The following is a 57,671-nucleotide window of genomic DNA, read 5'->3' on the forward strand; positions in this document are numbered from 1 at the left end:
TGAAAGAAATCTGGCAGGAAGCGTATGGCGAGGTCAAAGGTGTAACCTGGTTAAGTGCTGGTTCGTGGGATCCATGCCACTTTGCTACCGTCGACCCTGTCCGCAGCCTTGCCGATCTGAAAGGTAAACGCGTTTTCACCTTCCCAACAGCTGGCCGATTCCTTTCCCGTTTCGGCGTTATCCCTGTCACTCTGCCATGGGAGGATGTCGAAGTCGCCGTGCAAACTGGTGAGCTAGACGGTATTGCATGGTCAGGCATTACGGAAGACTACACTGTCGGGTGGGCAGATGTGACCAACTACTTCCTGACCAACAATATCTCCGGCGCCTGGTGTGGCTCCTTTTTCGCCAACACTGAGCGTTGGAATGCGCTGCCTGATCACTTGAAAGTGCTGTTCAATATGATGATGGATTCCTCGCACTACTACCGTCAACATTGGTACTGGGGCGGCGAAGCGAAGCTTAGAACTGGCGGAACCAAAATGCAGCTGACCACAATTCCGGACGAGGAGTGGCGTCAGGTTGAACTGGAAGCCTATAAGTTCTGGGACGAAGTGGCTGAAACCAGCCCACGGGCAAAACGTGTGGTGGAAATCTTTAAAGAATATGCAGGGGTGATGGAAAAAGCGGGTAAACCTTACCGTTATTCATAACTCGTCTGCCACGTTTGCAAAGCGGCTGAGAGAGGCCGCTTTTTTGCTGCGGCTAGAGTGAAAAAAACCAGCGTTGATAGGCCAATACCGACGCTGGTTTTCCTCGAGTTTTTACGTTGGCAGATTTAGAGTTCTGCCCTCTCATTAATTTCCTTCAGCTGATAGAACCAAATGAAAGAAATGAAAGTCTTTTGGTTCAGAATCAGTCTGTAAGTGGCGGCCTTGCATTACTGACTGATTTTGAACACAGGGGTAATTTAGTACCTGATGAATAAGAAAACTGTGAGGTCAACAAGAAAGTTTCCTTATGTTTTATAGAGATGCAGCAATTTTGCGAGCCAGATATTACTCTGGAAAGCGAGTCACATTTGTAATGAAACCGCGTTTCACGATGTGGTTGTAAAGTCTGTAGCACATTCTGCTCGGCCCAACTCGTACAGGCGTATTTCACGGATTTCGCGACGTGCTTCATTCCACTCCATGATTATCTGTGCACGGCTTTCTCCCCTGCCCATTTCACTGAACAGAAAACGGTCAACAGTGTGATTAAAAGCCTCTAAGTCCATCTTTTCCTGATAGACCACACCCATATATTTGAAAGCCTGAGATTTCTCTTTGTTACTGCCCACCACGGTAAACTGCTGCAAGGTGTCTAGCGCTGCCTCATATTCGCATTGCACTATCTGTTGTTCAGTTCCCAGCAATTTTCCGTGCACACCATAGGTAGACACATAACTACACCCTGATACCAAGCCCGTAGCCATCAAACCCAGCAGTAACTTTTTCATGAAAAATCCTTTCCAATTGAAGCGGCAACATTTTGTCATTGGTCAAAAAACTAGCAATAATCAGGCCGATAAAACAAAAAAGCCGAGGTTGAACCCCGGCTTTCTAAATCATTAAAACCATGGCATTTGTCTACGGGCGCTTACCCAGTTTTACCGTGCCATTCTGTTCGAACATTGCCACTTCTTTGCGTTTGCGGCCTATCAGCAGTGGCTTGTCATCATAGAACAAGAAGTTTTTCCAATACTTCTTGAACATTCCCCAGCGGGTTTCCACGATATTGCTTTTGTCATAACAGAAGTACACTACTGCGTTATCTTCCCATGGGAAATACGCCAATACGTCTTCTGGCAAATCGCCTTCTTCTTCCCAAGGGTGCTGCCAGTCTGACTCCTGCTCCCACACATCACGCATGATCGCCCAGTCACCTTTACCAAAGTGATCCGGCGTTGGACTTTGCTGGCTAATAAAATCGCGCCATAGCTGACCACCGCGATCTTCTGTCATCGGTTTGATATGCTCGCGGTCTTCTTCGGCAACAGGCATAGACTGGTGTGTGAAAATCCACTTACGTTTGTATTCTTCAAAGGGAATGTAATTCATAGTTCTCTCAGAATTCACGGGCGTTATCTCCCCGCGAACATGTAACCCTCGCCATGGACAGTAATGAACATTTGCGGTTTTTTTGGTTCAACTTCGATTTTGTTGCGTAAACGTCGAACTAATACATCAATGGTTCTGTCATTTGGCGCATCGACTCGATGGCTGATCAAATTCAAGATTCGCTCCCGACTTAATACCCGGTTGCGATTCGCCGTAAACGCCACCAGCATCTCATATTCTGCTTTGGTGAGTTTCACTGCGTTGTCGCCTTTACTCAGTGCGCGGCGCTCAATGTCGAATGTCCAGCCATTGAAGTTCACGATGTTATCACTTTCTTTTACTGAACTCTGCATATCAGGCTGAGTATTCGCTTTGGAAATACGCCAGAGCAAATTGCGCACTCGAACAAGAAGTTCACGTAATTCAAGCGGTTTGGTGCAGTAGTCATCTGCGCCCATCTCCAAGCCAACAATACGGTCAATACTGTCAGTTCTCGCGGTGATGAGAATAATACCGACATCGGATTTGCTGCGCAGTTGGCGCGTCAGCATTAACCCATCCTCACCAGGCAGGTTGATATCAAGCAGCACCAAATCGATGGGCAGCTCATTCATAATCTGGTGCATTTCCTTGCCGTCAGCGGCCTGACTGACGTGATATCCCTGTTTTTCGAAGTACGCGCTCACCATGGTGCGAGTCACTGCTTCATCATCTACGACCAAGATGTGATGCGTCACATTTACCCTGTTCACATATCGTCATGAGGAGGCGCACTGTACCACCTAAATTGCTAACAAACTTGATTTATCTCATGGTTATTGCAATTTTTTGTGCGCCAAATCAACCATGTTTTTTAACAATCACAAGGGTGTTTTTGCGAGATAGGCGACAATTAAGTCATTTTTGGCACATTTAGAAGCACATAAAGCCCACATTTCACGTTAACAATCGATTCTGTTCATATCTGTTCATATTTACCGCCCACCTGTTCATTTACTAGATGAACCATATTCATATCCAATCGCTACTATGCCCACCTCGAAATAACGCATCAAAAACATGTAGCTATAGTGCGCTGGCTTGCTTCCAAACACGCTACCGGAATGGGCCCAAACACTAACTACAAAAACTTTATGGGTGTATCCACTTTTATGAAAAAGCTATTGCAGAAGCTGAACAAACCAAGCGCGAAGTACTCCATCCTTGCGCTGGTTCTGATCGGTGCTGTCATCACGGTTGCCGGCGTGGTCGTGATGAACAAGTCTCTCGACTACTTCTCTCAAACCGAGTTCTGTGTGTCGTGCCACACGATGCAGCAAAACTACGAGGAATATAAACAGTCGATTCACTACAGCAACGCAAAAGGCATCCGTGCTGAATGTGTAGACTGTCACCAGCCTAAAGATTTCGTAGGCAAAATCTGGCGCAAAATGGGCGCTTATAAAGACGTTTACCACCACTTCGTAACGGGCAAGATTGATACCCCAGAGAAGTTTGAGGAACACAGACTCGAACTCGCCCAGAAAGTCTGGGATCGCATGGCTGACGAGAACTACAAGACCTGTACAACCTGTCACTCATACGAAGCGATGGATCACGACAAGCAGTCTGTTCAGGCGATGAAAGAAATGATCCCTGCTGCGAAAGAAAATATGGCGTGTATCGAATGTCACAAAGGTATTGCTCACGAACTGCCAAACATGGCGGGTGGCTTCCGTAAGACATTCGAAACCCTGACTGCTTCTGCAACCGCACCTGCTGGCGCGAAGAAACTGTTCTCTATCGAAGAGAAGAGCCTGTTTGCTACCGCTGATGCAAACGGCAAGGTTGAAGGTCAGCTACTGCCAGCTTCTGAAGTAGAAGTGGTTGGCGAAGAAGGCGACATGCTGAAAGTGCGTGTTCAAGGTTGGATCGAAACCAACGGTAAAGGCCGCGTGATGACCGAGTACATGGGTAAGCGTGTATTCAAGGCGACCGTTCGTGGTGACGTGAAAGCGACTGAGACTGTGATTTCTGAAGAAGTGGATCCAGCAACCAACATCGCTTGGAAACAAGTGGCTGTGAATGCCTACATCACCAAAGATCACCTGGTTGAAAGCATTGACCCTATCTGGGACTACGCATCAGAAATGTACGCATCTTCTTGTAACTCTTGTCACGCAGCACCGGCACCTGGCCACTTCACTGCAAACGGCTGGATTTCAAGCCTGAAAGCGATGAGTGCGTATTACCGCCTGAGCAAGACCGAAGAGCGCACCCTGCTGAAATATCTGCAGAACCACGGTAGCGATACCGGCGGTGCAGGCGCCCACTAATCGGCAAAAAGAATACTAAGCGGCAGATGCGCCCTCGTGCATCTGCCCTGATGAATTAAAAACTATAAGGACTTCTACATGGCGACTGAAAAACAACAAGGCATTTCCCGCCGTCGTTTTCTCTCTGGCATGTTAACCGCCAGTGCGGGTGTTGTGATTGGTTCCAGCCTGCTGGCACCACGCAAAGCAATGGCCGCGACTGAAGCGAAAAACACCTTCTCTGGTGAAGTTATCCACGGTTCACACTGGGGTGCATTCCGCGCGAAAGTTGAAAACGGTATCTGGGTTGACACAGTAGCGTTTGAAAACGACCCACACCCAACTTCAATGCTAAACGGTGTGCGTGAAGTGGTGTACAACCCATCTCGCGTTAAGTACCCAATGGTACGTATCGACTGGCTGAAACACGGCTGGAAATCAGACACTTCACAACGTGGTGACAACCGCTTTGTGCGTGTGCCATGGTCACAAGCGCTGGACTTCTTCCACCACGAGCTGGAGCGTGTTCAAAACGCCTATGGCCCAAGTGCGCTGTACGCAGGTCACTCTGGCTGGCAGTCATGCGGTAAGTTCAACACCGCAGGTACTATGATGCAGCGCGCTATCAGCCTGCACGGTACTTACCTGGCAAAAGTGGGCGACTACTCGACCGGTTCTGCGCAGGTTGTTCTGCCTTACGTTGCAGGCGCAATGGAAGTTTACGAGCAACAAACTTCTTGGCCTCTGGTTCTGGAAAACGCGAAAAACATCGCGATCTGGGGCTCTGACCCAATCAAGAACCTGCAAGTAGGCTGGTTGGTTCCAGACCACAGCGTTTACGGTTACTACCAGCAACTGGCTGAGAAAGTAAAAGCAGGCGAAATCAACGTCATTCATGTTGACCCGGTTAAGAACGAATCATACAAGTTCTTCGGCGGTTCTCAGGTTGCGGTTAACCCACAAACTGATGTACCTCTGATGCTGGCAATCGCGCACACGCTTTACACTGAGAAGCTGTACGACGAGCAGTTCCTTGCTGACTACACCACAGGTTTCGACAAGTTCGTTCCTTACCTGATCGGTGAAAAAGACGGCGTAGCGAAAACGCCTGAATGGGCAGCAGAAATCTGTGGCATCCCTGCTGATCAAATCCGCGAACTGGCGCGCACCATGGCAAATGGCCGCACCCAGATCATCGCTGGTTGGTGTCTGCAGCGTATGCAGCACGGCGAACAATACGCGTGGATGATCGTTGTACTAGCTGCCATGCTGGGTCAAATCGGTCTGCCAGGTGGTGGTTTCGGCTTCGGTTGGCACTACAACGACGCAGGTACTATTACTTCTGCGGGCCCACTGATGTCTGGTTTCAGCTCAGTGACTGGCGTTGATCCAATCCACAGCGGCAGCTACAACGGCTACTCAAGCTACATCCCTGTTGCACGTTTCGTTGATTGTATCGAGAACCCGGGTACGACTATCCAGTTCAACGGCCACAGCGTGAAATTCCCGCACATGAAGATGGCTATCTTCTGTGGTAACAACCCATTCCACCACCACCAGGATCGTAACCGCATGATCAAAGCGTGGCGTAACCTGGAAACGGTTGTCAGCGTTGAGCATCAGTGGACAGCGACTTGCCGCTTTGCAGACATCGTTCTGCCAGCGACCACCACTTACGAGCGTAACGACATCGAGCAGTTCGGTAACCACTCGAACAAGGGCATCATCGCGATGAAACAAATCGTCGAGCCAATGTTCGAGGCGAAAGACGATTTCGATATCTTCCGTGAGCTGTGTACCCGTTACGGTCGTGAAGAAGCCTTCACCGGCGGCAAGACCAAGATGGAGTGGATTGAAGAGATCTACAACGGTGCGCGTCTGCAAGGTCGTGGTATCGGCGTTCGCATGCCTAACTTCGTTAAATTCTGGGAAGAAGAGCAATTCATCGCATTCCCAGAAGGTTCAGAGTGGGTTCGTCACGCAGCGTTCCGTAAAGAACCGGATCTGGAGCCACTAGGCACCGCGTCTGGTCTGATCGAGATCTACTGTAAGACTATCGCTGACATGGGTTACGACGACTGTCAGGGTCACCCAATGTGGTTCGAAAAAGTAGAACGTAGCCACGGTGGTCCTAAGTCCAAGCAGTACCCTATCCACCTGCAAAGCTGTCACCCGAACCACCGTCTGCACTCGCAGCTGTGTTCGTCTGACGACCACCGCGGCACTTACGCGGTAGCAGGTCGCGAGCCTTGCTACATTAGCACTGCTGACGCGAAGGCACGTGGTATTAAGTCTGGCGACATCGTGCGCGTGTTCAACGACCGTGGTCAGGTACTGGCTGGTGCAGTGGTAACTGACGATTACATGTCTGGCGTATGTCGTATCCATGAAGGTGCATGGTATGCGCCGCTGGAAGGTGGCAAACCAGGTACTTTGTGTACTTACGGCGATCCAAACGTGCTGACCGTTGATATCGGCACCTCTAAGCTGGCTCAGGCAACCTCAGCGCACACCGCACTGGTTGAAATTGAGAAATATACTGGCAAAGTACCAGCAGTGACTGGCTTCAGCGGCCCTATCGCCGTTGACGACGTTAACCCACTGTTCCCAGCGATGGATATCGCATAAGAGACAGTGTGAAGAAAAAGGGCAGCTTGGCTGCCCTTTTTTACTCTAAGCTGGTTAGAATTAACGAAAAACATCCCTCACTTACGGAATGACAATGCAAGAATTTATCGCCATCAACGAGCAACGCGCTGAATTTTACTGGTGGATGTCTTCACTCTTCGCGACGGAGTTGACCCAGCAAGATCTGGACAACTATCACGGCGGCGACATGGATAACTATTACTCCGTGTTGGCGATGACTGACGAATTGAAAACCCCGATTGCCGAACTACGTGACGCTTTGGCGAAACTGAAAGTCAGAGAAGATGCGCAGCTTGAATTGGCGGCAGATTTCTGTGGCTTGTTCCTTAGCACACCTAAGTCAGGCGCCCTGCCTTATGCCTCCATGTACATTGGCGAAACCGGTTTATTGAACGACAAGCCTGCGGTTGAAATGGGCCAGTGGATGGATAAATACGGCATTGCACAGCGCAAAGATTTCAATGAACCGTTCGACCACTTGGCGGTAGAGCTCGACTTTATGGGCAATCTGGTGATCCTCGCGAACAAAGAAACTGACGAGGAAAAGCAGGAAGCGATGATGCAAGAGCAGCAACGTTTTCTGGAAACCATGATGCTGCCTTGGATTGAGCAGTTCCAGCAAACCGTGTATCAGTTCGACAAGTTCGGTTTCTATAAAGCGGCAGCAAATCTGCTGGTGTCCTTTATCAAACTGGATAGAGCCTTCCTGAAAGGCGAATAGTCGCAAGCACACTGTTATAAAGCCGGGCTTGTTCCCGGCTTTTTTGTTTCTAGCCGTTCAAAATTACCAAGCTGGCGCTCAGTTAGCTGAAACTGAAAGTACGCACTATGTGGTTAGCATGATGCGCATCAACCTTATGCACGTCTCTAAGACACAATAATTGCGGCGTAGGACCATTGACATTAAACTGTGAACGCAAGCGATTGGCATTGAGAATTTTCTGAAATCTTGCAACAAACTCATGTAAGTGCCTCGCGCGTTTCTTCTCCTCTGCGTCAATAACGCTCAGACTATTTGGGCATTGCGTCTGATTACGCGTCAGTAAGAGAAAGAAAGCACACATAATTTGAACGAACCTGATACGCCGCTTATACCGTCGGATTGAATCGAAAACATTCAGTTCGGTTAAGCGGCGTAAACTTGTGCAGTCCGATATGACAGAGGCTGCCAATGAAAACGATAAGAAGATTACCGAATGGCAACAATTAAAGACGTCGCTCGACTCGCGGGTGTCTCTACAACAACAGTTTCGCACGTGATCAACAAGACACGTTTTGTTGCAGAGAACACGACAAAGAAAGTATGGGCAGCAGTCGATGAACTGAATTACGCACCAAGCGCAGTGGCTAGAAGCTTGAAGTGCAACTCCACCCGCACCATTGGCATGCTTGTCACCAAATCAACCAACCCTTTCTTCGCGGAAGTGGTGCATGGTGTAGAAGAGTACTGCTACAAAGAAGGCTACACACTTATCCTGTGCAATACCGAAGGTAATCTCTCCAAGCAGCGCGATTATCTGCGCATGCTGGCGGAAAAGCGCGTGGATGGCCTGCTTGTCATGTGTTCTGATCTGAACGAAGAACTGCTTTCTCTGCTTGAGAAGAAGCAGGATCTGCCAATGGTAGTCATGGACTGGGGTACGCAGCACATTAACACTGACTGCATTCAGGACAACGCCGAGCTTGGCGGCTACATTGCCACTAAACACTTTATTGAAAACGGTCACACCAAAATCGGTTGTATCTCAGGTCAAATGGACAAGCTTACCTGTAGAGAGCGTTTGGACGGTTTCCGCAAAGCGTTGGAAGAAGCAGGATTAACTTACAACCCTGATTGGATTGTAGAAGCAGATTTCGAATGTGACTCTGCTGTAGAAGCCGCTAACAAACTCGTTGCGCTTGAAGACCGCCCGACTGCTGTTTTCTGCTTTAACGACATTATGGCGCTGGCTGCGATCAGCACCTTCCGTCAGGCTGGTTTGGATGTGCCGAATGACATTTCAATCATCGGTTATGACAACATCGATTTGGCAGGCTTTTTCTCGCCGCCGTTAACCACAATTCACCAGCCTAAGAACCGTTTGGGTAAAACGGCCATTAAGCTCTTGATGGAGCGTCTGGCGAACAAAGAAAATCAACAACAGATTTTTGAAATGCAACCTGAGTTGATCGTGCGACGCTCTGTAAAGAAACTTAACAGTTAACACCTCAAAACTGCCGCTATTTACACCAAAAAGCCTGAGCGTCGCGCTCAGGCTTTTCTATTACTGACAAGTTTAATAGATAAATTGATCTTATTGTTGCGACGAACCTCAAAATCAATAAAATGCCCAGATTTCTAGTGCTACCCTTATTTCATATTGTAAAAGGGGTGCGATGGTCGAAATTTCTTCAATAACAAAGGGAACGGAATAATTACAAAGGCATCAATAGAGCTCGTTCTGAACTAAGATCACACTTTGTTAGACTAGCAATAACGACAAAATGACGCGATTCGGTTAAGCTAAATCTCGTCAAGAAAAAGGCAAACCACGGCGAAAGCCTGGGACGCAAAGCTTCCGGCCTCACACCACCGAGAATTTCTCTGGTGTTGGTAGCGGAGCTACCGATGACGTTAGCATTTCACAATCCGGTTCTCCCGGTACGTTGACAATTCTCTGAATTAGCTTTGCTACGTTACTCCTTGACCATTCATCCAGGAACGTATTGATTGAGAATAAGTCACATGGATAAACCTACTCTAAAAAACACACTGAAGTTCTTCGAATGTCTGGGCAAAATGAAATCCCGCTCAATGTTTGGCGGTTTCGGTGTATTTTGCGATGAGACGATGTTTGCGCTCGTCGTCAATGACCAGCTTCATCTTCGCGCTGGCACAGCCAATGAAACTGAATTCAAAGCGCTTAGCATGGAACCTTACGTCTACAAAAAGCGTGGATTCCCTGTTGTCACTAAATATTATGCAGTACCGCAAGAATGGTGGGACCAATCAGATCTTCTGATGGACCATGCGGTTAAGGCATTGGCCATTGCAAGGGAAGACCAGCAAGAAAAGAAGACTGCTGCGCCTTCACGTATCAAAGATCTTCCAAACCTTCGCCTTGCGACGGAACGTATGCTGAAAAAAGCTGGCATCGAATCCGTCGAGGAGTTGCAGCGTGCAGGCGCGGTCGGTGCTTACCAAGCATTGCAAAAATCACACAATGATACCCTTAGCCTAGAGCTGCTCTGGGCACTTGAAGGAGCCATTGAAGGAAAGCACTGGTCGGTGATTACGCCGCAGCGAAGAAACGAGCTACTCGAAACTCTTCGCCAATAATCGCCAAATTGACGCCTCAAACAGCCAATGTGCCCTTCACCGCCATTGGCTGTTTTGTTATCTAGCAATGTCTTGAAGATACTCCGTACCGTATAAAGCCACGAAAAAGCAATTAACTCTCTCTTTGACACGCTTTCTTGACCGAAATAATGGAAAGTAACATCATGAACCATTGCTTACGGCAGAAGGGGTTGTCGCAGAAAAGTCGTAAAAAAGTCGAGATTTTGTCTTTGAGGCTATCAACCTATTCAAAGGCACTACAAAACAATATTTGTGACACATATCACACATATGAGACATATCAGCGCCTGTCGGTTATCAGTGCATCCAAATCTGAACTATGCCAAAAGAGAAGATAGACAAATGGCAATAGAGAAATGCACTACACAAAGCCGTTTCCTGATCAGATTGATAGAATTTTCCGCGACCATTTCAGAAAGTGGCCGCGCAGATTCAAGTGGACGGTTTTTTTCTGTTTCTTCTTCCCTGCTGTTTCATACGCAGCCAACACACATGGCACCGTCGACCCTTCGTTTCTTACTATCATTGTTATCCTTTTCTGCGGCATCAATGCACTGGTAGTGATTTGGGGACTGAAGCTAAACAGCTTCGCGCAGCGTTGCTACTGGCACCGTAACTACCACATTGGTGGCGCAACAACGCTGGCACTCATCCCTCTTGGCATTTTGGTACTTCAATACACCAAATACTGTCTATGAATCCAACCTGTAGTTCTTCATTAACACATCCAGACTCTATTCAATCCCGTATACTCCCATTCTTATCAGACAGTTAACCCTCTCTCGGCAGGCTTTCATATACATGTTTGAACATATAGCATCGAAAAATTTGAAGAAGTTTGTAATTTTTCCCAAATCCCCTCGGTCATATCCAGCAAGCAAAATTAGGAAAAGCGCGCAACTCCACGTATTGCTTTCGTCAAACTGAGACGTAATGACTTCCTCGGTCACAGTTTTGACAATAAACCTGTTTAACTCTTTGGTAATGAAGTGTATTCCGCTCAGACAAAAGGAAACTTTTGCCATAGTTAGTGTTGTGCAAAATCACTTGCAGTTATCCCGTTTTCGAGTGAACAGACTCGTGGAACAACGTCATCAGAAAAGGATCAGAAATGAACACAAAGAAGTTAGCTGTTCTTGCTGTCATCGCAGCCATATTCATTGCGTGGTTCGCATTAGACTTAGGCGCACTGTTTACGCTTGAAAACGCCAAAGCACAGCACGAAGCGTTGAAAGACACCATTGCGAGTAATTTTGTTACCGCAAGCATTGTATATTTTGTTGTCTATATCACCATGACCGCGCTCTCGCTGCCCGGAGCCGCCATTGCTACCCTACTTGGCGCAGCGCTATTTGGATTTTGGTGGGCACTGCTTCTGGTTTCATTTGCCAGCTCCATTGGCGCAACGCTTGCGTTCTTGGTCAGCCGCTTCCTGCTCAAAGATTCTGTGCAAAGCAAATTTGGCGATCGCCTTGCCACGATTAACCAAGGTGTAGAGAAAGATGGACCGTTTTACCTTCTGACACTGCGTCTAATCCCTGTATTTCCGTTCTTCCTGATTAACCTGCTGATGGGCTTAACGCCAATCCGCACTGCGACTTTCTATATTGTTAGCCAAATCGGCATGCTGCCGGGTACTGCGGTTTACATCAATGCTGGTACCCAGTTAGCACAAATCGATTCGCTGAGCGGCATCGTTTCTCCAGGTGTATTGTTGTCACTGGTTCTGTTGGGTGTGTTCCCAATCATCGCGAAGATGATCATGAACGTGATTCAAAAGCGCCGCGTGTACGCAAAATGGCAAAAGCCAACCACTTTTGACCGTAACCTGATTGCGATTGGTGCGGGTGCCGGTGGTTTAGTGACCACCTACATTGGTGCAGCGGTAAAAGCCAAAGTAACCCTGATTGAAAAGCACAAAATGGGTGGTGACTGTCTGAATACTGGCTGTGTGCCATCAAAAGCCTTGATTCGTGCAGGTCATGCCGTGCATGAAATCAAACGCTCGCAAGAGTTTGGTGTGAACGTTGGCGAACCTACCGTGGATTTCCAACAGGTAATGGGCCGCGTACACAAAGTCATTGCAGACATTGAGCCGCACGATTCTGTCGAGCGTTACACGAAGCTTGGCGTGGAATGTATCGAAGGCGAAGCGAAAATCCTCTCTCCTTGGGAAGTAGAAGTGAATGGTCAACGCCTGACTACTCGCAACATTGTTATCGCAACCGGTGCGCGTCCTTTGGTTCCAGGTATTCCTGGCCTACAGGAAGTGAGCTACCTAACCTCAGACAACGTCTGGGAGCTTCAGGAGCAGCCTAAGAAGCTATTAGTACTGGGTGGTGGCCCAATCGGTAGCGAATTGGCACAGAGCTTCTCTCGTCTCGGTACAGACGTTACCTTGGTGGAAATGGCAGACCAACTGCTGATCCGTGAAGATGCCGACGCTGCTGAGCTGGTCGTAAAAGGCCTGAAAGAAGATGGCGTAAACATTCTACTTGGCCACAAAGCCACACGTTTTGAAAAAGACGGCGACGTTCAACGTGCTTACCTTGAGCACAATGGCGAAGAAGTTGTTATTGAGTTTGACTATGTGATGCTGGCGCTCGGTCGCGTCGCTAACACCAAAGGCTTTGGCCTCGAGGACATCGGCGTTGAGCTCACAGAGCGCGGCACAGTCAAAGTGAACGAGTATCTGCAAACAAACTACCCTAACATCTTTGCAGTGGGTGATGTGGCAGGTCCTTTCCAGCTGACCCACGCTGCAGGCCATCAGGCTTGGTATGCCGCAGTGAATGCGCTGTTTGGTGACTTCAAGAAATTCAAAGCAGATTACTCAGTGATGCCAGCAGCGACTTATACTGCACCGGAAGTCGCTCGCGTCGGTATCAACGAGAAAGAAGCGATTGCACAAGGTATCGAGTACGAAGTCGCACACTACGGCATCGACGACTTGGATCGTGCGATTGCAGATGGTGAAGATCACGGCTTTATCAAAGTCATCACACCGAAAGGCAAAGACAAGATTCTGGGTGCAACCATTGTGGGTTCACATGCTGGCGACTTGCTCGCAGAATTCACCCTAGCAATGCGTCACGGCCTTGGATTAAACAAGATCCTCGGTACAGTGCACCCTTACCCAACCATGAGTGAAGCCACCAAATACACTGCCGGTGTTTGGAAGCAGAACAATGCTCCTCAAGGATTGTTGGCTTGGGTAGAGAAGTTCCACACCTGGATGCGTAACGAATCCAGTGCAAACAAATCTCAAACAATGATTAAGGAAGATTGATCACCATGAATTTGAAATCCATTGTCGCTGCCTGCGCCCTCGCCTTCACTTCAGCCGCTTCGGCGGCTGATCTCTCCAACTGGGAGCAAATTGAGGAAAGTGCACAAGGGCAAACGGTCTACTTCAACGCCTGGGGCGGTAGCCAGGAAATCAATGCCTACTTGCGATGGGCGGGTGACGAACTAAAAGATCGTTACGGCGTCACGCTTCAACACGTTAAAGTGTCTGACATTGCAGAGACCGTTAACCGTTTGGTTGCTGAAAAAGCCGCAGGCAAGAATGAAGGCGGCAGCGTAGACATGGTTTGGATTAATGGTGAAAACTTTAAATCAATGAAATCAAACGGCCTGTTGTTTGGGCCTTTTGTTGAAAGCCTACCTAGCTGGTCGATTGTTGATAAATCCCTACCAGTCAAAGAGGACTTTACCGAGCCAACAAATGGTTTAGAAGCTCCTTGGGGTGTCGGCCAGTTAGTTTTCATCCACGATGAAAAGACGCTGGCAAATCCACCAGCCTCTTTCAACGAGATGCTGAGTCTAGCCAAAGCGTTTCCGGGAAAAATCACCTACCCGAAACCACCGGCTTTCCACGGCACCAGCTTCCTGAAAGCAGCATTGCTGGAATTGAGCATGGATACTGCCCCACTCTACAAGCCGGCTGATCAAGCAGATTTCAATGCGGTGACAGCGCCACTTTGGAAGTACCTGGATGAATTGCACGCCGTAGCTTGGCGTCAAGGTAAACAATTCCCAGCAGCTAGCGCGGAAACCATGCAGTTGTTGGATGATGGAGAGTTGCTGCTTGCCATCACATTTAACCCCAATGCTGCTGAAACTGCAGTGAAAAACGGTACACTTGCGCCTTCCACAAAAGCCTTCGCGTTTGATAAAGGTGCATTGTCCAACATTCACTTTATGGGCATTCCTTGGAACGCCAATGCAAAAGAAGGCGCACTCGTCGCAGTTAACTTCCTGATGAGTGAAGAAGCGCAGGCTCGCAAAGCAAACAGCGATTATTGGGGTGACCCAGCGGTCGTGAAACTGACGGGCAGTAAGCCATTGTTCAAGTCACAGCCCGAGCCACATCCAAGCTGGCAAGGTGCGCTCGAGCAGGAATGGCTCAAGCGCTATGGTCAATAATTAGAGTAAAATGTTGAAGCGATAAGCGCTTCAAGTGAAATGAGGTAAACATGTTACGCCTGCTGTATTTGATGACATTAGTCGTGTGCTGTTTACCTCTCCTTCCCGGACTTGGCGGCGTATTACTTTCTGCCGTCAGTTATCTTCCCGTTCTTGGACTAAGTGAACCCAGCCTTGATGGTTGGCGCGCAATGCAAGACTGGCCTGGCACCAACAAAGCTATTCAACTAACTCTTTTCACCGGTATTGCCGCCTCTTTCTTTGCCGTACTGTTTACGTTTCTTATTCTTCAATCCTGTTGGGGGACCCGATTCTGGAAGCGCATCGAACAGTGGCTTTCACCTTTGCTGGCGATGCCTCACGTTGCCTTTGCGATCGGCTTTGCCCTTACCTTTGCCCCATCAGGCTGGTTATTCCGTTTTATCGCGCTGTTTACCGGACAAGAACAGCCCTATCACTGGTCGCTGGTTCAGGACAGTAGCGGTATTGGATTAATTTTGGCACTGGCTGTGAAGGAAACCCCTTTCCTTCTGCTGATGAGCCTTTCTGTGCTGAAACAAATGCAGGTAGACCGCTTACTCGCAGCCTCACAAAGCCTCGGATACAACCGCACAGCGGCATGGTTGAAAGTTGTGTTCCCACAATGGCTGCCGAAGATGCGCTTCCCAATTTATGCCGTGTTGGCTTACGGATTATCCGTCGTTGACGTGGCGATGATTTTGGGCCCGACTTCGCCAACCACCTTTGCCGTATTGGTGTGGCAATGGTTTAACGACCCTGACTTGTCGATGTTGCCACGTGCAGCAGCGGGGGCTATTTCGTTATTCGTCCTCTGTTTCGGCACACTGCTTTTATATCGCCTGTTCGAATATGTACTGATTAACGTTTGGCAGAACTGGCAATTCAGCGGAAGCAAAACCTATTCACTGCCGGGGCGACATCTATTTAAGTTCATCGCTCTTTTGCCTTTTATGATGATTCCCCTGCTGCTGGTTTGGTCGTTCGCTCTCCGCTGGCGCTTTCCAGAGATTTGGCCAACACGCACCAGTACCCGTTTTTGGGAGCAGGAATCCAGTCATCTGATTGAGCTGGCGACCAACAGCCTGATTCTTGGCCTGATATCCGCGACGGTTGCGTTGATATTTGCCGTCGGCTGTCTGGAGTATCGCGACAAGTACCACAAATCACTGCCGCAGTTGGTGATTGCTGTGCCAATGCTTATCCCACAGTTATCGATTCTGTTCGGTATTCAGGTCGCGATATACATGTTACCGGGGCAATGGCACGTCCCTGCTACCATCTGGGCACATATTCTGTTTGCCTTCCCTTATGTTTATCTCGCGTTGGATGGGCCTTGGAAATCTTTCGATCAACGCCTTACCCAAACCGCGCGCAGCTTGGGACACAGTCCGTTTAAAGCCTGGTGGCAGGTGAAACTGCCTATTGTCATTCCCGCTATTTTACTAGCTTGGGCTGTTGGTCTGAGTGTCAGTTTTGCTCAATATCTGCCTACCCAACTTCTGGGCGCGGGACGTATCACCACACTAACTACAGAAGCGGTCAGTCTTGCCAGCGGTCAGGATAGACGTATCAGCGCCGTGTATGGTTTGATTCAAGCCTTTCTGCCGCTTGTTTTCTTTGCCCTTTCGCTTGCTGCGAGCCGATTAGCTGACCCACGTCGTCGCCTCGCCCGACATGATGAATCCAGAGAGTCTGTGAATGAGTTTGTCCGTACAAAACCTGACTATAAAATCTAATCAAGCCACTTTGGTGACTGGCATGTCTTTCCTTGTCGAAAATGGGAATGTACTGTCCATCATGGGACCAAGTGGTTGTGGTAAATCCACCTTACTCAGCGCAGTTGCTGGACACCTCTCCCCAGAATTTGATTGCGAAGGCGATATTCTGGTTAACGGCCAAAACATCCAATCGCTCCCTGCTGAGAAGCGGGCAGTTGGGATTCTGTTTCAAGATGATTTGCTCTTCCCACACCTCAATGTGTGGCAAAACCTCGCGTTTGGGCTGCCTGACACGATGAGTGCTGCCGAGAAAAAAGAACGAGCATTGGCAACGTTGCAAGAAATAGAACTCGCGGATATCGCTTTTAAAGCGCCAGACCAAATCTCCGGAGGTCAGCGTGCACGCATAAGCTTAATGCGTACCCTGCTCTCTCACCCCAAAGTCATCTTGCTGGATGAGCCTTTTAGCAAGCTGGATAAGCCACTTCGAAAGTCATTCCGTGCATTTGTGTTCAAGCAAATCAAAAATCGCAACATTGCGGCGGTGATGGTGACGCATGATGAGGATGACGTACCCATGGAGAGTACCTTGCTGCATTGGCCAAACAAAGAAAGGGAAACGACCTCGAAAGTGGGTTTTATGAATACGGAGCAGAACAATGCTTGATCGCTATTCCATCGCCGTCATCCGTTGGCCTTTAAAACAGGCCGCCAAGATCCCTGACAAAATCGGCCTCACTGCCAACCAAGTCACGGTGAGTGGCTTTCTGATTGGCTTGCTAGCGCTACCTGCGATTGCTTACGAATATTACTGGCTCGGTTTGCTGTTTATCGCCTTGAACCGCATTTTTGACGGGTTAGATGGCGCATTAGCGCGCCGACAAGGGATTACCGATGCCGGTGGATTTCTGGATATCACGTTGGATTTCCTTTTCTATTCGATGATCCCGTTTGCTTTTGCGTTGGCAAATCCCGAACAAAACGCCGTTGCTGCGACGTTCCTTGTTTTTTCATTTATGGGGACAGGCTCCAGCTTCCTCGCATTTGCCATCATGGCGAGTAAACGAAATATCGAAAACCCCGTCTATCAAAGCAAATCGCTTTACTATATTGGCGGTTTAACCGAGGGAACAGAGACCATCGTCTGTTTTGTCCTGTTCTGTTTGTTCCCGGGTTACTTTGCAGAAATCGCCTGGACGTTTGGCGCTCTATGCTGGATTACCACAGCAACGCGCATTTGGGCGGGTTATCAAACCTTAAAAGAAGGCCCAGCTCCTTAGTTTGAAAAAGGCAATCACCGAAAACAGACATGGCCCCAACGTGGGGCCATTTTTCTTTTCAAACTCGATAAGTTAAAAGCTAACGTTGTACTTGGTGGTTAGCCAGTTACGCACCCACTCTCGGTCAGCGTCTGAGATATCCAGCGCGGCATTGAAGGCTTTCACCGCATTCTCACCCACTGCCTGAGGGTACATACCCAGAATTTGTGGAGAGCGTGATTTGAATTCTTCTGACGCTACGGTTTCAGCAACAGCAGCTGTCCACGCATCAATCACATCTTGTGACGTACCTTTTGGCAGGAAGATACCTTTCTGAGCCGCAAAGCCAGCCACAAAGAAGGATTTCCACACATTAAATTCGGTGCCTTCCGGCTTCTTACCATTCAGCATTTCATACACTTCCGCGAAATGCGGCAGGTCTGGGAAAGTAGGATCGCGTTGCAGCTCGCCGTTCGCGTCAAGTACACCCCAGGTCATGATAGGAATGGCTTTGCCTTCATCAACCAGCGGAGTCACTTTCTTGAGGAACGCAGAACTGGTTTGATAATCCACGTTAACTTCGCCACGCTCAAAAGCCAATCGGCCTGCGCCACGGCCTTTCATGCCGAAAACAGCCTGAACAGGGATATCCAGAATGTCCAAGGCGAGCAGTGGCACCAAATCCAGCGAGGTTGCGCCCTGACTTGCGTATTTCAAATCGGCATCACGAAGTTTCAGTAAATCTGCTGCTGAATTTACGCCAAGATCTTTGCTCACGTAGAACACGCCGCCGGTTGGCGAGGCTAAAACTGGTGTCCAATCTTTGTATTCGTAACGAACACGCTTGTCACCGAGAAGGTAAGGGAACTGCGTCGAACCGGAAGTTCCGAGCACATTCAAACCATTTTTCTTGGCTCTACGCTGGAATTGGTTTGCCCCTTTAGTTGAGCCACCACCCGGCACGTTTTTCACTACCACGGGAGGTTCGCCGGGTAAATGCTGCGAAAGCATCGGCGCATAGAATCTCGCCCATGTGTCAGAACCACCACCCTCTTTAAACGGAATAATCCATTCAACTCGCTCACCGGAAAAATCCGCTGCACTCACAGAAAAGGTTGTCGCTGATGCAACAGCTATCCCTAACCCGACGACTGCTTTTCGTACGATATTACTTAGTGAAAACTGTTTTGTTTGCTTACTCATGTTCCAGCCTCTTGTGCCATCGTTGATTGTTGCCGCTCCCTTGGCAATCTGTGGTGCTTTCTTAAACGCTGATTTAATGCTTGGGAACCGCCTCATTAACCAAGTTAATCAGCGAACCTGTCATCAACCTGTCAATGTTAATTTCTTGTTAAATTACAGGATTTGATCACTATTTGTCCGCTGTCCACACCGTGTCAGGAATATAGATTTCACCGCGGAATATCCTGCGCGCGGTGCGAATGACACCAGCTTTATGCACCTTGTAGGTTTCACCGTCGGCCTCAATATCCAACACGATTTCTATTTGTCCGCTGGGATGTTCAATGGTGATTTTTTCAGAGAGCTGGCTGTGGGGTTTGGCGATATCATTAGCGACGGTACCGGGAATACGGGTTGCCACACTTACACAAATAGCGCCCGTTGCTGCATGGCTGGCATGACAGGTATCCGGCACAAAGTAACGTGAAGTGATAGAACCGCCTTTACGTGGCTGAGAAAGCACCCCTACCTTGGGAATCACCATGCCACTCACATCACCTAAGCCCATAGCCGCGCCTGCCTGAAGGCGAATGCTTTCAATTCTTGAGAGAAGATCCGTATTGCTATCAAGTACTTCTTTGGGCTCTGCGCCATCAATACCCAGCTCGTCAGCAGGAATCAACACCATGGGCATTGCCGCATCGACGCAACTAACGGTAACGCCATCGAATGAATCTTTGATATTGCCTGTAGGAAAGAGACGTCCGGTTTTGGTGCCTGCCACGTCGAGAAATTTGAGGACGACTGGTGCTGCTGTGCCTTCGACGCCATCAATACGGGTTTCGCCGTCGTATTGAACAAAACCTTCTGGTGTCTGAACTGTTGCTTCGATAAAGGAATTAGTATTTAGATTTCGCACCCGGACAACGGTTTCTCCGTCCTGTGCCTTAATCAAACCGGATTCAATCGAAAAAGGCCCCACACCCGCGAGAATGTTGCCGCAAGATGGCGCGATATCGACTGACATATCCTCGATTGAGACCTGAATAAATAAGTAGTCGATATCCGCATCTGGATGGTCAGAAACAGAAATAATGGCCGCCTTACTCGTCAACGACGTTGCTCCGCCAATACCATCAATCTGTTTCCCGGTGGAGGAGCCCATAGCTGCAAGAAGGATTTTTTCTTGGGTTTCCCAATCACGGGGAAGATGGTTACTGAGAAAGTACGGACCCCGTGATGTCCCGCCTCGCATAATGGTACATGGAATTGCTGTTTGCATAACGACACCGAATTGATGTTAATACCTTGTTATGAAAACTTATTGAGCGAAGCTGTCACTGACCTGTCATCACAAGGCTAACTCACCTTTGTTCATTCCTTATCAGCGCAGCGAGACGATAAAAGCCGTGCGCCATTTTCGAATAAGGTGTTAGCAGAAACAGAGTCAACACAGTCGCGAGATGGAACGCCAGTAGGAAAGGCAAAAATACCGTGCCGCCCAGCAGCCAGAGCAACAAACCTGAGGTGCTGACTAGAAACAGTAAGGCGACAAATGCCATCTCCCCACCCCAGACTCGCTGGTCTGAAAGATTCCTGTCTGCTTTGGCTTTCAACGCCATCAATCCGAGCGTGCCAACCGACAACAGAATCCCCCCTGACACACCAAATAACTTGGGTAAGGATGCCATGCTGTAGGGCGCTGGTAGATTCAGCAAATAGTGCATTAAGGTCGCTACGCTGGTCGCAGCAAAACAAAGCAGAAACCCCCACATGGTGGCCTGATGGAAATGCCGTCTGGCGTGAGAAAAACGATCTTCATCTTCAAAGTTACAACCATCACCATGACCGCCGTCGAGGTGCTTCATTTTCCCCGCAGCCACCAAGGCTTGCTTCACCTGTCGCCATTCTATGTTCTTTCCATCCACCGCGCGCCAATATCGACGCAAACTGATCACTAAGGTCAAAAGCGGCAAGATAAATGCGGGAAGGAAAACGGCCACCAGCCAATTATGCGGAAGTAAATCGTAGAAAGTGTTACCCGGCCCGCTACCTTGAACACTGAATAAGAAAAACGTCAGCGCGAGGATAGATAACAACGCAATCGCCACACCATTCTTATCAAAACGTCCTGCAAAAGCGGCAGGAAAGGCATATTTGTTCCAAGAGTCCTGTCTTACCTCTGCCAATGCTTTTGGCAGGTTTAAGGCAAATTCATGTGGCGCTGTGTATTGGCAAGCGTAATAGCATCCGCGGCAGTTATGGCAAAGGTTAGAAAGCTGCTCAATATCTCCTTCACTAAAATTCCGAAGCTCATGTACAGCAGGAAAGACGGCGCAGTATCCTTCGCAATAACGACACGCGTTGCAGATCTCCAGTTGGCGCCTGGCTTCATCTATTGAGTTGATGATTTGAATTCCTGAATTAGCGCTTTGCATATTTCGCAGCCTCCCTGCCAGCGATTCTCCCAAACACTGTCCCAATGGACATACCAAAACCGGCCAAATAGCCCTGACCCAAAATCGACCCCGCCATGGTTTCACCGGCAGCCCAAAGGTTTTCTATCACCCCTTCTTTTCCTTGAACTTGCGCGTTTTCATCCACTTTCAAGCCGAGATAAGTAAAGGTCACACCTGTCTTTAGGCTGTAACCATAAAACGGCGGTGTATCTATCGGTCTTGCCCAGTTGGTTTTTGGCGGCGCGAGGTTTTGCGTGGAAAGACCGTCAAGCTCTGTGGGATGGAATTGACCCGCCTGGCAAGCGGCGTTAAACGTATCAACGGTTGAAGTGAGCGCGGTTGGATCCAGTCCCATTTTTTCCGCTAACTCTTCCAGAGAATCCGCTTTAATCGGTGGGAAAACAGAGGGCATGAAGAGGTTGATAGACTTGGCGTCAATGATGACATAACCCACCTGATCAGGCTGATCTGCGACCAGTCTTCCCCATATTGCATAGCGCTTCGGCCAAACATCCTCACCTTCGTCGTAGAAGCGCTCGCCGTGTTTGTTCACGACAACAGAAAAAGGAACACAGTCGAGCCGGGTCACGATGCCACCATCATATTGGGGGGAACGGCCATCTATCGCGACGGCATGACATTGTGTTGGATCGCCAACCGATTCTGCGCCTTGGTCTAGCAAGCTTTTAAGCACAACACCCCGGTTGTAAGGCGTACCGCGAATCAGGAAATTGCGGGCTGAGGGGCCCCAAGCATCAGTTAACCAATCAATATCTGCCTGAAAACCGCCCGACGCGACGACAACGCATTTCGGCGTCAGCGTATGTTGCTGCCCTTGATGATTCACTATCACCGTGGACGCTTTGTTATCTTGCAGAGTGACGCCAGTGACTGGTGCATCGTAAAAGATATCTACACCCAGATTTTCAGCAGTGCGGTAGTAGGCGTTCACCAAAGATTTACCGCCGCCCATAAAAAAGGCATTGGTGCGGGAAAGGGAAAGTGTACCGGACAATGAAGGCTGGAAACGCACGCCATGTGCTTGCATCCATGAATAGCTTTCCTGCGTGTTGCTGATCACCAGTTTTGCCAGCTTCTCGTCGGTTTTACCTTTGGTGACCTTCATCAGATCATCGAAAAACTCTTCTTCGCTGTAGCTGTCAGTCAGCACATTCATGGGCTCGCTGTGCATGCAACGAAAATTACGGGTATGTCGGGAATTTCCGCCCCGATAAGCTCGGGGTGCACTCTCCAAAATTACCACGCTCACTCCTGCTTCCGCCGCTGTCATGGCGGCACATAGCGCAGCATTACCACCACCTATCACGACGATGTCATACTCTTTTTGCATCTTGACTCCATCTGACACTTTCCTTGTTGTTTTCAGGCTACTAACCGAAACTGTCACAACCCTGTCGTGTAAAAGCGGAATTATCGCTAACCGAATTTCGGGTAACTTTAAAAAGCAAAGACAGCTGTTTGACAGCAAACGTTATTAGGTTGGAAGAAAAAGCTGGCGGAGGATAGTCCATGAAAATTGCGATACTCGATGACTACCAGAATGTGGTGAAAGATCTCGATGGCTATTCCATTATTAAGGGATACGATGTGCGCGTTCTGACAAAAACGTATTCCGAAGAAGCCCTTATCGAACAGCTTGCAGACGTTGAGGCTCTTGTGTTGATTCGGGAACGCACAGAAATCACCGAAGCTCTGCTTACCGCGCTTCCTAACCTAAAAGTCATCAGCCAGACTGGAAAAATCAGTAACCACATCGACCCAGAGCTTTGTGCAAAGTATGGTGTGGAGATCCTCGAAGGCGTGGGCTCCCCCATAGCCCCGTCTGAGCTTTGTTGGACTTTGATCATGGCGGCTTCACGCCGTGTACTTCCTTATGCCATCACTTTGAAAGCAGGTATTTGGCAGCAATCAGGTTCGCTGGGGTTTGGCCGCCGCTTAGACGGCTTAACACTTGGGATCTGGGGTTATGGGAAAATCGGGCGACGCATTGCTCAATATGCTGAGGCCTTCAACATGAACGTTGTCGTTTGGGGAAGTGAGTTTTCGAGAACTCAGGCACAAGAAGATGGATTTGACGCTACGGACACCAAAGCATCATTCTTTCAACAATCCGATATTGTTAGCCTGCATTTGCGTTTGAATGAAGCGACACGCTACTGCGTCACCCAAGAAGATCTAGACCAAATGAAACCGGACTCGCTGTTCGTGAATATCAGCCGTGCTGAGTTGGTAGAGCCCAACGCGCTTTATCATTCTTTGGTGGCGACGCCATCTAAATCCGCAGCTCTGGATGTCTTCGAGAATGAGCCTGCCAGTTTGGACCGCGAACCTTTGCTTTCCCTCCCAAATGTGCTCGCAACACCACATTTGGGGTATGTCGAGAAAAACAGCTACGAACTCTATTTTAGCGCGGCGTTTGAAAACCTCGTTAATTGGGCGGGCAAGAATTAGACTCTGATAAACGTTGGTTTAGAGATTATGGTCAACAATCCCTACGAGGTTCCGTCAGCAATTGCACTGACTATCCAGTCTTTAAATTTCTTCACGTCATGGTAATCGGATTTCGTCTTGGGGTTTAGGAGGTAGAAGCCTTTGTCTGACTGAATACTCAACGTCCGGAATACGGAGAGTTCCCCATGGCGAATATACCTTTCGATAAGTAATCGTGAAGAGATACAAAAACCCTCTCCAGCCAACGCCGTATCAATGGCCATGCCGGTCTGATTCATTGTCATTAGATTACCGGTGATAAAAGATGGTTCTGCTTGCGAGAGGCGCTTCCAGTTGTAATGGCCATCGTCAATCTGGTCATAGCCGCGAAAATCCCAGTTATTCGGAAGTTGGCCCTTTTTGTCGACATAAGAAGGCGCATAGGCGATGACAAGATCAGCCTGGGTCAATTGAACAACCTCTAATTGGGAATCAAATGGCGGACTTGCCTGACGAATCGCGATATCGACACCATCGTTGCCGAAGTTAGCGATTTCATCGGTAGCAATAATATACAGCTCTACCGAAGGATTCATTGCGCGAAATTCCGGCAGTTTCGGGACGAGCCACTTATTGCCAAATGATGGCGGTACGCTGACAGTAAGGATATTTTTATCACTCTGGATGTCACTAACAGCACGCTGCAACATACCCAGCGCCGCTGAAACGTCTTTGTATAGACGTTTGCCTTTTTCCGTCAGACTTACCCCCCGGGAATGGCGTTCGAAAAGCTGACACCCTAATTCAGACTCCAGCTTTCTGATTCTCTGCGCAGCTGCACTCGGAGAGACAAAAAGCTCGTCAGACGCTTTTCGAATGTTGCCGTGGCGAGCCACAGATTCAAATATCGCTAGAGCGTTAACGTTCAATATCGTGCCATCTATTTTGTGTGAAGATTAACTTCACACTAGCACAAGAAAAACGCGCTTGTCGGTTCCACAGCTATCGATTACTTTCTCGTCCTATAAACGTTTCACATTGAATAAAGTAGAGGCTGTGTATGCCCTCATTTGCGGTTTCTATCTTTCTGTTATTGGGTCTTATCTGGGGCAGTAACTTCATTTTCATGAAGTGGGCGGCAGAGTTCATCACACCCGATCAGGTAGCCTTTCTCCGAGTGTTGTTTGGCTTCATTCCTTTATTTGTCTATACCTTATTGACACGAAAGCTCAGCTTCTCTCATCTGCGTCATTGGCCTCACTTTGTCGTGATGTCTTTGCTGGCTACAGCGGTTTACTACTATATGTTTGCAGAAGGCACGGCGTTATTGCCTTCCAGTATTGCTGGGATGTTAAGCGGTGCCATTCCTCTTTTTACCTTTGTGACTGCCGCCATTTTCCTGCGCAGCGAACCCATTAACCGCCTTTCACTGGCAGGGACAATATTGGGTTTCTGTGGCATGCTGATGATTGCCCAACCATGGAACACAGGCACCGGCTCCGTAGATCCTATTGGCGTGATATACATGATTGCTGGCGCATTGAGTGTGGGTGTTTCATTTGTCTATGCGAAAAAGTTTGTATCGCCACTGGGCATCCCAGCTGTTGCGCTTGCCACTTACCAGATTGGATTTGCAACGCTGTTTCTTGCTTTCATTACTCACTGGCAAGGGATGACAAATGTACTCAGTGACACGCGAGCGAGTCTTGGCTTAATCGTCGGTCTAGGCATCCTCGGTACAGGCGTGGCTTACATGATGTATTACTACATTGTTGAGCAGTTGGGTGCTATCACTGCTTCCGGCTCGACGTATATTCCTCCTGTTGTCGCGCTGATCATCGGTGCGGTATTTGTCGGGGAAGAAGTCTCTGTGTTGGAAATTGCTGCAATGCTGATCATTCTCGTTGGTGTTTGGATGATACAAAAAGCAAAACGGGTTCAAGCAAAATAAACAAAAACGCCCGGGAAAATTCTCTCCCGGGCGCTTGATTTCAGAAATTGGTTTAGAAGGATTGTGTAATTAGCTTACTCTCTTCGATCATGGAGTTAATGACATCCTGACCGGATGCGTTGCTATCCAAACCGAAGGCATTAACCATGTCTTCAATCGACGTTGATCCAAACACCACTTGCTGGTCAACTGCATCGCCTTCTGTGGCTATTGACAGTACCGCTTCGCCTTCGTCGTTCTCTTCCAGCGCAACAAGGTAGCTGCCAAGGTCTTCATCACTAACCTCACCCAACACGTCTGCAAAATCCAACACATCCAGTTCAGGCTCATAATCATGGATCGTATCGACTGTTCCAACAGCCGCATCACCTTGCAGGAAGATGAAGGTGTCTGAGCCTTCACCGCCGTACATGTCATCCGAGCCTGCTCCGCCTGCGATCAGATCGTTGCCTAAACCTCCATCAATGATATCGTTGCCGGCATATCCGTAAATGTCGTTGTTTACATCATCACCGTTCAGGTTGTCGTCCAATTCTGAGCCTTCGATAACTTCCATCAGGTTTCCGAGCGGGATATCGACATCTTCACCTGCATTGATATCCAGAGACATGTCTGCTGTATCACCAAAGTCATTTTCCAACTTCAGTTCAAAGTGTTCGATCTCTTCGCCCAATGAAGCATCAGACGCCAGTTGGTAAACGTATTCACCTTCGGCGTGGCGATCGTCGTCCGAGCCATAAATGGTGAGTTCACCGCGTTCAGTCTGAACAACCAAGGTACCTTCGGGAACTTCATAGACTGCGCCATCAATCTCGACGGTCTTCATGTTCCAGTGGCCGGAGGTTTCCGCCTCAGCCAGCAGGTTACCTGACACCAGGAAGTTACCCGCTGATTGCTCAACAATGCCTTCTTGGCTGAAGGTCGGCGCGCCGTCGTTATTGAGTAATGCTGAGAAATCTTCTTCACTGACAAACTCGAAGTTATCTTCCGAGAGATTTTGCAGCAGAGTGTCTTCCAGCGTCAGGGTTTTGCTGCCCATAGTGATAACCACATCAACCCCGACCTGTGCCATCGCAAGTGCGCCGAATGACAGCACATTCGTTGAGCGCGAAATCACGACTTTGTCATCACGGGTGCTGAAGTCTACGACAGTGTCATTACCTTTGCCGTCATAAGCGACGATATTGTTGCCGCTTCCAAGTTCCAGGCTGTTATCACCGCCACCGCCGTATACGATATCGCTACCGCTGCTACCAGAGAGCGTATCGTTACCCCAACCGCCGAGCATGATGTCATCATCACCGCCGCCGTTCAGGGTGTCGTCGCCGCTGCCACCGACCAGCACATCAGCACCTGAGCCACCATAGAGGGTGTCATTGCCATTATCGCCCCAGACAATGTCGTCGCCATTGCTGCCATAAAGGGTGTCGTTACCTAAGCCGCCTTTGACGAAGTCATTCCCTTCACCGCCGTATGCCAAGTCGTCGCCATCGCCACCTTGGATGTTGTCGTTGCCATCATCACCCCAGATGGAGTCGTTGCCGTCACCACCTGAGAGTGAGTCGTTACCGATACCGCTTTTCAGAATGTCGTTGCCGTCACCGCCATTGAGTACGTCGTCACCCTCCGCACCGTACAGCTCGTCATCTCCATCACCGCCGTTAATGACATCGTCACCGGTACCGGCTTGCAGGATATCTGAGCCCTCGCCACCGTTTAAGGTGTCATCGCCTTCGTCGCCGTACATGACATCATCGCCAACACCGCCATTCAGGACATCGTCGCCGATGCCTGCGATGAGTTCATCGTTACCGTCGCCACCGTTTAGCGTATCGTTACCGTCTTCCCCCATGAGGATGTCAGCACCAAGGCCGCCGTTCAGGACATCATTACCAATGCCGCCTCGTAAGGTATCATCACCCTCGCCGCCATTGAGCACATCATCGCCGTCGTCGCCTTTGACATAGTCGTTGCCATCGCCACCGTTGACGATATCGTTGCCATCGCCGCCGTAAAGCTTGTCAGCGCCCACATCACCGTTCAGTACATCAGCGCCGGTGCCGCCATAAAGGCTGTCATCTCCTGAACCTCCGTTGACCACGTCATCGCCCGACCCGCCGTAGGCAAGATCGTTTCCGTTTCCTGCATGTAGGGTATCGTTACCGCTGTCGCCGCGGAGCGTGTCATCGCCTAAGCCGCCATAGAGCTTATCGTTATCAGAACCACCATAGAGCGTATCCGCGCCTCTTCCACCGTATAAGGTGTCTTCACCAGAGTCGCCTTTCAGGACATCACTGCCTCTACCGCCTTTAAGTGTATCGTTGTCTTTGCCGCCGTTTAGCTCATCATTTCCTCTGCCGCCGTGCAGTAAGTCTGCTCCATCGCCACCATTTAAGACGTCGCTACCTCTGCCGCCGTTTAGGGTGTCATCGCCCAAACCACCGTTGAGTACATCGGCACCTTTACCCCCAAGCAGTGAATCTTCACCAGCCCCGCCATTGAGAGTGTCAGCACCTCTGCCACCATTCAAGACGTCGTTTCCGTCTCCACCGTTAAGCGTGTCTTGTCCTCGACCGCCGAACAAGGTGTCATCACCAACGCCTCCTTCGAGGATGTCAGCGCCTCTACCGCCTTTAAGCACATCGTCTCCGGTGCCACCATCCAATATATCGGCACCTTTACCGCCGTGGAGCGTGTCATCACCAGACTCGCCGTACAATTCATCTTTTCCGTTACCGCCATAGAGGGTGTCGGCATTACCTGTAAAGGTGACGGTTTCTCCGTCAATCTCTACCGTTTCATATACTTGGGCCAGAGAAATGTTGTCGATCAGCGCACCGTATCCATCTGGTTGGCCTTCGCCAGAGAATGATACTTTGATATTTTCCGTCCCTTCAGGAAGTAAGAGAAGGCTGCTAAAAGATTCGTAGGCTTGGTTGGACTGGTCATTATCGAAGTACTGATAGTAAAGAACCTCACCATCCTGGTCGGTAACTGTTACTGAGAATGGGCTGGTTGTCGTGTTGCCGCCTTTGTACCTGTTAGCGTGATCAAAGCTCACTTCAAGCGCAGCATCTGACTGTGCAGCCAGCGCCGACACATCTAACTGCTGGAACACAGTAACGTTAGAGCGCGTATCTAACTCCATTACCGTATTAGTTACATCATTAGCAGGGCCGCCGCCAAAGCCACCTTGCTGGAATTCAACTTTTACGCCACCCTCGCTTTCCCAGCCTGGAACCTGTTCATCGTCGACGAGATTCCACATTCTTCTGGCATCATCACCGTACGATTCGAATCCACCGTTCAGAATTAGGTTTGGCCCACGTGTCGCGCCATCACCATCATCGCCGTAGAGTACATCAGCGCCTTGGTTACCGCGAAGCACGTCATTACCCATGCCGCCTTTTAATTCATCATTGCCTTTGGCACCAGAGAGCGTGTCGTCCCCGGCGTCGCCTTTCACGTAGTCATTGCCACGACCGCCATTAACGACGTCGTCACCATCACCACCAAACAGACGGTCTGCGCCGCGATTTCCGTTTAGAACATCATCTCCGCTAGCACCATAAAGTTCATCTGCGCCTTTGCCACCGAAGAGTTGATCATCACCCTTGCCACCTTGCAGCAAGTCTGCACCTTGGTTTCCTTTCAGGACATCATCGCCATCACCGCCCCAAATTGCGTCGTTACCACGACCACCAGAGAGCTCGTCATTTCCCGTACCGCCCTGAATTTCATCCGCACCACGGCCGCCATTGATAACGTCGTTGCCGCTACCGCCGCTTAAGAAGTCCTCGCCCTTGCCGCCATATATAACGTCGTCACCTTCATTACCATAAACCTCATCGTCACCCTTTCCAGCGCGAATGGTGTCGTTGTCGGTTGTCTCAACAACTTGTGTCTGGGTAACTTCAATTTTAAACGTGACATCGTCGTAGTCTCTGTCACCTAAGTTCCAGAGGTCTTCCCAACCAGAGGTTTCGCCGTCAAAGCGTTCGTGGTCTTGATCGTTATTATTGAGAGGAGCTTCTGTGAGATACACCCCGACAGTGACGTTATCTTGTGTCACCGTAGGGCTGTCATTAGATAAATCGAGTGTGACGTCACCAACGTCAAATCCGCGGCTGTCGCCATTTGGGATAAGGAACATCCCAAGTTTGGTAGCATTCTCTGGTGCGATAATCTCGAGAGTAGCTGTATCGGCATCTTTGGCGTTATCAATCAATACTGAAGACTGAATGACCATGCCATTGTCATCGACAATGTAATAGCCAATGCTGTTTTTGAAACCTGCCCCAGAGACGATGTCAGACAAGGTGACCTTGAGCGCAGTCTCGGCTTGAATGTTGTAGATAGTACTGTCTGCACCGCCGTCTATCGTTGAAGTGACTGTAGAAGACCCTGTCGCTCTTTCGGTACCGTTACCGAAAATAACATCATCGCCTTTGCCGCCAGTGATAGTGTCATCGCCGAGAGCACCATTGATTGTGTCCGCAGAATTCGTCCCGTTTAAAATATCATTTCCATCTGTCTCAAAGAAATTAGATTCGGACATAATAACCCCTCGTGAAAAACAACTACCACTTGGGAAAAACTAGAAACAAAAACCCAATGACTCAAATGTGAAAATTGCGTCTCAATTTGAGAACTCCGACCTAATGAGAGAGCGATAAGTAACAAGAGGCATATAATTTTGTTTTTTCAATGTTTTTTCTCAAACAACGAAAGCAGCCTTATTTAACAAAACGTTATGCGATAAAAACCTTTTTATTTTGGGAATGAGCGCGACGCTTACTTTCTATACAAATCTTCGCAAACACTATACATATTTGGTTAAAAAGCATGACGTAAGAGTGAGCACTTAAATACCGCGAATTTTGTTTAGCGTGTGGTCAATTCTTATCTCCATTTCATCCTTGGGAATAGATAAGGCCAACATCTTACGAGTGGCGTTAATGTCCAATAAATTCAGAGCCATCCAAGATGCAAGATACTCTGCGGCCAGACATCCTCCGGCAGTGGCAATGTTGCCCGTGGAGGAAAATGATGAAGAGGAGAAAGAAAGCCCGGTAGCACCCGCCAGAGATTCTGTCTTTAAATCTGTCGAAATGGAAACATCGCTTCCAATTATTCCCTTAGCAACAAGCAGTAAAACACCCGAGCATTGTGCACTTATATATTGGCGCTCGGGATCAAGTTGAAATGATGAAATAAAAGTTGAATTTTCAGCGTATTGATTCGAAAGCTTACCGCTCCCAAATATCACACCGTCATATTCTTCTAGCCTTTCTAACTTTGGATTAGCTTGAATGCACAAACCATTCATTGAAATGACATTTGAATGCGTTGAAACAATTTCCGCAACCAAACCAAGATTGTTAAGTCGGTTCAGCATCGTAAAAGCGATCATCGAATCCATTTCGTTAAAGCCATCCAACGTGACGATAGCAACTTTTTTCAAAATGTCTTCCTCTCCAGCTATTTGACTTATGACGACTAATGATTTTGTACTGACAAGCCTAAGATGAAAAGCTGCCCAAGCCTTTCTTTTCGAATACTGTTTAACCTTGGACAACAAAAAAGGCCGCTATTGATAGCGGCCTTGGATTTCAGTCGGTGTCGGCTTATTTGCCCATTTTCGACTGAATGTAGTTTTGCAGACCAATCATATTGATCAAGCGAAGTTGCTTCTCCAGCCAGTACATGTGGTCTGACTCAGTATCATCAAGAAGCTTCAACAGGATTTCACGGGTCTGGTAGTCCTGCTTCTCTTCACACAGCGCAATCACGGTACGTAGCTCTGCAGCCACCATGTACTCGTATTTCAGATCGTTCTGCATCATCTCTTCAACATCAGCACCGATCAGCAGCTTTTCACGAGACTGAACATCCGGCGTGCCTTCCAGGAAAAGGATGCGGTTGATCAGAATGGATGCATGCTCACGCTCGTCTTCAGACTCGTGATTGATGCGCTCGTAAAGCTCATCCATACCCCAGTCTTCATACATGCGGGCGTGAACGAAATATTGATCCATCGCAGACAGTTCATTTGTCAGCAAGCGGTTCAGACCATCAATAATTTCTTGATTACCTTTCATGATTATTTCTCCATTTTCGCTTGCAGATAATTTTGTAGACCCGTTAGGCCAATCAGTTCAAGTTGAGACTCGATCCAGTCCAGATGTTCTTCTTCATCTTCAAGGATGTCATTCAACAACTCACGCGTTACATAGTCTTGCTTCTCTTCACAGATGGCGATCGCTTCTTTCAGTTGCACCAACTGTTCTTCCAGCATCACTTTGTCGCATTCGATCATTTCCTGAACTTCCTCGCCAATGCGAAGACGTTCAAGGTGCTGTAGGTTTGGCAGGCCTTCCAAAAACAAAATACGCTCGATCAGCTTATCGGCGTGCTTCATGTCTTGAATAGATTTCTTGTATTCGGCTTTATTGAGCGCTTCTAAACCCCAATTACCCAGCATTCTTGCATGGAGGAAGTACTGGTTAATTGCTGTGAGCTCAGAGGTGAGAATCTTATTCAGCTCAACGACAACGTCTAGATGACCTTTCATCGTGATGATCCTTTTATAACGCTGGTAATCCCAAAAGATGTGCCACATCCTAAGTGAAATCGAGGTGAACAACAACCAGAAAAACTCTTAATTTTCATAACATTAGTCAATGATAACCATTCCCATTTTTATTCACTTTTAGGTTACCGATTCGTAATAATCCTTATACATCGCATGGCTTTACCGGCAAGTGTATGGAAAATCTGACCTTATTCGGTTTATGCCCGTAAAGACAGTTTGTCTTTCCTCTGTTATCCCTCCAAAATACCGGGGTTTCCCCTCCGTTTGTATTCAGAGAAATTTCATGAAATCCGACATGTATTCAAAATTTGCCCAGCAATATGACGAAGCAGTTAAAGGCAATATCTACAACGCTTTGTTTGAACGCCCGAACCTGCAAGCCATGCTTGGCGACATCGAAGGAAAGAATGTCTTGGATTTAGGTTGTGGTTCCGGTGTGTACGCGGATTACTTCTTGAACGAAGGTGCTATGTCAGTCACGTGCCTCGACTTCTCTGCTGAGATGGTCAACATAGTGAAGAACAAGTTTGATCAACGCGTTTTGGCGTATGTTCAGGACCTATCAGAAGGCTTACCTAAAGAAGTTGACGGGCAATACGATGTCATTGTGTGTCCATTGGTGATTCACTATCTGAAAGACCTCACCACCCTATTCAACGACGTCCACCGCGTTTTGAAACCAGGCGGATACATGGCGTTTTCAACCCACCATCCGTTTGCAGACTTTGAGTGTTCCACATCGGGTAACTACTTCGATACCGAGTTGGTGCAAGAAGAATGGAATACCGTCGGCACACCGGTTCAAGTGACCTTCTACCGCCGGCCACTGGTTGAAATCACGAATGCAGTCACCAATGCCGGGCTGTCTATCACTCAGATTTCAGAGGGTCAGGCTTCAGAAGCCATTAAACAAGCCTGTCAGCAAACCTACGAGCGCTTAAGCAAGAATCCTAATTTCATTTTCATCAAGTGTCAGAAATAGACTTGTACTCAACGGCTTTGGACAAGCTCCACAGTCGTTTTCCCTCCGAATACTGATTCTCAAAACACCAACAACATTCAGGTGACGATATAGGCTTAATAAGCATCTAAATATATTTCCGATAGTCGTTTTAGCATGCCCAACAGTTTTTAAGACTAAGCTTAACCACCGTCTCATGTTCAATCCAAATTCATCCACTTACCTACTTTAGAGTGTTGCGCAATAACAATCAGACATGGATTAAATGTCGACCAAACGTTGTAACTAAGAAGGAGTTTTTATGACGTCTATTTTGGCTAACTTCACCCACAAGCTGGCTTTACAGTGGAAAAAAGTCACCTGTATTCTCACCTTAGCGCTCGTTTTATCTGGTTGTGGCTCTACATCTGCCTCCAAGCCTGATAACTATGCAGAAATTGATTCCATCCTTTCAGCCATGCCTGCTTATGTCGCCATTAAGAAACAAGATCCCGCTGCGTATGAACGGATCGCAAGCACTATGTCTGGCTTAAAACCTGACAGATCAAACTACAACCAGCTTCTCGCCGAAACATCGGAAGAGCTTTACGCCTTTATCGAACCTCGCCTCGCGCACGCTTCTGATGAGGCTCTGACCGAATACATGGAACTTCAGGTAGATAAAATGGAAGTGCTGAAAGCAAAAGGTGATGGGCTTTGTTACCAGTTTTTAGTTCAAGATCCAAATGGCCCGGTCGTTAGCCATCGTAACTTCTCTAGGGATTTGGTAAAGCGCGATATGGAAACACTGAAAGAGGTTATCGAAACGTCTGAAACGAAACGCCCAATAGCAGATTTCGAAAACGTGCTGCCAAGCATCGAAATCATCTTTTTTACATTGGAGCAAAAGTATGGAGATGACGTTGAGATGTTAGATAACCTTGAGCTGGCATCCCAGAAGAAAGAAGTCTATTGCGACATGCTAATCGACATGTACGACGAGCTGTTTGCCCTTCCATCTCAAGACTCTATCGACACGCTTCGCTGGCTGATGAGCGAAGAAGAGTAAATCCTTAAGTGAGGTATTGGGATCGCGAGCTCAATACCTCTTCTTTCCCATTTAACTAAGCGCCACAACTCCCCACCACCACGCTCACCACATGCTCAATCTTCTCATCCAAATCTTCCCCTTCAGGAATTGGCTGCATATCGAATACTTGGGGCCATACGAACATGCCGTTAAACAGGCTTGAGTAGGTTTGAGTCATCAGTTCCAGTTTGATGGCTTTGATTTTCCCGGCCTTCTGCGCTTCATCAAACCAATGGTTCAGCGATTTATTGTTGTAGATTTTTGAAATGATCTGTCTTGCCATATCGGGCTGACGCAAGAACTCCATCAAGATGGTTCGGGTGAAAGGAATCCCATACGTGCCATAAAGGTTTTCAACCTCATTTCGCGTCATTGTGGTGAGCTGATCACTCAGGCTTTTGTCGGCGTCGAATTCATATCTCAGGCTTTCATCAATCGAAGACTGAATGATGGTCAGCACAGACTCGAAAAGCACTTCCTTGCTTTCAAAATGACGGTACAGCGTGCGCTTTGATACTTCTGCTGTTGTGCAGACACGGTCCATATTCGCAGCCGCAAATCCATGCTGGATAAACTCTTCTTTGGCTGCAGTGATGATCGCCAGGCGCTTTTGCTCTGAGCGTGTCATGGGCTCTCTCCTTTTCTCAACGCGACAAATCTACCAAGTTGAAATCAAAAAGTACACTTTTGAGTTTACCTCAATACAAAACACGCTTAAGATAAACTCAAGAGTTTACTTTTGGTTTTAACACCAAATTGTCTGATAAGACCGGCTTTGCAGGCCGGTCTCTTTGTGGAGTGGAACTAAATGGTCATCAACACGTTCGGCAAACCGTCATTCAAGCGCGGCGCGATTGCCACTTTGATCATCTCTTCTTTTCTTCTGGCAGGATGTGGCGAGAGAGCGGTTGAACAAGTCACCGCGCCTGTCATCCAGCCTGCCCTGACTGAGATCGTCGATACACAACAAGCCGCGGATCTCAGCTTTAACGGTGTGGTGCGCGCAGCTGAACGCGCAGACATGGCCTTCCGCATGGGTGGCCGCCTGACCAACATCTTCGTCAATGAAGGTGATGAAGTAACAAAAGGCCAATTACTGGCAACGCTGGATTCTCGCGATGCCAAAACAGCCTTGGAATCAGCAAAACTTGAATTGAGAAACACCACGCTGGAATACGAGCGTGCACTGGCGATTTATAAGAAAAGCCAGGCGATCTCCAAAGCTGATTTAGATGCGATTACCACACGCTTTGATCTGGCAAAGAACCGTGTTGCTGAAGCAAAGCGCCAGCTGGAATACACCGAACTTCACGCACCGTTTGATGGCATTGTTGGCCGCAAAATGATGGATAACCACATTCAGGTTCAAGCCAATGAACCTGTGCTGACGGTGCATGATCTCAACGACTTGGAAGTGGTGATTAACATTCCTCATCAAGTCATGTTGTCTGGTGGTAACCGCACTAAAGCCATCGCAGAGATTTCTTCGATTCCGGGGCAAGCGTTCCCGCTGACACTGCGCACTTTTGCTACACAGGCAGATTCAGTCTCCCAGACCTATGCCGTCGTACTCGGGCTTGAGCAGGTGAATGGCTTCCGCGTTTTGCCGGGCATGGCCGTGAAAGTCATACCAGACACAAATGCTGTTACTGACGAAAACACCCTCATCACCCTGCCGCTGACCGCTGTGGTTCCTGATAACCAAGGCAAGCAGTTCGTCTGGGTAGTCGGTGAAGAAAACAAAGCTGAAAAACGTTATGTGGACGTGGGCGCGCTGATCAAAGACCGAATTGTCGTGAAACAGAACTTGGCTCTTGGCGAGCGTGTCATCATCGCAGGAGTTTCCAGCGTGAGAGAAGGCATGGAAGTGCGCCCTTACACTGACGAACGTACTGGAGCATAACAATGGATATCGCACGTTATACCATTGCCAAACGCACCAGTGTTTGGGTGCTGATTGCCCTCACCCTTATTGGCGGCTACATCAGCTACCTCAAACTCGGTCGTTTTGAAGATCCGGAGTTTGTTATCCGTCAGGCGGTCATCGTCACCCCATATTCCGGTGCAACAGCACAGGAAGTCTCTGACGAAGTGACCGATGTGATCGAAGGCGCGGTGCAATCGCTCCAGGAACTCAAAGAGGTGAAATCCGTCTCCATGCAAGGCATGTCTGAGGTGACGGTTGAAATCAAACTCGAGTTCGCCAAAAGTAGTGCCGCCCTCCAACAGGTATGGGACAAACTACGCCGCAAGGTATCAGACGCCCAAAGACAACTGCCTCCAGGAGCAGGCCCGTCGATTGTTAACGACGATTTTGCAGATGTGTACGCCCTGTTCTTTGCCGTGACCGGAGAAGGATTCAGCGATAAGCAGCTGCAGGACTATGTCGATACCCTTCGCCGTGAAATCGTGCTGGTACCGGGCGTGGCAAAAACCGCGACCTTGGCGGAGCAGCAGGAAACCATCTTCGTCGAGATCTCCAGCGAACGTCTCGCGGAATTTGGCGTGTCTGCAGAGAAAGTCTTTCAGGTACTGCAAAAGCAAAATTTGGTGACGGTTGCGGGTAGCATTGAAACCCAAGCGATGCGTATTCCGGTGATCCCAAGTTCCAGCATTGATTCCGTTGCCGACCTGAAAAACCTGCAAGTTGCGGTTGGTGATAACAACACCGTGCTGCGTCTGGGCGATATCGCCAATATCGTGCGAGGTTACAAAGAACCTTCCACCATGCTGATGCGATACAACGGCGAGCGCGCAATTGGCTTTGGTATCTCGAATGTCACCGGCGGTAATGTCGTGGATATGGGTGACGCAGTCAAAGCACGTCTGGAAGAACTGGAAAGCCAGCGTCCGCTCGGCATGGAACTGAATGTTATCTCCATGCAGTCAGATTCGGTGCGTGATTCTGTCGCCAACTTTATCGACAACCTGATTGCTGCGGTTGCCATCGTATTTGTGGTACTGCTGCTGTTTATGGGCGTCCGCTCTGGTGTGATTATCGGCTTTGTCTTGCTGCTGACTGTCGCAGGCACGCTCTGCATCATGCTGATTGAAGATATCGCCATGCAGCGTATTTCGCTGGGTGCGCTGATCATCGCGCTTGGCATGTTGGTGGATAACGCCATCGTGGTAACCGACGGTATTCTGGTGCGATTGCAGCAAGAACCGGATGCAGACCGAAAGGTTGTGGTTTCAGACGTGGTCAACGCCACAAAATGGCCTCTGCTTGGCGGTACTGTCGTCGGTATCTGTGCATTCAGTGCGATTGGTTTGTCGCCATCAGACATGGGCGAATACGCAGGCTCCCTGTTCTGGGTGATCCTGTATTCCATGTTCCTGAGCTGGGTGTTTGCAGTTACCGTCACACCAATGCTGTGCCATGACTTTCTCAAAGTGAAGCCGGTAAAAGCCGATAAGAAACCGGGTCGTATGGTGACAGGTTACAAAGCCTTACTGACTTGGGTGTTGAAACGCCGCATCATCAGTTGTGCCCTGCTGTTCGGCACAATGGCAGCAGCGATTTGGGGTGTTCAGTTCGTTCCACCGGGCTTTATGCCGGAATCTCAACGCCCTCAGTTCGTGGTTGATGTGTACTTGCCGCAAGGCTCAGACATCAAGCGCACCGAGGCAGTAGTCGCAGACATTGAGAAAGACGTGAAAGCCAAAGAAGGCATTACCAATATCACCAGCTTCATTGGTGGTGGTGGCCTTCGTTTTATGCTGACGTACGCGCCGGAAGCACGTAACCCAAGCTATGGCCAATTGCTGATTGATATCGACGATTACACCAAAATCGCCCCGCTTCTCGGCGAACTGCAAAGCGAACTGGATGCGAAATATCCTGACGCGTCAATCAAAGTGTGGAAATTCATGCTGGGACGTGGCGGCGGTAAGAAAATCGAAGCTGGCTTTAAAGGCCCTGACAGCACGGTGCTTCGCCAGCTAGCAGAACAAGCGAAAGCTATCATGTTGGCCGACGATAACCTGATTGCGGTGCAAGACGATTGGCGTCAGCAAGTGCCCGTACTTCGCCCTGTTTATTCTTCCGAAGAAGCGCAGCGATTTGGCCTGACTACGCAGGAAATTAACCAGGCGATTGCCCAAACCCTGACGGGGCGTAACGTGGGTGTTTACCGCGAAGGCGATGACTTGATCCCGATTGTAGTGCGCGCGCCTGAAAGCGAACGCAACCACCAGCGTGCGATTGAAAACACCGAGGTATTCAGCCCAGCAGCAGGCTCATTTATTCCTGTCAGCCAGTTGGTGGATTCTGTCGACGTGGTGTATCAGGATGCGATTCTTCGCCGAATCGATCGCCTACCAACCATTCTGGTTCAGGCAGACCCTGTACCGGGCGTGCTGACTGTCGATGCGTTCAATGATGTCCGCAACAAGATTGAAGCCATTGAACTGCCATCGGGATACGAGCTCAAGTGGTACGGAGAATACAAAGCCTCGAAAGATGCCAACGAAGGTCTGGTGATTTCTGCGCCTTACGGTTTTGCAGCCATGATTTTGGCGGTTGTTTTCATGTTCAACGCCCTGCGCCAACCACTGGTGATTTGGCTGACTGCCCCACTGGCAGTGGTAGGTGTGACGGTCGGATTGATTGTGTTCCAGACTCCGTTTGAGTTTATGGCAATCCTCGGCTTCCTGAGCCTGATTGGTATGATGGTGAAAAACGCCATTGTGCTGGTTGATCAGGCAGACGTGGAAATCCGAGATGGTAAAGCACCCTACTTTGCGATTATCGACGCCGCTCTCAGCCGCGCCCGTCCGGTATTGCTTGGCGCATTCACCACCATACTGGGTGTTGCCCCGCTCTTGATTGACCCCTTCTTCAAGAGCATGGCAGTGACCATCATGTTTGGTCTGCTGTTCGCGACCATCCTGACATTGGTAGTGATACCGTTGTTCTATGCGATTTTCTTTAGGGTGAAGGTGGAGGAGGTTTAAGCAAGTTGAAAGGAAATACGAAGGGAGCCGAGTGGGCTCCTTTGTTGTTTTTGGGCCTTTACCACCTCAAATGGTATTTCGGGTCTTTAAACAACTACAGGCTTCACTGGTTTACTTATCGCTTACCTAAACTATGTGTCGTCATAAGTATATATTTATGAGTATGCACCATCAGTAAATGGCTACAGTCACGCTATTGTTATTCTTTCAACGACTCTAGGTGCAAATATTGCCCGCAGACAACATTGGAAACGAGTTTTTGAACGGCTGCGTCATCATCACCAATTAGCCTACCCAAACCGTTGATAGCTTTTACATATAACACTGAGTCATCTAACGTAATGAAATAAGCAGATTTCACATCTGGTTCTTCTGGGTGTTTTGCGTAAAGCTTGTTCAAACACATATCGAGATCTATCAACGCCGCCATCAGAGATTCAGCCTCAGGTCTGCGCAGCTTCACTTCGCCTCGATGAACTTGCAGCAATTTCGTCCAAGTTTCTCCCGCTGAATAGCCAACCTCCCTCAGAGATGCAAGCAACACCTGTTGCTCTAGAAACGTCTCGAAACTATCCATTTTACTTTCAGCTACGGTACAAACGCTGACCAAACTCAACAATACCGATACACAGTACTTACTTGTTTTTTTCAAATAGAATCCATAGCCTAAGAAAATATGACAAATGACATGCCCTGATCATAAGGAATTACCGCACTTAGTCGTCTCATCAATCCCAAAGAGAGCTATGCCGTTTGGCATTAATTTGACCAATCGACTTTTCTCCCTGCACGCAGTTGATGAACGAGAAAAGGTGGTTCTTAAACAATTAATATTACTTTTTAAGTATCTGACTATATTAGCAAATATTTTAATCATACTTACAGACATTGAGCCGTGTACTGAAGCGCATTATTGGTGAAAAGAGAACTTCGTATGAAGGGAGGATCACAGGCCATGGCAATCTCAACAGCTTCCATCCCTATTCCCGATAAAAGTAGACTTATCAGTCTGAACACGTATGATCTCGGGTAATGTTTAATAGAAGCAAACTAAATGTTTGTTTATAAAAGATTTAATTATGGTCAGAGAAGCAACACTTACTCCATACAGTAGATGGGCCAAGCCTTTGGTGTCAGAAGTGGCCGAAGTGATCAACCTATTAAAAGACAGCGGCTACGATTCCAATCAATTGGTTAGCGTAACAGGCATCCAGCAAAAGAATATTAATGCATGGACGGCGCGTTATAAGAACGAACCTGACAATGTTTCAACCATCCCTTACCCGTGCTGGTGCTTCTTGTGCGCGCTCGCCGGCAAGCCGAATATCCAAAGTGCCGGTGAAGTGATTGAGGTTAACGTAAGAAGAGTGCTTTCTTATTTTAAACCGACGGCTTTCAGGCCTAATGACAAGTTTGTGTGCCCCACCAGTGAGCAGTTCAGCAATTTGATTGATAACGACAATTACGAAGCGCTGACCACCGAAAAGCTGTCAGAAGTGTTTAACTGGAATGCCAATAACTTTGCGCGCGGCATTGATAATGGCTCATTACCGTTCCTGAACTGGAGCCTGATCGTCATGAGCATGGGCATCGATATTCAAAAGATGATCCTGAAAGAGCTGCAAGGTCCAGTATCACTCGACGAATGTGATTGAGCCTCGCCAACGATTTAATCACCGCAAAAACAAAAAGGCGCTATCAAACCCTCGTTTGATAGCGCCTTTTTCTTTAGAGCTTCATAAGCCCAGCAATCACATTTGGCTTAACGCCGGGGTTCGCGCTTAGTCAATGTCGCAGTCAGTACAGCTTTGCAGTGCGACTTCATGTTCAAACACGGCTTTATCACTGCCGTCAGCAAGAAGCTCTGCGATTTCATCCTGAACTTCTTGCTTATCTTCCGCTTTAACTTGATTCGCGAGTTCTTCTTCTGAATAGCCGAAGAAGTTCAACAGCAGGTAATCGCGCGCTTCTTCTTTTGTGCAAGTCACGTTCACTGAAAGATCAGGTTCAACCTTGCCTTGCGCAACAATCGCTGCGATTTGGGCGACAACATCGTCTTTCATCGCAGCGGTTAACCAACCAAGATCAGTACTTACTGTGGTGTTTTTGCAGTTAAAACAAGGCAGTTGGTGAAAGTAATATTGAAAATCAGTCATGGTCATTTTTCTTCCCGTGTTTTGTCGCGAGATTATGAGCATTTTCTGGCAAAATACTAGCTGTATACCCCAATTAACAAGGCCAACCCAATGTCTAATGTCGTTCAGTTTCCTCAGTTCGGTGGTAATAAGAAGGCTAAAAATTCCCCATCAGCCAATTCACCAAGTCCGAAGGAATTAAGGGAACAGGCGGCATTGAAACAAGAGAATCAATGCTACTTCTGCGGTACGCGTAAAGAATCCAAGGACTTGCACTGGCTTAATCAGATTGGCTTTAAGCCTAAGACCCATGTTGTCTGCGGTACGTGCAGCTCTGAGGCAAAATCACATTCGATGGATGAACTGCGGATCATCCTTGCGCTGAAGGCAATGGACTTCAGAACCATTAAAATGAAGCAGTACCTTGAGTTAAGAGAGAAAGGCGTTCGGATAGACGGTGTCAGTGATTACAAGTTCCACTTTGAAACACTTGAGTGATGATGACCATGAGCCAAAAGGGAGCCAACTGGCTCCCTTCCCTGTTCCAAATAACCAACCATTCCTACCGCTGCAACACCCTTTCAATCTCATTCAGGCTGGATGGGTCATCAATCGTTGAAGGCACCACATATTGCTCGCCATCGGCGATTTGGCGCATGGTTCTGCGCAAAATTTTACCGGAACGTGTTTTTGGCAATCTGTCGACAACCAAGGCCAACTTGAAGCAAGCCACTGCGCCGATTTCTTCCCGTACTTTGGCGACAAGCTCTCCAGCCAATTGGTCTGAAGCTATGTCGACGCCGTCTTTCAGCACCACAAAGCCGACGGGAAGCTGCCCTTTTAGCTCGTCGTGAATACCGATGACCGCACATTCAGCCACGGCGGGATGTGCACCGACAATCTCTTCCATTTCTCCGGTTGAGAGACGATGCCCGGCCACGTTTATCACGTCATCGATACGCCCCATGATAAAGAGATAGCCTTCTTCATCTAAGTAACCGCCATCACCAGACACATAGTAGCCGGGGAATTGGCTGAGGTAGCCCGTCTCGAAGCGGTCGTGATTGCGCCATACCGTCGGCAAACAGCTCGGCGGCAACGGACGTTTTAGAGCCACATAACCTTGCTGGTTAGCTTTGAGGCTATTACCCAATGCATCGAGTACTTCGACTTGATATCCCGGTGTTGGCTTGGTCGATGAACCTGCTTTCACTGGCATCACCTCAATACCCATTGGGTCACAGGCAATCGCCCAACCCGTCTCTGTTTGCCACCAATGGTCAATCACAGGTTTTCCAGTTTTTTCGACGACCCAATCATAGGTCGGAGGGTCGAGCCTTTCGCCAGCCATAAAGATGGATTTCAGCGAGCTTAAATCGTACTCATTGACGTAGTTTCCTTCCGGATCTTCTTTCTTGATGGCGCGGAAAGCCGTCGGTGCGGAGAAAAGAACATTCACCCCATAGTCTTGGCATACCCGCCAAAAGGCACCTGGGTCTGGTGTTCGAACCGGCTTACCTTCGAACAAGATAGTGGTGCAGCCATGGATAAGCGGCGCATACACAATATAGGAATGCCCCACTACCCAGCCGACATCAGAAGCAGCCCAGAACACGCCATCTTGCGGCATGTCGTACACAGCTTTCATGGAGTATTTCATGGCGACAGCGTGACCGCCGTTATCACGCACTACGCCTTTGGGTTTGCCCGTGGTACCTGAGGTATAAAGGATATAAAGCGGATCGGTGGCGAGCACAGGCACACAATCATGGGGCTGCGCCGCTTCATAGGCGGTTTGCCAATCCACATCGCGTTCTTGGTCTAATGTTGCAGCACTCTCTGGACGTTGCAGCACCACCACTTTTTCAGGCTTCCAGCGGCTATCCATGATGGCTTTATCAACCAGTGGTTTATACGGAATCACTTTGCTGACTTCGATGCCGCATGAGGCCGTCATCAGCACTTTTGGCTCGGCATCTTCAATGCGAACCGCCAGTTCGTTAGGTGCAAATCCACCAAACACCACAGAGTGAATCACGCCTAATCTTGCGCAGGCCAACATTGCCATCGCGGCTTCCGGCACCATCGGCATGTATATCACTACGCGGTCGCCTTTCTCAACCCCCATTCCGGCGAGCATACCTGCGATTTTTGCCACTTGGTCACGCAGTTCAAAGTAGCTATAGGCTTGTCTTTTCGCAGTGACTGGAGAGTCGTAGATCAGCGCGGTTTTATCGCCACGCCCGTTTTCGCAATGGTAATCCAAGGCCAGCCAGGCTGTGTTCATCACACCATCTGGAAACCAACGCTCAATGCCATTTTCGTCGTTGGCCAGGATGGTTTTCGGCTTTTCGAACCAGTCCAATTGTTCTGCTTGATCACGCCAGAAGGCTTCTGGCTCGGTTTGTGCTTTCAAGTATTCCTGTTGATAGCCAGACATATTGATTCCTCCAAAATGTCTTTCTGAGCACGTTAGCTTTCGCCGTGCTCGTTCGCTTCTAGAACGCTGGAAGGCACATGAACGCGTCCCTCCATCAAAATGCGGGCACTACGGCTCATGATTGCCTTTTCAACCCACCAGCCTTCGGGCTTGAGATGTGCCTTCGCACCGACTTTCAAAGTGCCGGAGGGGTGACCAAACACCACGTTTTCCCTTTCTCCACCGCCAGCCGCTAAGTTGACGATAGTGCCCGGCACACAGGCTGCTGCGGCGATGGCCACGGCTGCTGTTCCCATCATGGCGTGGTGCAATTTGCCCATCGACAAGGCTCGAACCAGCACATCGATTTCGGACTCTTCCACCCTTTTCCCGCTAGAGCTCAGGTAGCTTTCGGGCGGGGAAACGAACGCAATCTTCGGTGTGTGCTGACGGGTTTGGGCATCTTCCACGGTTTGGTTTAAACCCATTTGAATGGCGCCATAAGCGCGGATTTTTTCAAACCGCTCCAGTGCTTCTGCATCATTATTGATGTCGTCTTGGAGCTCTGTGCCTTCATAGCCAAGCTCAGATGCATCAAGGAAAATGGTCGGGATGCCTGCATTGATAAATGAAGCGCGGAACGAGCCGATTTCCGGCACTTCCAGCGTGTCAATTAGGTTGCCCGTCGGAAACAACGAACCCGGCGCACCCGCAGGGTAAAGAAACTCCACTGGCACTTCGGCGGCGGGAAAGGTCACGCCATCGAGTTCGAAATCGCCAGACTCTTCCACTTCACCATCGCGCATTGGCACGTCAACCACCAAGGTTTTGCCGATGTTGGATTGCCAGATACGCACCGAGATAACACCGTTATCGACCATGCGTTCTTTGGCAATCAATCCAGCGTGCACCGCGAATGGCCCGACCGCTGCAGAAAGGTTGCCGCAGTTGCCACTCCAATCGACGAAGGGTTTATCAATCGCGACCTGACCAAACAGGTAATCAACATCGTGGTCGTCGCGAGTACTTTTAGACATAATCACGGTTTTGCTGGTGCTGGACGTCGCGCCGCCCATGCCGTCAATCTGTTTGCTGTAGGGATCAGGGCTGCCAATCACCCGCATCAAAATGGCATCTCGCACCGCACCTGGCGATTGCGCTTCAACCGGCAAATCTGCCAGCCTGAAGAAGACGCCCTTGCTGGTGCCACCTCGCATGTAGGTGGCGGGAATTTTTAAATTCTTACTCATGCTCACCACCTATTGCGCCAGGAAATCTTGCGCGAAGCGTTGAAGTACGCCGCCTGCTTGATAGACCTTTACTTCATCTTCGGTATCAAGACGGCAGGTCACTGAAACTTCAAGCTTTTCACCATTAGTTCGGGTGATAACCAAAGCCAAATCCGCGCCGGGTTTGATCTCCCCCATCACGTCATAAAGCTCTGTACCATCAATCCCCAAGGTGTTGCGATTAACGCCTGCCTTGAACTGCAAAGGCAACACGCCCATGCCGACCAGATTGGTGCGGTGAATGCGCTCAAAGCCTTCTGCGGCAATGGCTTCAACACCCGCCAGACGAACACCTTTCGCCGCCCAGTCACGTGAAGAGCCCTGCCCGTAATCTGCGCCAGCGATGATGATGAGCGGCTGCTTGCGCTCCATGTAGGTTTCAATTGCTTCCCACATGCGGGTGACGTTACCTTCCGGCTCGACACGCGCCAGCGAGCCCTGCACCACTTCGCCGTTTTCCTTGACCATTTCATTGAGCAGTTTCGGGTTGGCAAACGTCGCACGTTGCGCAGTCAGGTGATCGCCTCGGTGCGTGGCGTAAGAATTAAAATCGACAGGCTCCAAGCCCATTTTCGCCAGGTATTCGCCCGCTGCGCTCGATGGCAAAATGGCGTTCGATGGTGACAGATGATCTGTGGTGATGTTGTCACCCAACACCGCCAACGGCCGCATTCCTTTCAACGTTCGTTCACCTGCCAATGCGCCCTCCCAATATGGCGGCCTGCGAATGTAGGTACTCATCGGACGCCAGTCGTATAGCGGCTCGCTCAGGTTTACGCTTTCATCTTGCTGGAACATTTCAACGTAAATACGCTGGAATTGTTCTGGCTTGACGGACTTGCCCACCACCTCATCAATTTCTGCATCGGTCGGCCACAAGTCGTTCAGGTAAATCGGCTTGCCATTTGCATCCGTACCCAGCGCATCGCGTTCGATATCAAAGCGCATGGTGCCAGCAATGGCGTAAGCGACAACGAGTGGCGGTGACGCTAAAAAAGCTTGTTTGGCGTGCGGATGGATTCTGCCATCGAAATTTCGGTTACCGGAAAGCACCGCTGTCGCGTACAAGTCGCGCTCGATAATTTCCTGTTCGATAACCGGATCCAAAGCGCCGCTCATACCGTTGCAGGTGGTACAGGCATAAGCAACAATGCCGAAGCCCAGTTGTTCCAGCTCAGACAGCAGCCCCGCCTCTTCCAGATACAGCTTCGCGACTTTGGAACCTGGCGCGAAGGAGGTTTTCACCCAAGGCTGTCGAACCAACCCAAGCTCATTCGCTTTTTTCGCTACGAGACCAGCGGCAACTACGTTGCGCGGGTTACTGGTATTGGTGCAGGAAGTGATAGCAGCGATGATGACAGCGCCATCCGGCATGCTCCCTTCTGAATCTGCTGACACCCGTGCTGACGCAATACCGCGCTCAGCAAGTTCACTGGTCGGCAAACGGCGATGCGGGTTTGAAGGGCCTGCCATGTTACGAGTCACACTGGACAGGTCGAACTCCAGCACACGCTCATATTGGGCACTTTCAAGATCGTCCGCCCACAAGCCAACGGTTTTGGCGTAGGTTTCCACCAAGGCGACTTGCTCTGCTTCGCGGCCTGTCAGCTTGAGGTAGTTGATAGTCTGCTCATCGATATAGAACATCGCGGCGGTCGCACCGTATTCCGGCGTCATGTTGGAGATGGTCGCCCTATCACCAATGGTCAGTGCATGTGCGCCTTCGCCATAGAATTCCAAGTAGCTCGACACCACGCGCTCGTTACGAAGAAACTCGGTGAGTGCCAGCACGATGTCTGTGGCAGTAATGCCTTCCTGACGTTGACCCACCAATTTCACACCAACGATGTCCGGCAGTCGCATCATGGAAGGTCGACCAAGCATCACAGTTTCGGCTTCAAGGCCGCCGACGCCAATGGCTATCACGCCCAATGCATCAACATGTGGGGTATGGCTATCAGTGCCGACACAGGTATCGGGGAAAGCGACGCCTTGTTGGCTCTGGATAACCGGCGACATCTTTTCCAAATTGATTTGGTGCATGATGCCGTTGCCCGCAGGGATTACGCTGACGTTTTTAAAAGCGGTTTTACACCATTCAATAAAGTGGAAGCGGTCTTCATTGCGACGCTCTTCGATTGCGCGGTTCTTTTCAAAGGCATCGGGTTCAAAGCCCGCATGTTCCACCGCCAGTGAATGGTCGACGATCAACTGGGTTTCCACCACGGGATTAACGCGTGAAGGGTCGCCGCCTTGGTCTGCAATGGCGTCGCGAAGACCTGCTAAGTCCACTAATGCGGTTTGACCAAGAATGTCGTGACACACAACGCGCGCGGGATACCAAGGAAAATCCAATTCCTTTTTGCCTTCCACAATTTGGGTCAGGCAGGCTTGTAAATCCGCCGGATTACAGCGGCGTACAAGTTGCTCAGCCAGCACTCGCGAGGTGTACGGCAAGGTGTCGTAAGCGTTCGGCTTGATGTCATTAACCGCTGCTCGAACGTCGAAATAGTCGAGTCCGGTTTGCGCGAGCGGCCTTCGGTATTGGGTATTGTTTTGCGTCATCGTCTGTTCCCTATTTCCGCCTGTTAGCGCTGCTCAATCGGCAACCAATCTCGGGATTCTGGCCCGGTGTAATCGGCGCTTGGACGGATAATGCGGTTGTTTTCACGCTGCTCAAATACGTGTGCCGCCCAGCCTGTTAAACGGCTCATCACAAAAATCGGCGTAAATAACTTGGTGGGAATATCCATAAAGTGATAAGCAGAGGCATGGAAGAAATCCGCATTACAGAACAAGCCTTTCTCGCGCTTCATGACGGCTTCAACACGTTCTGATACGGCATAAAGGTGGGTATCGCCGACCGCTTCAGAAAGTTCTTCCGACCAGCGTTTGATCACCGCATTGCGCGGGTCACTTTCACGGTAAATCGCATGACCGAAGCCCATGATTTTGTCTTTATTTTCCAGCATGCGCAGGATGTTCTGCTCAGCTTCATCGGGCGTTTGCCAGTTTTCAATCATCTCCATGGCCGCCTCGTTTGCCCCGCCATGCAAAGGACCACGCAAGGTGCCGATGGCCGCCGTAATACAGGAGTGTAGGTCGGACAGCGTTGACGCACACACACGCGCCGCAAAGGTGGAGGCATTGAACTCGTGCTCTGCGTAGAGGATCAGCGAACAATGCATCACTTGCTTGTGCAGGTTGCTCGGTGCTTTGTCCGTCAGCATTTTCAGGAAGTAACCGCCCGTGCAATCTTCACTGGTGTCTTCGGTATCAATACGCACACCGTCGTGGCTGAAGCGATACCAGTAACAAATGATGGCGGGGAACAGTGCCAGCATGCGCTCAGTGGCGTTCAACTGTTCAGAGAAATCCTGCTCTTGCTCTAGATTACCCAGAACCGAACAGCCAGTGCGCATCACATCCATGGGGTGCGCTGAAGCGGGAATGAGTTCCAAAGCCTGTTTCAGCTCTGGCGGCAAACCGCGCAGACTCACCAGACGCGTTTTGTAATCGTCGAGTTCTTTTTGATTGGGCAGATGACCACGCAATAACAGATGCGCGACTTCTTCAAACTGCGCGTTGTTCGCCAGATCGGTAATGTCATAGCCACGGTAAGTCAGCCCTGTGCCTGATTTTCCAACAGTACACAGCGCTGTTGACCCTGCACTTTGACCACGTAGCCCTGCTCCACTTAGCTCTTTGTTTGGCATGTTGAACTCCTTTTCAGTTCGCGGTTGCCCTCTGTCGGGGCGTTATTGACGAACGGCTTCACGTATTGGATTTAGTTTTTGTATTCAAGCGTGAGTCTCAGCAAGCGCTTGTTAACGGGTGTTCTTTTTAATCATCACGATTTGTCTTGTGCGAACAGATCGTCCAGTTTGTTTTCGTAGTCGTGATAGTTGAGGTAGTCGTAGAGCTCGGCGCGGGTTTGCATTGAATCGACCAAGGCCTCTTGGTTGCCCTCTTCGAGCAGGTGGCGATAGACGTTTTCCGCCGCTTTGTTCATGGCCCTGAACGCACTCAGCGGGTAAAGCACCATGTCGACGTCCACTGCGGCCAATTCTTCACAGGCATACAATGGGGTTTGACCGAACTCAGTGATGTTGGCGAGGATGGGCACAGGTTTGCCAATCGCACTGCGAAGCGCGCTTGAGAATTGCTGGTATTGTTCCAGCTTGTTCATCGCTTCCGGGAAAATCATGTCAGCACCCGCTTCGATACAAGCAATCGCGCGTTCGATGGCGCTGTCCATGCCTTCCACGGCCAATGCATCGGTGCGTGCCATGATGACGAACTGATCATCAGTACGGGCATCGACGGCGGCTTTCACGCGGTCGACCATTTCCTGCTGACTAACAATCGCTTTGTTTGGACGATGACCACAGCGTTTTTGTGCGACCTGATCTTCCATGTGCACCGCTGCTGCGCCTGCTTTCTCCATCGCTTTAATCGTTCGGGCGATATTGAATGCGCCGCCGAATCCGGTATCGATATCCACCAGCAGCGGTAAATCACAGGCGTTAGTGATGCGTTCGACATCGACCATCACATCATTCAGCGTGGTGATGCCAAGATCAGGCAGACCGTAACTTGCGTTGGCGATACCACCACCAGAGAGGTAAATGGCTTGATGGCCGAGACGTTGTGCCATCATGGCGCAGTAAGGATTGATGGTGCCGACAATTTGCAGTGGGTTGTTCTGCTCAACGGCTTGTCGGAATTTGGCTCCAGGGGAGAGTGTCATAGTCAGGTCCTTCTAATCTTTTAAGATTTGTTGTTCGATTGCCTTTCGGCTGCCCGCGATATGGCGACGCATTGCCAGCTCAGCTAACTCCTCGTCACGATTACGGATCGCGTGCAAAATAAACTTGTGCTCTTCTAACGCATGGTTGGGTCTGGATTGAGTCTTGGGTGATTGGTAGCGGTACATACGGAGCAAGTGATACAGCTCGCCACACAGCAAATTGATCAGCTTTTGATTGCGGCTCGCCATGATCACCCTGTAGTGAAAATCAAAGTCGCCGTATTGATGGAAGTAAGATGCGCCCTCGACTTCGTCGATATGTCTGGAGTGCTTGGTTAGCAAATCTTCAATGCCCTGAAGCTCATCCTGCTTGATGTTTCTGGCTGCCAGTCGCGCCGCCATGCCTTCCAACGCTTCACGCACAGCATACAATTCGACGAGTTTCTCTGGCGTTAAGGTAATGACACGCGCCCCCACATGGGGAATACGTTCAATCAGGCCTAAGCCTTCCAGCCGCATGATGGCTTCGCGCAGCGGCCCACGGCTGCATTCATAGCGGCGGGCGAGCTCTGGTTCAGAGATTTTACTACCCGACGCGATTTCGCCGGAGACGATGGCCTCGACCAGCAAGGCTGTCAGATTTTCCGACTTGGTGTTTTCTTTAGATGTGGGACTCACGCTTTCCAGCGTCGCGCTTAATGCGTTGTTTTCGCTCATTGTGTTCCTTGTCCAATGGCTGTGTTGACGGTTTTTGTCGTGGTTTCCTCCAACACTTTCATAAGCATTTGTGGAGGAAATTAAGACATGGTCACACACTCAACATTGTCTACAATTTAATCTTATGGACATACTTTAGACACTGAAAAGGGATTAAATCAAGAGGATTGTCGACAATTAAGACCAAGGTATAAGGTAATCAATAAGGAAGTTAAAGAAGCGTTAAGAAGTGATAGATTTGTGGGACAGGCAAATGAGATACACAGTCTTGATAGCATGGCTATTGAGTATTCACGCATAAATAGCGTAGATTTTAAGTAACCCCTTCGCAGTCGAGATGAAGAAGAAAAATGGCTAACATCATGGAGCAATTAGCGTTTTCCCTTTCTCTCGTCGCGCCGATCTTTTTCATTATTTCCCTTGGCTATATCTTCAAAAGACTAAAGTGGACGAACGCTAACTTTAATGATGTTGCCTCACGTCTGGTGTTCAATGTCGCACTACCTGCAATGTTGTTTTTAAGTATTGCCACGGCTGACCATAACTTCTCGCAAGCCACAGAATTTTTGGCTTTTTCCGTTGTCATGACGGTGATTTTTTTCGTGTTTTGTATCGCGTCCACCAAACTGGCTTTCAAGGGAAACCCAGATCACGGCGTGCTGATACAAGGGAGCTTTCGTGCCAACACGGCCATCATAGGCATCGCTTACGTTGAAAATGCCTATGGCAGTCAAGGACTGGCACTCGCGGCAATTTATGTCGCGGTGATTACCGTCGTATATAACATTCAAGCGGTGATCTGCTTGTCGCCGCGCTCGGCGGGTTCCAAGCTGCAGTCCACGAAAACCATATTTATCAATCTGGCCAAGAATCCGCTGATCATCGCGATTGCACTTGGCGTTGTTGTTTCACTGCTGAATATCACTCTCCCACCCGTGATTGTCGACACGGGCAATTACCTTTCCCGAATCGCACTTCCACTCGCGCTCTTGTGTACGGGCGGCAGCTTGGATTTCCGCATGATGAGAGAGGAGAAAAAGCCCACCTGGTTTGCAGCTTCTAACAAGCTCATGGTTGCGCCTTTCGCCTTTACCTTGATTGGTTACCTTTATGGATTCAGAGGGCTGGAACTTGGGATTCTGTTCTTCATGAACGCCGCACCAGTAGCAGCCGCAAGCTATGCAATGACACAAGCCGCCGGAGCCAATACCACATTGAGCGCCAATATCATCGGGCTTACTACCTTGTTTTCCAGCGTGACGGTTTGTGTGGGGTCATTGGTGTTGAAAGTACTGGGGTTGATCTAGTGCTAAACCATCCTGCGACTCTTTGCTTTTTCGGAAAGTTAATACAGAAAAACGAAGAAAGCCGCTTCTAACAGCGGCTTTCTATTTCCCATTGTTCAGAAAATTACAAAGCGCCCCGAAAATCAAACAACTCATAATGGGTGTTGTTCTTCGGCATGCCGAGTTGCTCTAGCCCTTCCTGCATTGTCTTTCTGACTTCAGGGTTACCGCAGAAGTAGAGCGAAACATCACCGATATCACCATTAATATCTTCGGCAATTTTTTCTGGCGTTAAACGCCCTTGTTCTGAATAGACAATGTTTAGATTGACCGTTGGCAAGCCTTCGACTAATTCACCAAGCTCTTTTGCAAATATGGCAGCTTCTTCGTTCTTCACCAAATAATAAAGAGTGACTGATGGGTGCTGTTTGTTTTGGCTGTTGAGCGATTGCAGCCAGGCGATAAATGGGGTGATGCCGATGCCTGAACCAATCCAGATTTGCTCTTTCGCTTTCATATCCAAGCGGAAGCGCCCGTATGGCATATCCAGTCGAATCATCTGGCCGTTTTCCAAATGCTCATAAAGCGTTTTGGTGTAGTCACCCAATGCTGCAATCGAGAAGCTTGGCTTACCGCCATGTTCGCTACTTGCGATGGTGTACGGATGCGGCTCGCTTTTGATGTTGTCGTTATGGAGGACTGAGACAAAGGCGAATTGCCCGGCTTCCCACTTCGGCTTGCCCTGCAAAGGCTTGGTATCAAAACTGACGATACCATTTTGCTTTTTCACGTTTTCAACTTTGGCGATGTAGTGCTTACTGGTGTCCTTTCCAAAGGCATAGTAGTACCAAGCCCAAACACCAATAACTGCCGTCAGGTTCATGGCGATTCCCGCTGGTGAGAACAGCTGGAAAGGTCTGACAGCAAAAAGATAGTGGAAGACGGAGATGAAGAAAACCAATCCCATCAAGCGATGGCTCCACTTCCATAAGTGGTAAGGCAGCATGCGCATAAAGCTGATCACTACCAAGACCAGCAGCAGCCAAGTTGCCCATTCTCCGGTGTCGGAGCCAATCTCAATCAGACTTGTTTCTTCACGAGCGACTTCAGATTGTGGCACTAACCACCAATGCATAAAGATAGAAAAAACCGACCAAATACCCGCCCATCGGTGCGCTTTGTAAACCCTGTCCAAACCACCAAAGATAGATTCCAAAATTTCCATGCGCGTCGAAAGCAGAAAAGCCAATGCCATTCCCACCAAAGCGTTGGCAGCAAAAAAGGCTGCAATCCAGCGTTGAAGCGTTAATTCTTCCGGCAACAAACTGCCTATGCCGATGAAGCTAAGTATTACTACGCCGGCAACTAAGATGTTTTTCCGGTTATCCAGTGCGAATTTCAATTTCAAAAGACTTGCCTGTCGTGTGTATAAAATTGGTTTGAATTAGAAAGGCTTCCTCTTGTGAAATATAGTGCTTCGAATGTCGAATTGTTGTGAAATCTAACTATCGAAACACTGTTTTTAATCCTCTTTCTCGGCTAGTCCGCGCGAATAGGTCGTTTCAACGAAAAGCGTCTGAGTAGTCCCCATCCAATCCAGAAGAATACCGAAAGTGCAATCGCGGTGAGAATGGCCGGTTTTGGGTTTTCCAGACTGCTGATGGAACCCGCATACGCAGCGATAAAGGTATACGGCAGGTTAACTGTGCACCAAGCCAGTAGGAAAGTTGTGAATTTCATGCGGCTGATACCTGACATACATGCTGTGACTTCTGGCAGAATCGGCATGGCGCGGGAAAGTAAAATCATTAACACACCATGCTGACGGAAGTGACCGCGTAACTCAGCACGCTGTTTCTCATCTTTCACGACGACATTGACCAACTTATCTCCAAACTTCGCACTCAAGACATACCCGGCAATTCCCGCCAGCAAAGTACCCGTGAAAGCCGCTAAGGCGCCAACATACGCCCCTGCGAAATAGCCGCCGAGAATCATGATGGAAAGCGTGGGTACCGCGATGAACAAATCCAAAAACAACAATGAAACGACAATAATGGCAACAGTCAGTGCACTCAGTGATTGTGCTTGCTCGAACCACAACTGAATCTGGTCTACCGTTAGCCAGCCCATCGCATTCACCGCAATAAAGGTCGATGCAAAAAACAGGGCCATGATGCCCATGAGTTTGAAAAGTGAAGACATAAATCCTCCTTACGGATAGCGGATAGTGATTTCGTGGGGAGAAGTGATGCTTGTGGCTTCAAGCTGTGCACTGGAAAAACTTGGCGCTTTGAATGTGATTCGCGCACCGTTGGAGAAACCCAACCCTTCGTTGGGCCAGATACCCGTCCAGTTTTTGGTGACTTTCCCGTCCTCGTCTTCGTCGTGCAGAACTTTAACGGCAAACTGTGCTGGCACGTTTTCGAAGGTGACGTTCCGCTCTGTTTTGTCGGCGGTGTAACTTAAGATCCTTAGCGCTTTGTCATGCTTCTTAGGAAAGCCCTCTTCAGCAAATAACATCACCAGTACATTTCCTGGCTTTGTTGTATCAATCCCCTTCACAACGATGTCTACGCGGTTTTCTGTCGCCGTTGCAGTCATTGAAATCACTCCCCAAATAAATCCCAGCCAACTGTGTTTAGTGGCCATTTAAGACGCCTTTAATAATTTGCGTGCAGCGAAAGGTGCCAAGGCATTCAGCACCCGTAAAAAACGGGTCGCACCAATGTCGAAGTCGTCCTCGCCTTTTTCGATACCAGCGATAATTTCAGCAGCAGCTGCATCCGATGAGATTTTGTTCTTGCCCCTGCCTTTAGTCATTGCGGTATCGACCAGAGGCAAAAAAGCCTGTTGTACGCCAACAACAGAGCCTTCCAGTTGATAGCGCAAACTCTGGGAGAAAATGTTGAGTGCGCCTTTCGTTGCGCAATAGACCGCAGAAGATGCCTTTGGAACTAATCCAAGTGCAGAATTAATGTTGATAACGCGAGACGATTCCGATGCAAGAAGCGCAGGCAACAGGCCATGAATTAGCGCGCAAACAGAGGTGAAGTTGGTATCGACTTCCTTTTTCACCGTGTCGAATGTGAACGCCTCATCAGTGAATTTCGGCATAAACTGAGCCGCAGCGTTATTGATGAGCAAATCTATTTCGGTTTTCGCGGAGGCAATAGATTGGGCGATGAGATGAACCTGATTCACATCCGCCAAATCAACCTGAAAAGTGATGATGGAAGGCCATTGTTTCTTCAATGTGCTGAGTTTCTCTGCATCCCGCCCAAGCACTATCAGTTGGTTATCGCCGACGAGTTGTTCAACTAACTGGCGGCCAATGCCGGACGTCCCACCAGTCAGCACAATGGTTTTATTGAGTAGTTTCATCCTGACTCCCTTTTTAGATAGTTCGGGAGTCAGCTTATTGGGAAGAGGCGGCTAACACTTTAACAAGAGTTAAAACCACCAAATTTCTTCTTTTTTACTGGCGCTGATAAGCGTTTTGGACGCCGAGTTTAGCGCGGATGCGGGAGAGTGAGACTTCAGTGATACCCAGGTAGGAAGCGATATGATAGTTGGGCAAGGATTGCGATAATGCAGGGCAGGATTCGACAAACTGAATATAGAGCTCAGTCGGCGACAGCATCAGTAAATCAGCTTCCCTCGCCTCTTTTTTTAAGGCCAATGCCGTCACCATCTGCAGGAAGGCATCTTTCCATCCTGGTGTTGACTCACTTAAACTTCTTAACGCCTTCGCAGGCAATTCGAAGCACACTGAATCGGTTAATACTTCACAGCCAAAGCGCGCTGGCAGCCCTTTTGCGAAAGACGATAAACACGCAGACACCTCGCCCTGTTGGAGAAAAGACTTGTTGCGTCGGTTGCCGTCTGGCGTGAGATAGAAATTGCACAAGGTACCCGCACAAACAAACCCTACTTTGTCGACAACATCTCCGGCGCTGAACAGGACATTCCCCTTGCTGTAAAACTTGAGTTTTCCCTGATCGATAAAAGACTGCCATTCGTCATCGCTCAGAGCAAAATGCTGTCTGAAGCCCGCTTCAAATTGCGCCAGTATCTGCTTTCCTTCCATCCACCTTTCCGTTCTTCATCGGTTTACTATCGGCTAATTCATTACGCATTACAGCGAGTTGCAGATCTTACTTATCCCAATAAGGCGTGCCTTCAAATCGGGCGACCAGGAAATCAATCAAGGTTCTGACTCGGCGTGATAAATGCCGTGTTTGTGGGTAAATCGCGTAGGCGTTAAGTTCACCAAAAGCATAGCCGGGAAGCACCACTTCTAGACGCCCTTCCCTGATGGCTTGATGGACAACAAACGTTGGCAGGTGGGCAATGCCCATCCCTTTTTCTGCCGCGGATAGCAGAAACTCCCCGCTGCTACCCTTCAATGCAGGCTTAATCTTCACTTTTTGCAGCTTTCCTTCCGGTGTGTTTAGCCTCCAATGACTGGCATCTTTGCTCAGGCTGTAGACCAGCGCTTGATGATGACTTAGATCGGAAAGGGATTCAGGAGAGCCATGTGTTTGTAGGTATTCTGGGCTGGCACAAAGCACATGTCGAACTGTAGCAATTTTTCTCGCGAGCAACGTGGAGTCAGGCAGGTCAGCAATACGGATGGCGAGGTCGTAGCCTTCCTGTATCAAATCAACCTGTCTGTCATTGAAGTCGAGTTCAAACTCAATTTGCGGATGTTCTTGAAGAAAGTCGTTGATGGCTGGGCCAATATGTAGCACGCCGAATGTTGAGGGAACAGCAACCTTTAATGGCCCTCTGAGCACGCAATGTGCCTGAGAAGTCATTTCCTCTGCTTCACGTAAGTCTTCGAGAATGCGCAGGCAATGCTTGTAATATTCCGTGCCTGTTTCCGTGGCATGCATAGTGCGTGTTGTGCGGTGGAAAAGTTGAACATTCAGGTGTTCTTCCAGCTCTTTTAAACGACGACTGACTGCCGATTTAGCAATATTCATCCGGTCTGCCGCACCGCTAATGCTGCCAATCTCAACCACCCGCACAAAGGTTTCCATATTGGTGAACTTGTCCATCGACTCTCCACTTGTTCTCGTTTGGAGAACACTGAGTTACTTCAATTGCTGTTTTTTCTTTATCCAAGAATTTCTAGAGTGAACACAAATGGACGACAAGTAAAGGAAAGCAAGATGAAAATAACCAAAACAACAGTAGCAGTACTTGCTGCGACTTCACTCTTGAGTCTCTCAACGCAAGCTAATGAGCCAGTATGGGATGCCAACAAGGTTCAGCTCGTCGCTGAAAAACTCGATGATGGGGTTTACGCCTACTACCCAACCGATGCCAAAGAGTTGGAAAAGAAAGGCCTACCTGTTGCCACCAGCGGCGGTTTCGTAGTGGGTGACAAGGGTGTGTTGATCATCGACACCATGCTGAATGAGCGGTTAAACAAGCAGGTTCAGGGCATGGTAGCGAAGGAAGCAAAAAAGCCGATTATCTACGCGGTGAATACCAGTTTTCATGGGGATCATTCCTACGGCAACATGTACTTGCCGAAGGACACCAAAATCATCCAACACGAAGTGACACAGGACTATATCGATACCCACTTCGAGCAAGACACACAGTTTATGATGCAGAACTTTGGCAAAGGCCGGGGTATTGAGGAAATCGTTCCTACCGATGCAGATATCCTTGTCGGTAAAGGTGGCA

49 protein-coding genes and 1 riboswitch (2 of these 50 running past the window's edge) are annotated in these 57,671 nt (G+C 49.0%); of the genes, 22 read left to right on the forward strand and 27 right to left on the reverse strand.

Going from position 1 to position 57,671, the window contains the following annotated elements; all coding sequences use genetic code 11:
- A protein-coding gene (locus GCE9029_RS06385; protein WP_062661857.1) for a TRAP transporter substrate-binding protein crosses the window boundary here: on the forward strand, positions 1–653 show its 3' portion. Its footprint begins 403 nt before the window's first position; the window shows 653 of its 1,056 coding nt (coding positions 404–1,056); its start codon lies off the left edge, out of view; it ends in the stop codon at positions 651–653.
- Positions 654–1,039: 386 nt separating this feature from the next.
- Here the strand turns inward: GCE9029_RS06385 and GCE9029_RS06390 are convergent, their stop codons facing one another.
- The 3 genes from GCE9029_RS06390 to torR all read right to left on the reverse strand — a co-directional run bounded on the left by GCE9029_RS06390 (position 1,040) and on the right by torR (position 2,779).
- Positions 1,040–1,441 carry a hypothetical protein gene (locus GCE9029_RS06390; RefSeq protein ID WP_062661859.1) on the reverse strand — a complete coding sequence of 134 codons (402 nt, stop codon included), beginning with the start codon at positions 1,439–1,441 and terminating at the stop codon, positions 1,040–1,042.
- Between the two features lie 130 nt (positions 1,442–1,571).
- Positions 1,572–2,042 carry a DUF2947 domain-containing protein gene (locus GCE9029_RS06395; protein WP_062661861.1) on the reverse strand — a complete coding sequence of 157 codons (471 nt, stop codon included), beginning with the start codon at positions 2,040–2,042 and terminating at the stop codon, positions 1,572–1,574.
- A 23-nt stretch (positions 2,043–2,065) separates the two neighbouring features.
- Entirely contained in the window at positions 2,066–2,779 is a 714-nt protein-coding gene (gene torR / locus GCE9029_RS06400; protein ID WP_062661863.1) for a two-component system response regulator TorR, read from the reverse strand.
- A 414-nt stretch (positions 2,780–3,193) separates the two neighbouring features.
- Here torR and torC point away from each other — a divergent pair, with 414 nt between their 5' ends.
- From torC to GCE9029_RS06460, 11 genes are all read left to right on the forward strand, one after another.
- A complete protein-coding gene (torC, locus tag GCE9029_RS06405; RefSeq protein WP_002535133.1) occupies positions 3,194–4,357 on the forward strand; it encodes a pentaheme c-type cytochrome TorC in 1,164 nt (387 codons plus the stop codon).
- Positions 4,358–4,435: 78 nt separating this feature from the next.
- Positions 4,436–6,964, forward strand: a complete 2,529-nt coding sequence (gene torA / locus GCE9029_RS06410) for a trimethylamine-N-oxide reductase TorA (RefSeq protein ID WP_062661865.1) — start codon at positions 4,436–4,438, stop codon at positions 6,962–6,964.
- Between the two features lie 94 nt (positions 6,965–7,058).
- Entirely contained in the window at positions 7,059–7,706 is a 648-nt protein-coding gene (gene torD, locus GCE9029_RS06415) for a molecular chaperone TorD (RefSeq protein ID WP_062661867.1), read from the forward strand.
- 475 nt (positions 7,707–8,181) lie between these two features.
- A complete protein-coding gene (gene purR, locus GCE9029_RS06420) occupies positions 8,182–9,189 on the forward strand; it encodes an HTH-type transcriptional repressor PurR (RefSeq protein WP_062661869.1) in 1,008 nt (335 codons plus the stop codon).
- 309 nt (positions 9,190–9,498) lie between these two features.
- A riboswitch (cyclic di-GMP riboswitch) is annotated at positions 9,499–9,595 on the forward strand.
- A gap of 115 nt (positions 9,596–9,710) precedes the next feature.
- Positions 9,711–10,304, forward strand: coding sequence for a TfoX/Sxy family DNA transformation protein (locus GCE9029_RS06425; RefSeq protein ID WP_062661871.1), 594 nt, complete (start codon positions 9,711–9,713; stop codon positions 10,302–10,304).
- 377 nt (positions 10,305–10,681) lie between these two features.
- Positions 10,682–11,023: a hypothetical protein gene (locus GCE9029_RS06430; protein WP_062661873.1), complete on the forward strand. Its 342-nt coding sequence runs from the start codon at positions 10,682–10,684 to the stop codon at positions 11,021–11,023.
- Between the two features lie 413 nt (positions 11,024–11,436).
- Entirely contained in the window at positions 11,437–13,614 is a 2,178-nt protein-coding gene (lpdA, locus tag GCE9029_RS06440; RefSeq protein WP_062661877.1) for a dihydrolipoyl dehydrogenase, read from the forward strand.
- Positions 13,615–13,619: 5 nt separating this feature from the next.
- Complete coding sequence (locus tag GCE9029_RS06445; protein WP_062661879.1) at positions 13,620–14,753, forward strand: ABC transporter substrate-binding protein; 1,134 nt, start codon at positions 13,620–13,622, stop codon at positions 14,751–14,753.
- Positions 14,754–14,803: 50 nt separating this feature from the next.
- On the forward strand, positions 14,804–16,510 hold the full coding sequence (locus GCE9029_RS06450) for an ABC transporter permease (protein WP_062661881.1): 1,707 nt from the start codon (positions 14,804–14,806) through the stop codon (positions 16,508–16,510).
- Positions 16,473–17,159, forward strand: a complete 687-nt coding sequence (locus GCE9029_RS06455) for an ATP-binding cassette domain-containing protein (protein ID WP_062661884.1) — start codon at positions 16,473–16,475, stop codon at positions 17,157–17,159. The genes GCE9029_RS06450 and GCE9029_RS06455 overlap by 38 nt, the downstream gene beginning before the upstream one ends.
- Positions 17,152–17,772 (forward strand): CDP-alcohol phosphatidyltransferase family protein, encoded by a 621-nt coding sequence (locus tag GCE9029_RS06460; RefSeq protein ID WP_062661886.1) that lies wholly within the window; start codon positions 17,152–17,154, stop codon positions 17,770–17,772. The genes GCE9029_RS06455 and GCE9029_RS06460 overlap by 8 nt, the downstream gene beginning before the upstream one ends.
- Before the next feature lie 72 nt (positions 17,773–17,844).
- On the opposite strand, the gene GCE9029_RS06465 is transcribed toward GCE9029_RS06460, so the two are convergent.
- From GCE9029_RS06465 to tcuA, 4 genes are all read right to left on the reverse strand, one after another.
- Positions 17,845–18,954, reverse strand: a complete 1,110-nt coding sequence (locus GCE9029_RS06465; protein ID WP_062661888.1) for a Bug family tripartite tricarboxylate transporter substrate binding protein — start codon at positions 18,952–18,954, stop codon at positions 17,845–17,847.
- Between the two features lie 169 nt (positions 18,955–19,123).
- Positions 19,124–20,215 (reverse strand): 4-oxalomesaconate tautomerase, encoded by a 1,092-nt coding sequence (locus GCE9029_RS06470; protein WP_062661891.1) that lies wholly within the window; start codon positions 20,213–20,215, stop codon positions 19,124–19,126.
- 82 nt (positions 20,216–20,297) lie between these two features.
- The gene (gene tcuB, locus GCE9029_RS06475; protein WP_062661893.1) at positions 20,298–21,371 is read right to left on the reverse strand and encodes a tricarballylate utilization 4Fe-4S protein TcuB; all 1,074 of its coding nucleotides are present in this window, start codon (positions 21,369–21,371) and stop codon (positions 20,298–20,300) included.
- Complete coding sequence (tcuA, locus tag GCE9029_RS06480; protein WP_062661895.1) at positions 21,358–22,743, reverse strand: FAD-dependent tricarballylate dehydrogenase TcuA; 1,386 nt, start codon at positions 22,741–22,743, stop codon at positions 21,358–21,360. The genes tcuB and tcuA overlap by 14 nt, the downstream gene beginning before the upstream one ends.
- A gap of 179 nt (positions 22,744–22,922) precedes the next feature.
- Here tcuA and GCE9029_RS06485 point away from each other — a divergent pair, with 179 nt between their 5' ends.
- The gene (locus tag GCE9029_RS06485) at positions 22,923–23,864 is read left to right on the forward strand and encodes a D-2-hydroxyacid dehydrogenase family protein (RefSeq protein ID WP_062661897.1); all 942 of its coding nucleotides are present in this window, start codon (positions 22,923–22,925) and stop codon (positions 23,862–23,864) included.
- A gap of 41 nt (positions 23,865–23,905) precedes the next feature.
- Here GCE9029_RS06485 and GCE9029_RS06490 read toward each other — a convergent pair whose 3' ends face one another.
- Entirely contained in the window at positions 23,906–24,772 is an 867-nt protein-coding gene (locus GCE9029_RS06490; RefSeq protein ID WP_062661899.1) for a LysR family transcriptional regulator, read from the reverse strand.
- A 131-nt stretch (positions 24,773–24,903) separates the two neighbouring features.
- Between GCE9029_RS06490 and GCE9029_RS06495 the strand changes: the two genes are divergently transcribed.
- Positions 24,904–25,794, forward strand: a complete 891-nt coding sequence (locus tag GCE9029_RS06495; RefSeq protein WP_062661901.1) for a DMT family transporter — start codon at positions 24,904–24,906, stop codon at positions 25,792–25,794.
- A 52-nt stretch (positions 25,795–25,846) separates the two neighbouring features.
- Here GCE9029_RS06495 and GCE9029_RS26915 read toward each other — a convergent pair whose 3' ends face one another.
- The 4 genes from GCE9029_RS26915 to bfr (GCE9029_RS06515) all read right to left on the reverse strand — a co-directional run bounded on the left by GCE9029_RS26915 (position 25,847) and on the right by bfr (GCE9029_RS06515) (position 32,368).
- On the reverse strand, positions 25,847–30,352 hold the full coding sequence (locus GCE9029_RS26915) for a calcium-binding protein (RefSeq protein ID WP_062661903.1): 4,506 nt from the start codon (positions 30,350–30,352) through the stop codon (positions 25,847–25,849).
- A gap of 306 nt (positions 30,353–30,658) precedes the next feature.
- On the reverse strand, positions 30,659–31,258 hold the full coding sequence (locus GCE9029_RS06505; protein ID WP_157487778.1) for a DJ-1/PfpI family protein: 600 nt from the start codon (positions 31,256–31,258) through the stop codon (positions 30,659–30,661).
- Positions 31,259–31,421: 163 nt separating this feature from the next.
- On the reverse strand, positions 31,422–31,895 hold the full coding sequence (gene bfr, locus GCE9029_RS06510) for a bacterioferritin (protein WP_062661907.1): 474 nt from the start codon (positions 31,893–31,895) through the stop codon (positions 31,422–31,424).
- Positions 31,896–31,897: 2 nt separating this feature from the next.
- Positions 31,898–32,368 (reverse strand): bacterioferritin, encoded by a 471-nt coding sequence (gene bfr, locus GCE9029_RS06515; RefSeq protein WP_062661909.1) that lies wholly within the window; start codon positions 32,366–32,368, stop codon positions 31,898–31,900.
- A gap of 304 nt (positions 32,369–32,672) precedes the next feature.
- Here bfr (GCE9029_RS06515) and GCE9029_RS06520 point away from each other — a divergent pair, with 304 nt between their 5' ends.
- Positions 32,673–33,371 (forward strand): class I SAM-dependent DNA methyltransferase, encoded by a 699-nt coding sequence (locus GCE9029_RS06520; protein WP_062661911.1) that lies wholly within the window; start codon positions 32,673–32,675, stop codon positions 33,369–33,371.
- 280 nt (positions 33,372–33,651) lie between these two features.
- A complete protein-coding gene (locus GCE9029_RS06525; protein WP_062661913.1) occupies positions 33,652–34,398 on the forward strand; it encodes a hypothetical protein in 747 nt (248 codons plus the stop codon).
- Between the two features lie 55 nt (positions 34,399–34,453).
- Here the strand turns inward: GCE9029_RS06525 and GCE9029_RS06530 are convergent, their stop codons facing one another.
- On the reverse strand, positions 34,454–35,047 hold the full coding sequence (locus tag GCE9029_RS06530; protein ID WP_062661916.1) for a TetR/AcrR family transcriptional regulator: 594 nt from the start codon (positions 35,045–35,047) through the stop codon (positions 34,454–34,456).
- Between the two features lie 180 nt (positions 35,048–35,227).
- On the opposite strand from GCE9029_RS06530, the gene GCE9029_RS06535 reads away from it, so the two are divergent.
- Together GCE9029_RS06535 and GCE9029_RS06540 are read left to right on the forward strand one after the other, a co-directional pair.
- The gene (locus GCE9029_RS06535; protein ID WP_062661919.1) at positions 35,228–36,322 is read left to right on the forward strand and encodes an efflux RND transporter periplasmic adaptor subunit; all 1,095 of its coding nucleotides are present in this window, start codon (positions 35,228–35,230) and stop codon (positions 36,320–36,322) included.
- 2 nt (positions 36,323–36,324) lie between these two features.
- Positions 36,325–39,375, forward strand: a complete 3,051-nt coding sequence (locus GCE9029_RS06540; RefSeq protein ID WP_062661921.1) for an efflux RND transporter permease subunit — start codon at positions 36,325–36,327, stop codon at positions 39,373–39,375.
- Between the two features lie 199 nt (positions 39,376–39,574).
- On the opposite strand, the gene GCE9029_RS06545 is transcribed toward GCE9029_RS06540, so the two are convergent.
- Positions 39,575–40,027 carry a hypothetical protein gene (locus tag GCE9029_RS06545; protein ID WP_062661923.1) on the reverse strand — a complete coding sequence of 151 codons (453 nt, stop codon included), beginning with the start codon at positions 40,025–40,027 and terminating at the stop codon, positions 39,575–39,577.
- 427 nt (positions 40,028–40,454) lie between these two features.
- Between GCE9029_RS06545 and GCE9029_RS06550 the strand changes: the two genes are divergently transcribed.
- Positions 40,455–41,030 (forward strand): hypothetical protein, encoded by a 576-nt coding sequence (locus tag GCE9029_RS06550; RefSeq protein WP_062661925.1) that lies wholly within the window; start codon positions 40,455–40,457, stop codon positions 41,028–41,030.
- Between the two features lie 126 nt (positions 41,031–41,156).
- Here the strand turns inward: GCE9029_RS06550 and GCE9029_RS06555 are convergent, their stop codons facing one another.
- On the reverse strand, positions 41,157–41,531 hold the full coding sequence (locus tag GCE9029_RS06555) for a hypothetical protein (RefSeq protein WP_062663147.1): 375 nt from the start codon (positions 41,529–41,531) through the stop codon (positions 41,157–41,159).
- Positions 41,532–41,621: 90 nt separating this feature from the next.
- On the opposite strand from GCE9029_RS06555, the gene GCE9029_RS06560 reads away from it, so the two are divergent.
- Positions 41,622–42,008 (forward strand): hypothetical protein, encoded by a 387-nt coding sequence (locus GCE9029_RS06560; RefSeq protein WP_062661927.1) that lies wholly within the window; start codon positions 41,622–41,624, stop codon positions 42,006–42,008.
- Positions 42,009–42,072: 64 nt separating this feature from the next.
- Here the strand turns inward: GCE9029_RS06560 and GCE9029_RS06565 are convergent, their stop codons facing one another.
- The 6 genes from GCE9029_RS06565 to GCE9029_RS06590 all read right to left on the reverse strand — a co-directional run bounded on the left by GCE9029_RS06565 (position 42,073) and on the right by GCE9029_RS06590 (position 50,685).
- A complete protein-coding gene (locus GCE9029_RS06565) occupies positions 42,073–43,950 on the reverse strand; it encodes a propionyl-CoA synthetase (protein ID WP_062661929.1) in 1,878 nt (625 codons plus the stop codon).
- 32 nt (positions 43,951–43,982) lie between these two features.
- Positions 43,983–45,179, reverse strand: a complete 1,197-nt coding sequence (gene prpF, locus GCE9029_RS06570; protein ID WP_062661931.1) for a 2-methylaconitate cis-trans isomerase PrpF — start codon at positions 45,177–45,179, stop codon at positions 43,983–43,985.
- Between the two features lie 9 nt (positions 45,180–45,188).
- Complete coding sequence (gene acnD, locus GCE9029_RS06575) at positions 45,189–47,783, reverse strand: Fe/S-dependent 2-methylisocitrate dehydratase AcnD (RefSeq protein WP_062661933.1); 2,595 nt, start codon at positions 47,781–47,783, stop codon at positions 45,189–45,191.
- Between the two features lie 23 nt (positions 47,784–47,806).
- Entirely contained in the window at positions 47,807–48,934 is a 1,128-nt protein-coding gene (gene prpC / locus GCE9029_RS06580; RefSeq protein WP_062661935.1) for a bifunctional 2-methylcitrate synthase/citrate synthase, read from the reverse strand.
- A 134-nt stretch (positions 48,935–49,068) separates the two neighbouring features.
- Positions 49,069–49,968 carry a methylisocitrate lyase gene (gene prpB / locus GCE9029_RS06585; RefSeq protein ID WP_062661936.1) on the reverse strand — a complete coding sequence of 300 codons (900 nt, stop codon included), beginning with the start codon at positions 49,966–49,968 and terminating at the stop codon, positions 49,069–49,071.
- A 12-nt stretch (positions 49,969–49,980) separates the two neighbouring features.
- Positions 49,981–50,685, reverse strand: coding sequence for a GntR family transcriptional regulator (locus GCE9029_RS06590; protein ID WP_062661938.1), 705 nt, complete (start codon positions 50,683–50,685; stop codon positions 49,981–49,983).
- A 350-nt stretch (positions 50,686–51,035) separates the two neighbouring features.
- On the opposite strand from GCE9029_RS06590, the gene GCE9029_RS06595 reads away from it, so the two are divergent.
- Complete coding sequence (locus GCE9029_RS06595; protein WP_062661940.1) at positions 51,036–51,992, forward strand: AEC family transporter; 957 nt, start codon at positions 51,036–51,038, stop codon at positions 51,990–51,992.
- Between the two features lie 103 nt (positions 51,993–52,095).
- On the opposite strand, the gene GCE9029_RS06600 is transcribed toward GCE9029_RS06595, so the two are convergent.
- From GCE9029_RS06600 to GCE9029_RS06625, 6 genes are all read right to left on the reverse strand, one after another.
- Positions 52,096–53,379, reverse strand: coding sequence for a ferredoxin reductase family protein (locus tag GCE9029_RS06600; RefSeq protein ID WP_082804292.1), 1,284 nt, complete (start codon positions 53,377–53,379; stop codon positions 52,096–52,098).
- Positions 53,380–53,510: 131 nt separating this feature from the next.
- Positions 53,511–54,176 (reverse strand): TVP38/TMEM64 family protein, encoded by a 666-nt coding sequence (locus tag GCE9029_RS06605; protein ID WP_062661942.1) that lies wholly within the window; start codon positions 54,174–54,176, stop codon positions 53,511–53,513.
- Positions 54,177–54,185: 9 nt separating this feature from the next.
- Positions 54,186–54,623, reverse strand: coding sequence for a DUF2141 domain-containing protein (locus tag GCE9029_RS06610; RefSeq protein WP_062661945.1), 438 nt, complete (start codon positions 54,621–54,623; stop codon positions 54,186–54,188).
- Positions 54,624–55,355, reverse strand: coding sequence for an SDR family oxidoreductase (locus tag GCE9029_RS06615; RefSeq protein WP_062661947.1), 732 nt, complete (start codon positions 55,353–55,355; stop codon positions 54,624–54,626).
- 94 nt (positions 55,356–55,449) lie between these two features.
- Positions 55,450–56,061 (reverse strand): Crp/Fnr family transcriptional regulator, encoded by a 612-nt coding sequence (locus tag GCE9029_RS06620; protein WP_062661949.1) that lies wholly within the window; start codon positions 56,059–56,061, stop codon positions 55,450–55,452.
- 67 nt (positions 56,062–56,128) lie between these two features.
- A complete protein-coding gene (locus tag GCE9029_RS06625) occupies positions 56,129–57,034 on the reverse strand; it encodes a LysR family transcriptional regulator (RefSeq protein WP_062661950.1) in 906 nt (301 codons plus the stop codon).
- A 114-nt stretch (positions 57,035–57,148) separates the two neighbouring features.
- On the opposite strand from GCE9029_RS06625, the gene GCE9029_RS06630 reads away from it, so the two are divergent.
- A protein-coding gene (locus tag GCE9029_RS06630) for an MBL fold metallo-hydrolase (RefSeq protein ID WP_062661952.1) crosses the window boundary here: on the forward strand, positions 57,149–57,671 show its 5' portion. The gene runs 455 nt beyond the window's last position; 523 of the gene's 978 nt are visible here — the first part of the coding sequence; it begins with the start codon at positions 57,149–57,151; its stop codon lies off the right edge, out of view.

It is taken from the genome of Grimontia celer, from assembly GCF_900055185.1.
GTDB lineage: Bacteria > Pseudomonadota > Gammaproteobacteria > Enterobacterales > Vibrionaceae > Enterovibrio > Enterovibrio celer.

Coding starts and splice junctions, on each gene's coding strand:
- GCE9029_RS06390 (WP_062661859.1), bottom strand. CDS start 1,441: ATGAAAAAGTTACTGCTGGGTTTGATGGCTACGGGCTTGGTATCAGGG.
- GCE9029_RS06395 (WP_062661861.1), bottom strand. CDS start 2,042: ATGAATTACATTCCCTTTGAAGAATACAAACGTAAGTGGATTTTCACA.
- torC (WP_002535133.1), top strand. CDS start 3,194: ATGAAAAAGCTATTGCAGAAGCTGAACAAACCAAGCGCGAAGTACTCC.
- torA (WP_062661865.1), top strand. CDS start 4,436: ATGGCGACTGAAAAACAACAAGGCATTTCCCGCCGTCGTTTTCTCTCT.
- torD (WP_062661867.1), top strand. CDS start 7,059: ATGCAAGAATTTATCGCCATCAACGAGCAACGCGCTGAATTTTACTGG.
- purR (WP_062661869.1), top strand. CDS start 8,182: ATGGCAACAATTAAAGACGTCGCTCGACTCGCGGGTGTCTCTACAACA.
- GCE9029_RS06425 (WP_062661871.1), top strand. CDS start 9,711: ATGGATAAACCTACTCTAAAAAACACACTGAAGTTCTTCGAATGTCTG.
- GCE9029_RS06430 (WP_062661873.1), top strand. CDS start 10,682: ATGCACTACACAAAGCCGTTTCCTGATCAGATTGATAGAATTTTCCGC.
- lpdA (WP_062661877.1), top strand. CDS start 11,437: ATGAACACAAAGAAGTTAGCTGTTCTTGCTGTCATCGCAGCCATATTC.
- GCE9029_RS06445 (WP_062661879.1), top strand. CDS start 13,620: ATGAATTTGAAATCCATTGTCGCTGCCTGCGCCCTCGCCTTCACTTCA.
- GCE9029_RS06450 (WP_062661881.1), top strand. CDS start 14,804: ATGTTACGCCTGCTGTATTTGATGACATTAGTCGTGTGCTGTTTACCT.
- GCE9029_RS06455 (WP_062661884.1), top strand. CDS start 16,473: ATGAGTTTGTCCGTACAAAACCTGACTATAAAATCTAATCAAGCCACT.
- GCE9029_RS06460 (WP_062661886.1), top strand. CDS start 17,152: ATGCTTGATCGCTATTCCATCGCCGTCATCCGTTGGCCTTTAAAACAG.
- GCE9029_RS06465 (WP_062661888.1), bottom strand. CDS start 18,954: ATGAGTAAGCAAACAAAACAGTTTTCACTAAGTAATATCGTACGAAAA.
- GCE9029_RS06470 (WP_062661891.1), bottom strand. CDS start 20,215: ATGCAAACAGCAATTCCATGTACCATTATGCGAGGCGGGACATCACGG.
- tcuB (WP_062661893.1), bottom strand. CDS start 21,371: ATGCAAAGCGCTAATTCAGGAATTCAAATCATCAACTCAATAGATGAA.
- tcuA (WP_062661895.1), bottom strand. CDS start 22,743: ATGCAAAAAGAGTATGACATCGTCGTGATAGGTGGTGGTAATGCTGCG.
- GCE9029_RS06485 (WP_062661897.1), top strand. CDS start 22,923: ATGAAAATTGCGATACTCGATGACTACCAGAATGTGGTGAAAGATCTC.
- GCE9029_RS06495 (WP_062661901.1), top strand. CDS start 24,904: ATGCCCTCATTTGCGGTTTCTATCTTTCTGTTATTGGGTCTTATCTGG.
- GCE9029_RS26915 (WP_062661903.1), bottom strand. CDS start 30,352: ATGTCCGAATCTAATTTCTTTGAGACAGATGGAAATGATATTTTAAAC.
- bfr (WP_062661907.1), bottom strand. CDS start 31,895: ATGAAAGGTAATCAAGAAATTATTGATGGTCTGAACCGCTTGCTGACA.
- bfr (WP_062661909.1), bottom strand. CDS start 32,368: ATGAAAGGTCATCTAGACGTTGTCGTTGAGCTGAATAAGATTCTCACC.
- GCE9029_RS06520 (WP_062661911.1), top strand. CDS start 32,673: ATGAAATCCGACATGTATTCAAAATTTGCCCAGCAATATGACGAAGCA.
- GCE9029_RS06525 (WP_062661913.1), top strand. CDS start 33,652: ATGACGTCTATTTTGGCTAACTTCACCCACAAGCTGGCTTTACAGTGG.
- GCE9029_RS06530 (WP_062661916.1), bottom strand. CDS start 35,047: ATGACACGCTCAGAGCAAAAGCGCCTGGCGATCATCACTGCAGCCAAA.
- GCE9029_RS06535 (WP_062661919.1), top strand. CDS start 35,228: ATGGTCATCAACACGTTCGGCAAACCGTCATTCAAGCGCGGCGCGATT.
- GCE9029_RS06540 (WP_062661921.1), top strand. CDS start 36,325: ATGGATATCGCACGTTATACCATTGCCAAACGCACCAGTGTTTGGGTG.
- GCE9029_RS06550 (WP_062661925.1), top strand. CDS start 40,455: ATGGTCAGAGAAGCAACACTTACTCCATACAGTAGATGGGCCAAGCCT.
- GCE9029_RS06555 (WP_062663147.1), bottom strand. CDS start 41,531: ATGACTGATTTTCAATATTACTTTCACCAACTGCCTTGTTTTAACTGC.
- GCE9029_RS06560 (WP_062661927.1), top strand. CDS start 41,622: ATGTCTAATGTCGTTCAGTTTCCTCAGTTCGGTGGTAATAAGAAGGCT.
- GCE9029_RS06565 (WP_062661929.1), bottom strand. CDS start 43,950: ATGTCTGGCTATCAACAGGAATACTTGAAAGCACAAACCGAGCCAGAA.
- prpF (WP_062661931.1), bottom strand. CDS start 45,179: ATGAGTAAGAATTTAAAAATTCCCGCCACCTACATGCGAGGTGGCACC.
- acnD (WP_062661933.1), bottom strand. CDS start 47,783: ATGACGCAAAACAATACCCAATACCGAAGGCCGCTCGCGCAAACCGGA.
- prpC (WP_062661935.1), bottom strand. CDS start 48,934: ATGCCAAACAAAGAGCTAAGTGGAGCAGGGCTACGTGGTCAAAGTGCA.
- prpB (WP_062661936.1), bottom strand. CDS start 49,968: ATGACACTCTCCCCTGGAGCCAAATTCCGACAAGCCGTTGAGCAGAAC.
- GCE9029_RS06590 (WP_062661938.1), bottom strand. CDS start 50,685: ATGAGCGAAAACAACGCATTAAGCGCGACGCTGGAAAGCGTGAGTCCC.
- GCE9029_RS06595 (WP_062661940.1), top strand. CDS start 51,036: ATGGCTAACATCATGGAGCAATTAGCGTTTTCCCTTTCTCTCGTCGCG.
- GCE9029_RS06605 (WP_062661942.1), bottom strand. CDS start 54,176: ATGTCTTCACTTTTCAAACTCATGGGCATCATGGCCCTGTTTTTTGCA.
- GCE9029_RS06610 (WP_062661945.1), bottom strand. CDS start 54,623: ATGGCCACTAAACACAGTTGGCTGGGATTTATTTGGGGAGTGATTTCA.
- GCE9029_RS06615 (WP_062661947.1), bottom strand. CDS start 55,355: ATGAAACTACTCAATAAAACCATTGTGCTGACTGGTGGGACGTCCGGC.
- GCE9029_RS06620 (WP_062661949.1), bottom strand. CDS start 56,061: ATGGAAGGAAAGCAGATACTGGCGCAATTTGAAGCGGGCTTCAGACAG.
- GCE9029_RS06625 (WP_062661950.1), bottom strand. CDS start 57,034: ATGGACAAGTTCACCAATATGGAAACCTTTGTGCGGGTGGTTGAGATT.